Source organism: Pseudomonas sp. MF6776 (assembly GCF_016613125.1).
Lineage (GTDB): Bacteria > Pseudomonadota > Gammaproteobacteria > Pseudomonadales > Pseudomonadaceae > Aquipseudomonas > Aquipseudomonas iridis.
In genome coordinates, this window is the sequence record NZ_JAENSQ010000007.1 from 1 (window position 1) to 57,671 (window position 57,671).

The 57,671-nt window shown below is 59.7% G+C and carries 52 protein-coding genes (1 of these 52 running past the window's edge); 24 read left to right on the plus strand and 28 right to left on the minus strand.

Features of this window, described 5'->3' with window-relative positions; all coding sequences use genetic code 11:
• Nucleotides 1-246: 246 nt before the first annotated feature.
• From JJD74_RS10080 to JJD74_RS10090, 3 genes are read right to left on the minus strand one after another with little or no spacing between them, the layout of a single operon-like run.
• Nucleotides 247-864, minus strand: coding sequence for a TPM domain-containing protein (locus JJD74_RS10080; protein ID WP_047300048.1), 618 nt, complete (start codon nt 862-864; stop codon nt 247-249).
• Nucleotides 865-897: 33 nt separating this feature from the next.
• On the minus strand, nt 898-1,653 hold the full coding sequence (locus JJD74_RS10085; RefSeq protein WP_200613395.1) for a TPM domain-containing protein: 756 nt from the start codon (nt 1,651-1,653) through the stop codon (nt 898-900).
• A gap of 13 nt (nt 1,654-1,666) precedes the next feature.
• A complete protein-coding gene (locus JJD74_RS10090; RefSeq protein WP_200613398.1) occupies nt 1,667-2,275 on the minus strand; it encodes a LemA family protein in 609 nt (202 codons plus the stop codon).
• 260 nt (nt 2,276-2,535) lie between these two features.
• Between JJD74_RS10090 and bglX the strand changes: the two genes are divergently transcribed.
• Complete coding sequence (gene bglX / locus JJD74_RS10095; RefSeq protein WP_200613401.1) at nt 2,536-4,827, plus strand: beta-glucosidase BglX; 2,292 nt, start codon at nt 2,536-2,538, stop codon at nt 4,825-4,827.
• Between the two features lie 139 nt (nt 4,828-4,966).
• Here the strand turns inward: bglX and JJD74_RS10100 are convergent, their stop codons facing one another.
• The 5 genes from JJD74_RS10100 to JJD74_RS10120 all read right to left on the minus strand — a co-directional run bounded on the left by JJD74_RS10100 (nt 4,967) and on the right by JJD74_RS10120 (nt 9,286).
• A complete protein-coding gene (locus tag JJD74_RS10100) occupies nt 4,967-6,124 on the minus strand; it encodes a phospholipase D-like domain-containing protein (protein ID WP_042558028.1) in 1,158 nt (385 codons plus the stop codon).
• Between the two features lies 1 nt (nt 6,125).
• The gene (locus tag JJD74_RS10105; RefSeq protein ID WP_042558027.1) at nt 6,126-6,716 is read right to left on the minus strand and encodes a YceI family protein; all 591 of its coding nucleotides are present in this window, start codon (nt 6,714-6,716) and stop codon (nt 6,126-6,128) included.
• 256 nt (nt 6,717-6,972) lie between these two features.
• Nucleotides 6,973-7,269 carry a hypothetical protein gene (locus tag JJD74_RS10110; RefSeq protein WP_042558026.1) on the minus strand — a complete coding sequence of 99 codons (297 nt, stop codon included), beginning with the start codon at nt 7,267-7,269 and terminating at the stop codon, nt 6,973-6,975.
• Nucleotides 7,266-8,339 carry a serine hydrolase domain-containing protein gene (locus tag JJD74_RS10115; protein WP_200613404.1) on the minus strand — a complete coding sequence of 358 codons (1,074 nt, stop codon included), beginning with the start codon at nt 8,337-8,339 and terminating at the stop codon, nt 7,266-7,268. Before JJD74_RS10115 ends, JJD74_RS10110 begins: the two co-directional genes overlap by 4 nt.
• A 65-nt stretch (nt 8,340-8,404) precedes the next feature.
• Complete coding sequence (locus JJD74_RS10120; protein ID WP_200613409.1) at nt 8,405-9,286, minus strand: acyl-CoA dehydrogenase family protein; 882 nt, start codon at nt 9,284-9,286, stop codon at nt 8,405-8,407.
• 153 nt (nt 9,287-9,439) lie between these two features.
• Here JJD74_RS10120 and olsB point away from each other — a divergent pair, with 153 nt between their 5' ends.
• Nucleotides 9,440-10,195: an L-ornithine N(alpha)-acyltransferase gene (olsB, locus tag JJD74_RS10125; RefSeq protein ID WP_042558023.1), complete on the plus strand. Its 756-nt coding sequence runs from the start codon at nt 9,440-9,442 to the stop codon at nt 10,193-10,195.
• Nucleotides 10,195-10,989 (plus strand): lysophospholipid acyltransferase family protein, encoded by a 795-nt coding sequence (locus JJD74_RS10130; protein ID WP_047300042.1) that lies wholly within the window; start codon nt 10,195-10,197, stop codon nt 10,987-10,989. The genes olsB and JJD74_RS10130 overlap by 1 nt, the downstream gene beginning before the upstream one ends.
• Before the next feature lie 104 nt (nt 10,990-11,093).
• Here JJD74_RS10130 and JJD74_RS10135 read toward each other — a convergent pair whose 3' ends face one another.
• Entirely contained in the window at nt 11,094-11,678 is a 585-nt protein-coding gene (locus JJD74_RS10135) for an acyl carrier protein phosphodiesterase (RefSeq protein WP_200613411.1), read from the minus strand.
• A gap of 169 nt (nt 11,679-11,847) precedes the next feature.
• Here JJD74_RS10135 and JJD74_RS10140 point away from each other — a divergent pair, with 169 nt between their 5' ends.
• Genes JJD74_RS10140 through JJD74_RS10150 form a run of 3 tightly spaced genes read left to right on the plus strand, consistent with a single transcriptional unit; the run spans nt 11,848 to nt 14,432 of the window.
• A complete protein-coding gene (locus tag JJD74_RS10140) occupies nt 11,848-12,150 on the plus strand; it encodes an ArsR/SmtB family transcription factor (RefSeq protein WP_016771327.1) in 303 nt (100 codons plus the stop codon).
• A 34-nt stretch (nt 12,151-12,184) separates the two neighbouring features.
• The gene (locus JJD74_RS10145; protein ID WP_047300040.1) at nt 12,185-13,351 is read left to right on the plus strand and encodes an MFS transporter; all 1,167 of its coding nucleotides are present in this window, start codon (nt 12,185-12,187) and stop codon (nt 13,349-13,351) included.
• A 31-nt stretch (nt 13,352-13,382) separates the two neighbouring features.
• Nucleotides 13,383-14,432, plus strand: coding sequence for an alkene reductase (locus JJD74_RS10150; protein WP_115147650.1), 1,050 nt, complete (start codon nt 13,383-13,385; stop codon nt 14,430-14,432).
• A gap of 204 nt (nt 14,433-14,636) precedes the next feature.
• Here the strand turns inward: JJD74_RS10150 and emhR are convergent, their stop codons facing one another.
• Complete coding sequence (gene emhR, locus JJD74_RS10155; RefSeq protein WP_042558018.1) at nt 14,637-15,269, minus strand: efflux system transcriptional repressor EmhR; 633 nt, start codon at nt 15,267-15,269, stop codon at nt 14,637-14,639.
• Between the two features lie 268 nt (nt 15,270-15,537).
• Here emhR and emhA point away from each other — a divergent pair, with 268 nt between their 5' ends.
• From emhA to JJD74_RS10180, 5 genes are all read left to right on the plus strand, one after another.
• Nucleotides 15,538-16,695, plus strand: coding sequence for an efflux RND transporter periplasmic adaptor subunit EmhA (gene emhA / locus JJD74_RS10160; protein ID WP_042558017.1), 1,158 nt, complete (start codon nt 15,538-15,540; stop codon nt 16,693-16,695).
• A gap of 3 nt (nt 16,696-16,698) precedes the next feature.
• The gene (gene emhB, locus JJD74_RS10165) at nt 16,699-19,863 is read left to right on the plus strand and encodes an efflux RND transporter permease subunit EmhB (protein WP_200613414.1); all 3,165 of its coding nucleotides are present in this window, start codon (nt 16,699-16,701) and stop codon (nt 19,861-19,863) included.
• Entirely contained in the window at nt 19,860-21,320 is a 1,461-nt protein-coding gene (gene emhC, locus JJD74_RS10170; RefSeq protein ID WP_200613417.1) for an efflux RND transporter outer membrane subunit EmhC, read from the plus strand. The genes emhB and emhC overlap by 4 nt, the downstream gene beginning before the upstream one ends.
• A 438-nt stretch (nt 21,321-21,758) precedes the next feature.
• Nucleotides 21,759-23,018, plus strand: a complete 1,260-nt coding sequence (locus JJD74_RS10175) for an OprD family porin (protein WP_200613419.1) — start codon at nt 21,759-21,761, stop codon at nt 23,016-23,018.
• A 274-nt stretch (nt 23,019-23,292) separates the two neighbouring features.
• Nucleotides 23,293-24,099, plus strand: a complete 807-nt coding sequence (locus tag JJD74_RS10180; protein ID WP_200613421.1) for a methyltransferase domain-containing protein — start codon at nt 23,293-23,295, stop codon at nt 24,097-24,099.
• A 95-nt stretch (nt 24,100-24,194) separates the two neighbouring features.
• Here the strand turns inward: JJD74_RS10180 and pcaC are convergent, their stop codons facing one another.
• The 11 genes from pcaC to pcaR all read right to left on the minus strand — a co-directional run bounded on the left by pcaC (nt 24,195) and on the right by pcaR (nt 35,184).
• A complete protein-coding gene (gene pcaC, locus JJD74_RS10185) occupies nt 24,195-24,587 on the minus strand; it encodes a 4-carboxymuconolactone decarboxylase (RefSeq protein WP_007917093.1) in 393 nt (130 codons plus the stop codon).
• A gap of 10 nt (nt 24,588-24,597) precedes the next feature.
• Nucleotides 24,598-25,389: a 3-oxoadipate enol-lactonase gene (gene pcaD, locus JJD74_RS10190; RefSeq protein WP_042558011.1), complete on the minus strand. Its 792-nt coding sequence runs from the start codon at nt 25,387-25,389 to the stop codon at nt 24,598-24,600.
• An 11-nt stretch (nt 25,390-25,400) separates the two neighbouring features.
• Nucleotides 25,401-26,765, minus strand: a complete 1,365-nt coding sequence (locus JJD74_RS10195) for a 3-carboxy-cis,cis-muconate cycloisomerase (RefSeq protein WP_200613422.1) — start codon at nt 26,763-26,765, stop codon at nt 25,401-25,403.
• A 46-nt stretch (nt 26,766-26,811) separates the two neighbouring features.
• Nucleotides 26,812-28,107 (minus strand): MFS family transporter, encoded by a 1,296-nt coding sequence (locus tag JJD74_RS10200; protein WP_042558009.1) that lies wholly within the window; start codon nt 28,105-28,107, stop codon nt 26,812-26,814.
• Nucleotides 28,108-28,267: 160 nt separating this feature from the next.
• Nucleotides 28,268-28,834, minus strand: coding sequence for a protocatechuate 3,4-dioxygenase subunit alpha (gene pcaG / locus JJD74_RS10205; protein ID WP_200613424.1), 567 nt, complete (start codon nt 28,832-28,834; stop codon nt 28,268-28,270).
• Between the two features lies 1 nt (nt 28,835).
• Nucleotides 28,836-29,540: a protocatechuate 3,4-dioxygenase subunit beta gene (gene pcaH / locus JJD74_RS10210; RefSeq protein WP_042558007.1), complete on the minus strand. Its 705-nt coding sequence runs from the start codon at nt 29,538-29,540 to the stop codon at nt 28,836-28,838.
• A gap of 35 nt (nt 29,541-29,575) precedes the next feature.
• Entirely contained in the window at nt 29,576-30,781 is a 1,206-nt protein-coding gene (pcaF, locus tag JJD74_RS10215; protein WP_200613427.1) for a 3-oxoadipyl-CoA thiolase, read from the minus strand.
• A complete protein-coding gene (locus tag JJD74_RS10220) occupies nt 30,778-31,557 on the minus strand; it encodes a CoA-transferase subunit beta (protein ID WP_047300032.1) in 780 nt (259 codons plus the stop codon). The genes pcaF and JJD74_RS10220 overlap by 4 nt, the downstream gene beginning before the upstream one ends.
• Complete coding sequence (locus tag JJD74_RS10225; RefSeq protein WP_200613429.1) at nt 31,557-32,414, minus strand: CoA transferase subunit A; 858 nt, start codon at nt 32,412-32,414, stop codon at nt 31,557-31,559. Before JJD74_RS10225 ends, JJD74_RS10220 begins: the two co-directional genes overlap by 1 nt.
• A 286-nt stretch (nt 32,415-32,700) precedes the next feature.
• Complete coding sequence (locus JJD74_RS10230; protein WP_200613433.1) at nt 32,701-34,047, minus strand: MFS transporter; 1,347 nt, start codon at nt 34,045-34,047, stop codon at nt 32,701-32,703.
• Nucleotides 34,048-34,341: 294 nt separating this feature from the next.
• Nucleotides 34,342-35,184 carry a pca regulon transcriptional regulator PcaR gene (pcaR, locus tag JJD74_RS10235; protein WP_042558002.1) on the minus strand — a complete coding sequence of 281 codons (843 nt, stop codon included), beginning with the start codon at nt 35,182-35,184 and terminating at the stop codon, nt 34,342-34,344.
• A gap of 647 nt (nt 35,185-35,831) precedes the next feature.
• Between pcaR and JJD74_RS10240 the strand changes: the two genes are divergently transcribed.
• Both JJD74_RS10240 and JJD74_RS10245 read left to right on the plus strand, forming a co-directional pair.
• On the plus strand, nt 35,832-36,032 hold the full coding sequence (locus JJD74_RS10240) for a hypothetical protein (RefSeq protein WP_008080067.1): 201 nt from the start codon (nt 35,832-35,834) through the stop codon (nt 36,030-36,032).
• A gap of 371 nt (nt 36,033-36,403) precedes the next feature.
• Nucleotides 36,404-37,879, plus strand: a complete 1,476-nt coding sequence (locus JJD74_RS10245) for an inorganic phosphate transporter (RefSeq protein WP_047300029.1) — start codon at nt 36,404-36,406, stop codon at nt 37,877-37,879.
• Nucleotides 37,880-38,646: 767 nt separating this feature from the next.
• On the opposite strand, the gene ccoM is transcribed toward JJD74_RS10245, so the two are convergent.
• The 3 genes from ccoM to JJD74_RS10255 form a co-directional block, all read right to left on the minus strand.
• Nucleotides 38,647-38,760: a cytochrome c oxidase subunit CcoM gene (gene ccoM / locus JJD74_RS31260; protein WP_003222396.1), complete on the minus strand. Its 114-nt coding sequence runs from the start codon at nt 38,758-38,760 to the stop codon at nt 38,647-38,649.
• A gap of 145 nt (nt 38,761-38,905) precedes the next feature.
• Nucleotides 38,906-39,067: a hypothetical protein gene (locus JJD74_RS10250; RefSeq protein WP_196304131.1), complete on the minus strand. Its 162-nt coding sequence runs from the start codon at nt 39,065-39,067 to the stop codon at nt 38,906-38,908.
• A 133-nt stretch (nt 39,068-39,200) separates the two neighbouring features.
• Complete coding sequence (locus JJD74_RS10255) at nt 39,201-39,542, minus strand: hypothetical protein (RefSeq protein ID WP_042558000.1); 342 nt, start codon at nt 39,540-39,542, stop codon at nt 39,201-39,203.
• Between the two features lie 240 nt (nt 39,543-39,782).
• Here JJD74_RS10255 and rapA point away from each other — a divergent pair, with 240 nt between their 5' ends.
• Nucleotides 39,783-42,629, plus strand: coding sequence for an RNA polymerase-associated protein RapA (rapA, locus tag JJD74_RS10260; protein ID WP_042557999.1), 2,847 nt, complete (start codon nt 39,783-39,785; stop codon nt 42,627-42,629).
• A 163-nt stretch (nt 42,630-42,792) separates the two neighbouring features.
• Here rapA and JJD74_RS10265 read toward each other — a convergent pair whose 3' ends face one another.
• Nucleotides 42,793-44,142, minus strand: coding sequence for a spinster family MFS transporter (locus tag JJD74_RS10265; protein WP_042557998.1), 1,350 nt, complete (start codon nt 44,140-44,142; stop codon nt 42,793-42,795).
• Between the two features lie 301 nt (nt 44,143-44,443).
• On the opposite strand from JJD74_RS10265, the gene JJD74_RS10270 reads away from it, so the two are divergent.
• Nucleotides 44,444-44,812 (plus strand): YkgJ family cysteine cluster protein, encoded by a 369-nt coding sequence (locus JJD74_RS10270; protein WP_042557997.1) that lies wholly within the window; start codon nt 44,444-44,446, stop codon nt 44,810-44,812.
• Between the two features lie 144 nt (nt 44,813-44,956).
• A complete protein-coding gene (locus JJD74_RS10275; RefSeq protein WP_042557996.1) occupies nt 44,957-47,239 on the plus strand; it encodes a putative bifunctional diguanylate cyclase/phosphodiesterase in 2,283 nt (760 codons plus the stop codon).
• Here the strand turns inward: JJD74_RS10275 and JJD74_RS10280 are convergent.
• Nucleotides 47,130-48,026, minus strand: coding sequence for an NAD(P)-dependent oxidoreductase (locus JJD74_RS10280; RefSeq protein WP_162184573.1), 897 nt, complete (start codon nt 48,024-48,026; stop codon nt 47,130-47,132). The two genes, JJD74_RS10275 and JJD74_RS10280, sit on opposite strands and share 110 nt — an antisense overlap.
• A 197-nt stretch (nt 48,027-48,223) precedes the next feature.
• Between JJD74_RS10280 and JJD74_RS10285 the strand changes: the two genes are divergently transcribed.
• Nucleotides 48,224-50,422, plus strand: a complete 2,199-nt coding sequence (locus JJD74_RS10285) for a hypothetical protein (protein WP_047300027.1) — start codon at nt 48,224-48,226, stop codon at nt 50,420-50,422.
• Between the two features lie 249 nt (nt 50,423-50,671).
• On the opposite strand, the gene JJD74_RS10290 is transcribed toward JJD74_RS10285, so the two are convergent.
• Together JJD74_RS10290 and JJD74_RS10295 are read right to left on the minus strand one after the other, a co-directional pair.
• Nucleotides 50,672-50,977 carry a DUF2288 domain-containing protein gene (locus JJD74_RS10290; protein ID WP_200613436.1) on the minus strand — a complete coding sequence of 102 codons (306 nt, stop codon included), beginning with the start codon at nt 50,975-50,977 and terminating at the stop codon, nt 50,672-50,674.
• Nucleotides 50,974-51,147 (minus strand): hypothetical protein, encoded by a 174-nt coding sequence (locus tag JJD74_RS10295; protein ID WP_162184568.1) that lies wholly within the window; start codon nt 51,145-51,147, stop codon nt 50,974-50,976. The genes JJD74_RS10290 and JJD74_RS10295 overlap by 4 nt, the downstream gene beginning before the upstream one ends.
• Before the next feature lie 184 nt (nt 51,148-51,331).
• Between JJD74_RS10295 and JJD74_RS10300 the strand changes: the two genes are divergently transcribed.
• The 7 genes from JJD74_RS10300 to bufB form a co-directional block, all read left to right on the plus strand.
• Nucleotides 51,332-52,459 carry a branched-chain amino acid ABC transporter substrate-binding protein gene (locus JJD74_RS10300; protein WP_200613439.1) on the plus strand — a complete coding sequence of 376 codons (1,128 nt, stop codon included), beginning with the start codon at nt 51,332-51,334 and terminating at the stop codon, nt 52,457-52,459.
• 231 nt (nt 52,460-52,690) lie between these two features.
• On the plus strand, nt 52,691-53,614 hold the full coding sequence (gene livH, locus JJD74_RS10305; protein ID WP_042557991.1) for a high-affinity branched-chain amino acid ABC transporter permease LivH: 924 nt from the start codon (nt 52,691-52,693) through the stop codon (nt 53,612-53,614).
• Complete coding sequence (locus JJD74_RS10310) at nt 53,611-54,867, plus strand: high-affinity branched-chain amino acid ABC transporter permease LivM (protein ID WP_042557990.1); 1,257 nt, start codon at nt 53,611-53,613, stop codon at nt 54,865-54,867. Before livH ends, JJD74_RS10310 begins: the two co-directional genes overlap by 4 nt.
• A complete protein-coding gene (gene livG, locus JJD74_RS10315; RefSeq protein ID WP_042557989.1) occupies nt 54,864-55,631 on the plus strand; it encodes a high-affinity branched-chain amino acid ABC transporter ATP-binding protein LivG in 768 nt (255 codons plus the stop codon). The genes JJD74_RS10310 and livG overlap by 4 nt, the downstream gene beginning before the upstream one ends.
• Nucleotides 55,632-56,333 (plus strand): ABC transporter ATP-binding protein, encoded by a 702-nt coding sequence (locus JJD74_RS10320; RefSeq protein ID WP_042557988.1) that lies wholly within the window; start codon nt 55,632-55,634, stop codon nt 56,331-56,333. It abuts the gene before it with no gap.
• 204 nt (nt 56,334-56,537) lie between these two features.
• Nucleotides 56,538-56,843: a BufA1 family periplasmic bufferin-type metallophore gene (locus tag JJD74_RS10325; RefSeq protein WP_042557987.1), complete on the plus strand. Its 306-nt coding sequence runs from the start codon at nt 56,538-56,540 to the stop codon at nt 56,841-56,843.
• Nucleotides 56,844-56,868: 25 nt separating this feature from the next.
• Nucleotides 56,869-57,671, plus strand: partial view of an MNIO family bufferin maturase gene (gene bufB / locus JJD74_RS10330; protein WP_200613441.1) — the 5' portion only. The gene runs 85 nt beyond the window's last position; the window shows 803 of its 888 coding nt (coding positions 1-803); its start codon is at nt 56,869-56,871; the stop codon falls past the right edge of the window.

The window sequence follows — 57,671 nt, forward strand, 5'->3', positions numbered from 1 at the left end:
GGTATTTTAGGGGGGATGGGGGTTGGGGACACGCTCTTATTTACCGAACGGTTTTAAATGAGGCCCTCACCCTGGCCCTCTCCCAGAGGTAGAGGGAACTGACCGAGGTGTTATCTCAAGCTACGCCGACCTGAATTATCGAGCCGAACTCAGGTTTTGAAACCAACAAATATCGGCTCCCTTTCCCCCTCTCCCATTGGGAGAGGGCTGGGGTGAGGGGCTGGATTTCAAGTCAGACAATCCTTCTCAGGCCAACACCACCAACCGGTTCGGCAACTCATTGCGCACCTGCGTCACCGGCACATGCACCTTGAGCAATTCCCCGCACGCCTCGATGCAGGTGACAAACCCCTCAAGCGTGCGCCCCTGCCGTACCTGCTCGGTAAACGCGGCGACAATCACATCCCAGCTTTCATTGCCCAACCGCTTCGAGATCCCCTCATCCACCAGAATCTCCACATAGCGCTCGGCCTCGCAGACGAAAATCAGCATGCCGGTACTGCCCACGGTGTGATGAAGGTTCTGTTCGAGAAACTGTCGCCGCGCCAGGTTCGATGCGCGCCAGTGTCGTACACGGCGTGGCACCAGATGTGTGGTGATCTTCGGCAGACGAAACAGCAGGCACAGCACAATGAACAGGCCCCACTGCACCAGCAACAGGCTGCGCAGGGTCAGCCAGCCGGTCAGATAATGCACGACGCCCGGCACCACCAGCGCCAGCAGGCTGGCCCACAGCAGCGGGATGTATGCGTAGTCATCGGCGCGAGCCGCCAGCACTGTCACCAGTTCGGCATCGGTGTCGCGCTCGACCCGTGCGATCGCCTCGGCGACTTTGCGTTGTTCGTGTTCAGTCAGTAATGCCATGTCAAAAAGTGCCTGCTCATTATTCTTTTAATGTCACCAGCCGCCGGACGAACCACCGCCGCCGAAACTGCCCCCGCCGCCGCTGAAGCCCCCACCGCCACCGCCGCCACCAAATCCGCCGCCACCGCCAAAACCTCCGCCGCCACCGGAGCCGCCACGGCCGGTCGGCAGGATACCGAGCATCTGGCAGACAAACACCGTCAGGATGAACAACATCACCAGAAAAACGAACAACGTCGGATGGCGCGAGATGAAATCGCTCTGCGGGTCCCCGCTGGACTCATACACCGTCGACGGTTCGTCCAGCGGATTGCCGCCCAGCACAACCAGCATCGCCGCCACGCCGTCGGTGATGCCTTTGCTGAAATTGCCGGTCTTGAACGCGGGCGTGATGACTTGATGGATGATCACCGAGGTTTGCGCATCGGTCAGCCGGTCTTCCAGGCCATAACCGACTTCGATGCGCAATTTGCGCTCGTCACGGGCAACGATCAGCAGCGCGCCGTTATTCTTGTCCTTTTGCCCTATGGCCCAATGACGACCGAGCTGGACGCCATAATCCTCGATGGTGGTGCCTTGCAGATCGGGCAGCGTGACCACGACCAATTGCTCACCGCTCGCCTGTTCGTGGGCCTGCAACTGTTGGCTCAATTGCGCGCGCACCGATGGCTCGATCATCTGCGCCTCGTCCACCACGCGCCCGCTCAGCGCCGGGAACGTCAACTCGGCCCGGGCGCTGACGGCGAACATCCACAGCATCAGCACCAGGCCTATTTTCAACACACGCATGGGCAACCTCGAATCAGAACTTCACTTGCGGGGCCTTTTCCGCACCGGGCGTGGTGGCTTCGAAGGTTTCGCGCATCGGCAGGTCGCTGTACATCACGCTGTGCCAGAGGCGACCGGGAAAAGTGCGGATCTCGGTGTTGTACTTCTGCACCGCCAGAATGAAATCGCGTCGCGCCACGGCGATGCGGTTTTCCGTGCCTTCGAGCTGCGATTGCAGGGCGAGGAAGTTCTGATTGGCCTTCAGATCCGGATAACGCTCGGACACCACCATCAAACGGCTCAATGCGCCGCTCAACTGATCCTGCGCCTGCTGGTACTGCTTGAGCTTCTCGGGATTGTCGAGAGTACTGGCATCAACCTGAATCGACGTGGCTTTCGCACGGGCTTCGATCACTGCGGTCAGGGTTTCCTTTTCGTGGGCGGCGTAGCCCTTCACCGTTTCCACCAGATTGGGGATCAGGTCAGCGCGGCGCTGGTACTGGTTCTGCACCTGCCCCCACGCGGCCTTGGCCTGTTCGTCGAGGGTCGGGATGTTATTGATGCCACACGCAGTCAGAAAAGTCGCCAGCATCAACAATGTGGCGACCTGCAAACGCGAGCGATAGGTTGGACTTACATTCATTGCAGTGATGCTCCCTGACACATTTCATTAAAAAGCCGAGCGCGAAACCTTCTCAGCCGGTGGTTGGGGCATAATCGGCCGCGCCACTGGATTGCGACCGGTCAATGGGCTAAAAAGTGCCTGCGCGGTCGAGCTGCCTGCGGTCAACGGTGTTTTTTTGGCTTGGCGTTTTTGCGCCCGCACCCGAACAACAATAGTCGCTCCCTAAATTTTGGCTGGCCGGCATTGCATTGCCGTTTGTGCCCTTGAGAAAAATATTCATGAAGAAGCTGTGTTTGCTGGGCCTGTTCGTCAGTCTGGCCAGTCATCAAGTATTGGCCGCTGAGACCTCGGTACCTCTGGAAAACAAGGACGCCTTCATCAGCAACCTGATGAAGCAAATGACCCTCGACGAAAAGATCGGCCAGCTGCGCCTGATCAGCATCGGCCCGGAAATGCCCCGCGAGCTGATCCGCAAGGAGATCGCCACCGGCAACATCGGCGGTACGTTCAACTCGATCACCCGCGCGGAAAACCGTCCGATGCAGGACGCTGCCATGCGCAGTCGCCTCAAGATTCCGATGTTTTTCGCGTACGACGTGATCCACGGTCACCGTACGATTTTCCCGATTCCGCTAGCCCTGGCTTCGAGCTGGGACATGGACGCCATCGGTCGCTCCGGGCGCGTTGCCGCCAAAGAGGCCGCTGCCGACAGCCTCGACATCACTTTCGCGCCGATGGTCGACATCTCCCGCGACCCGCGCTGGGGCCGTAGTTCCGAAGGTTTCGGTGAGGACACCTACCTCACTTCGCGCATCGCCCGAGTCATGGTCAAGGCCTATCAGGGCGATGCCCCGAACACGGCCGACAGCATCATGGCCAGCGTCAAGCACTTTGCCTTGTACGGCGCGGTCGAGGGCGGTCGCGACTACAACACCGTCGACATGAGCCCGGTGAAGATGTACCAGGATTACCTGCCGCCGTACCGCGCCGCGATCGATGCCGGCGCCGGTGGTGTGATGGTGGCGCTGAACTCGATCAACGGTATTCCGGCCACCGCTGACACGTGGCTGATGAACGATCTGTTGCGCAGGGATTGGGGCTTCAAGGGACTGGCGGTGAGTGACCATGGCGCGATCTTTGAACTGATCAAGCACGGTGTGGCTCGCGACGGTCGTGAAGCGGCGAAACTGGCGATCAAGGCCGGCATCGACATGAGCATGAACGACACCCTGTACGGCAAAGAGCTGCCAGGGCTGCTCAAATCCGGCGAGATCGAACAGAAACACATCGACAACGCTGTGCGTGAAGTCCTTGCGGCCAAGTACGACATGGGCCTGTTCAAGGACCCGTACCTGCGCATCGGCAAGGCTGAAGATGATCCGGCCGACACCTACGCCGAAAGCCGCCTGCACCGCGCCGACGCCCGTGACGTCGCGCGTCGCAGCCTGGTGCTGCTGAAGAACCAGAACGAAACCCTGCCACTGAAGAAGACTGCAAAAATCGCGCTGGTCGGCCCGCTGGCCAAGGCGCCGATCGACATGATGGGCAGTTGGGCCGCCGCCGGTCGTCCGGCGCAATCGGTGACCCTGTTCGACGGCATGAACGCACTTATCGGCGACAAATCGAACCTGATCTACGCCCGTGGCGCGAACATCACCAGCGACAAGAAGGTGCTCGATTACCTGAACTTCCTCAACTTCGATGCACCGGAAGTGGTTGATGATCCGCGCCCGGCCAACGTGCTGATCGATGAAGCGGTAAAAGCCGCCAAGAATGCCGACGTGATCGTCGCAGCCGTAGGCGAGTCCCGTGGCATGTCCCACGAGTCGTCCAGCCGCACCGACCTGAACATCCCGGAAACACAGCGCGAGCTGATCCGCGCGCTGAAAGCCACCGGCAAGCCGTTGGTGCTGGTCTTGATGAACGGCCGCCCACTGACCATTCTCGAAGAGAACCAGTCGGCCGATGCGATTCTGGAAACCTGGTTCAGCGGCACCGAGGGCGGCAACGCCATCGCTGACGTGCTGTTCGGCGACTACAACCCGTCGGGCAAACTGCCGGTGACCTTCCCTCGCTCCGTTGGGCAGATTCCGACCTACTACAACCACCTGAGCATTGGCCGGCCGTTCACACCGGGCAAACCGGGCAACTACACCTCACAGTATTTCGATGACACGACGGGCCCGCTGTTCCCGTTCGGTTACGGCCTGAGCTATACCGATTTCAGCCTGAGCGACATGGCGCTGTCCTCGACCACCCTGAATGCCAGCGGCAAGCTCGACGCCAGTGTCATGGTCAAGAACACCGGCAAGCGTGACGGCGAAACCGTGGTGCAGCTGTACATTCAGGACGTTACCGGTTCGATGATTCGCCCGGTGAAAGAACTGAAGAACTTCCAGAAAATCATGCTCAAGGCCGGCGAACAGAAAGTCGTGCACTTCACCATCACCGAGGAGGAGCTGAAGTTCTACAACGTCCAACTCAAGTACGCCGCCGAGCCCGGCAAGTTCAACGTGCAGATCGGTCTGGACTCTCAGAATGTGACGCAGCAGAGCTTTGAGTTGCTGTAACTGCAAGCACACCGCAAACCCTGTGGGAGCGAGCCTGCTCGCGAAAGCGGTCATTCAGATAAACAATTACTGACTGACACACCGCCTTCGCGAGCAGGCTCGCTCCCACATTGGATTTAGGGTGTATTCAAAATCGGTTTTACCCGCGGCGGTCGAGGATGTTAACCACCAACCGATCCACCCACCCCCACATTCTCTGTTTCACCCGCCGCCACAACGGCCGCCTCTGCCACTCCTCCAGGCTCACCCGCTGACTCAAGCCGAAATCCTTCTCGAAACTCGCCACCACCGCTGCCGTCAACGACGGATCGAGCGCCTCAAGATTCGCCTCCAGATTGAAGCGTAAATTCCAGTGATCGAAGTTGCACGAACCGATGCTCACCCAATCGTCTACCAGCACCATTTTCAGGTGCAGGAAGCACGGCTGGTATTCGTAAATCTGCACGCCGGCCTTGAGCAGTCGCGGGTAGTAGCGATGCCCGGCGTAGCGCACGGACGGGTGATCGGTGCGCGGCCCGGTCAACAGCAGGCGCACGTCGACACCTCGGGCAGCGGCCTTGCGCAGCGAGCGGCGGATTTTCCACGTCGGCAGGAAGTACGGCGTGGCCATCCAGATACGTTTTTGCCCACTGTTCAGCGCGCGAAACAGTGATTGCAGAATGTCGCGGTGTTGGCGGGCATCGGCGTAAGCCACGCGGCCCATGCCCTCGCCCATGTCCGGCACCTTGGGCAGACGCGGCAAGCCGACATGCGCGGATGGCTTCCAGGCACGGCGATGGCGGTTGGCGATCCACTGGCGGTCGAACAATAGCTGCCAGTCGAGCACCAGCGGGCCGCTGATTTCCACCATCACTTCGTGCCACTCGCTGGTGTCGTGCCCCGGGGTCCAGAACTCATCGGTGACACCCGTGCCGCCGACCACCGCCAGCCGCTGGTCAACCAGCAGCAGTTTGCGGTGGTCACGATAGAAATTGCCGACCCAGCGCCGCCAGTGCAGGCGATTGTAAAAGCGCAGCTCAACCCCGGCGTGCGTCAAGCGTTTACGCAGGTTCAGGGTAAACGCGAGGCTGCCGTAGTCGTCGAACAGGCAGCGCACGCGCACACCCCGCTCGGCGGCCAGCACCAGCGCTTGGACGATGGTTTCGGCACAGGCGCCAGCCTCGACGAGGTACAGCTCAAGTTCGATCTGCTCCTGGGCGCCGGCAATTTGCTCAAGCATGCGCGGGAAGAATTGCGGGCCGTCGATCAACAGCTCGAAACGGTTGCCGTCACGCCAAGGGAAGATCGCGCCGCGCATGTCAGCGCGCCGTGAAAATCAGTACCGCACCCACCGGCACCGACAAACTGATGGCCGACAAATCGGCCAATTTGCGCAGGCTTTCCAGCCCTGGGGCAAGATCGAAATCCTCGGCGTTGATCACCACTGGCTCCAGTGTCACCACCTGGAAGCGTCGATCATCAAGACGCGTTGCCAAGAGCTCGGCCGGGTACTCGTGTTGCTTGCCATGCAGAGTGACGGTCAGCGGCAGACGCAACTCCAGTTGCGCACCGGGGGCCAGATCGTTGATCGGGCGCAGGTCGATCTGGGTGGTGATGGTCGCGTCGGGGAATTGCTCGATCTGGAACAGCTCCTTGCGCATGCGCTCGTCACGCAGCGGGATGCCGCTGTTGATCGAATCCATCTCGACCTCGACCTCGGCGCGACCGTTCGGATCGACCTTGCCATGCAGCACCAGAAAGCGCTGCACTTCGGAGATGTGGGCGTTTTTCGTGCTGACAAACGACAGCCGTGACGACTCGCCGTCCAGGTACCAATTGGCCTGCGCCGGCAACGCAGCGGCAGCCAGCAGCAGGCAGGACAGGGTTTTGTAGAGGGAGCGGTTGAACATTGAGGACTCGTGGGGGCGATAAACCTGAGCCGAACATTAACTGGCTGGGGCGTTATTGCAAATCGAAGATCAAAAGATTGTCCGATCGCGGCCCGAGCCTTCGACAGCTACAAGTTCCACTGTTGACGCTTCACCTGTGGGAGCTGGCTTGCCAGCGATTGGGCCGGCACAGGTGAAATTTTTGCTGAATGACACGCCGCCATTCGCTGGCAAGCCAGCTCCCACAGGGTTCTTTATTTGCAGGGCAATTGTGTGTTCAGGGGTTGAGGCGGCAGCCCTGGCGCTCACTCAACCATTGCGCGCTGTTGCTGCGGCCCATGCCGCTGACGGTGATGGTTTTGCTATCGACGTCATCGCTGAAGCCGCTGGTTGGCAGCCACTGTTTCACATAGCCACGGCAATATTCGGCATCGTTGTTCATGACGTAGCGGCACGAACAATATTCCTTAGCCGTGTAGGCGCTGATGATGTCCGGGAAGGCCCAGAGGTTCTCGCGCTCATAGGCGATCCAGCCGAGCAGCACGACAAGCAACACCAGCAAGAACCGCTTCATGGCCGCACCGCCGCAAGCACACGCTTGAGCAGTTCGTTGTGGCGGTAGCTGCCGTCGCGATCATCGGCGTAGCGCACGATCACCAGTTTTTCGCTGGGGATGACGTAAAGCGCCTGCCCCCAATGACCCAGCGCGGCGAAGGTATCGGGCGGTGCATCGGCCCACGGTGACGATGCGCCTTGCGCCGGGCGATTAAGCCACCAGTGGCCGCCGGGCACGGCTTCATCCTGATTGGCCTTGTAACCGGCGAAGGGTTGCAGGTTGAAGGTGAGCCATTCCTTGGGCAGCAATTGCCGATCATTCCAGCGTCCGTCGCGGGCCATCAACACACCGACACGCGCCAGATCCCGCGCGGTCAGGTAGGCATAGGACGATGCGACGAACGTACCGTTGGCATCGGTTTCCCACACGGCGTGGCGGATGCCCAACGGTTCGAACAGTGCTGTCCACGGATAGTCTGGATATCGCTGTGGGCCGACGATGGATTTCAACGCTGCCGCCAGCAGATTGCTGTCGCCGCTGGAGTAACGGAATGCCTGCCCCGGTACGGCGTAGCTGTGGTGATCGGCGGTGAATCGCGCCATGTCCTGGTGACCACGGGTGTAGAGCATCGCCACCACCGAGGATTTCAGCGGGGCGTATTCATAGTCTTCCTGCCAGTCGATGTCCGAGGCCCAATGCAGCAGATCGGCAATAGTGATCGTCGGGTGTTTTTCCAGCGCCGGGTAGAACTTCACGGCTGGATCATCGAGCTTGAACAGGCCTTCACCGTAGGCAACGCCAAGCACCGCAGCCATCAGACTTTTGCTGATAGACCAGGTCAGGTGTGGGGTTTGCGCGTTAGTCGGGCCGGCGTAGCGTTCGTAGATGATCTGGCCATCGCGAATGATCAACAAGGCATCGGTGCGAATGCCCTGGCGAGTGGTGTCGTCGCGGGGTGGGAAGGCGTAGGCCTGAAGATCCTCAACCGCTGTGATCTGCGGACCAACCGGCCACTGTTCGCCGGGCCATGATTCGGCCTGAACGGTGAAGCTGATCAGCAGCAGAAACAGCGACAGGCCTTTGAACATGGTGAGGGCTCAGCAGAAAGTCTGCTGATGCTAGCGCAGAAAAATGACAGTTCCTGTGCGAGCTCCTACAGGGGATTGTGCATGGCTTTGGCCAGGCGCTTGGCTCTGGCGCCCGACGCCAACTGCATCACCGCCTGACCACGCTGCCACATCTGCGCCCATTCCGGATCACCTTCGCTTAACGCTTGGTCAATCTCGGTCTTGAGCGCATCAAACTGCGCAAACAACCCACCGAGCAACACATGCCCCGCCGGATTGTTCGGCGGCTGTCGACTCATCTCCGCACAGCCTGCCAGCAGCGCCAGCAAGCGCAGTTGCAGCGTCTGTGGCCAGTTGCTGTCCTGCCCGACGCCGTACAGCCAGGCGGTCATCGCGCTCAGCACATAGACATCTTCCAGCGTGCGAAACGGTTTGACGTAAGCATCCCAGCCATCCCCCGCGAGCAACTCGCACAGAGCCCCATCGAGATGCAGCCGGCCATGGCTGATGTCGGGCATCAACGGCAGAGCCGGCAGTTTTTCCACCGTCACACCGGGCTCACCGGGATACACCACCGCCAGACTCAGGCGCGGCGTTGCGCCGGCCTCTTCACTGCGTGCGGCGATCAGCAGCCAGTCCGCCGCATCGCCGGCGGTGACGAAGTCCTTGGCGCCACTCAAGCGCAAATCCGTCAGCCGCGTTTGCATGTCGGACGGACGCAGGCTGCGCTGTTCGGTCGCACACAACGCGCCGAGGCTCAGCGGTGCGCTCGGCCACAACATGCGCAATGCCGCTTGATAACCGACCAGAAACGCCAGCCCTGGCGTCGCCATCCGCCGCCCGCCCGCCACCGCCAATTCGAACGGCGTGACGTTGCCCAACTGCTGCAACAACGTCGCAAAACCCTCGGCCAGGTCAGCAACGGCGGGCAATCGTTCACGGCTTTGCAACAGATCTGGCCAGGGCATAAGAGGCTCCTTGTGGGCTGTCATATAAGCATCACCAAAGGTTCATGGCGATGACACCGGGGCTACATAGCCTGACTTTGCACAACACGGCTGCATAAAGAAAGTCGATCGGCTGCAACCCATGACGGGTTCAAGGCCCGTACGGAGATTCAAATGACTCAGATCGCCCGCATCAGCGACACCGGCAATGAACGCCGTCTGCAAGCCGAACGCCTGATCGGCGCCGAAGCCTTGCAGCAAGCCCAGGCCCTGCGATTCAGCGTCTTCAGCGGCGAGTTCAACGCCAAACTGAAAGGCGCGGAACTGGGTCTGGACATGGATGATTATGATGTTCACTGCAGCCACATCGGCGTGCGTGACCTCAACACTGGTCGCCTGGTCGCGACCACGCGGTTGCTCGATCACACCGCCGCCAGCAGCCTTGGCAAGTTCTACAGCGAAGAAGAATTCAGCCTGCATGGCCTCGCGCATCTGCAAGGCCCGATCCTGGAAATCGGCCGCACCTGCGTCGACCCGGCCTACCGTAACGGCGGGACGATTGCAGTACTGTGGGGTGAATTGGCCGAAGTGTTGAACGAGGGCGGCTACAGCTATTTGATGGGTTGCGCGAGCATCCCGATGCAGGACGGTGGCGTACAGGCCCACGCGATCATGCAGCGTCTGCGCGAACGTTATCTGTGCACCGAAAACTTGCGCGCCGAGCCGAAAAAACCGCTGCCAACCCTCGACATTCCGTCGAACGTGATCGCCGAAATGCCGCCGCTGCTCAAGGCTTATATGCGTCTGGGCGCGAAGATCTGCGGCGAGCCGTGCTGGGACGAAGACTTCCAGGTCGCCGACGTCTTCATCCTGCTCAAGCGCGACGAACTCTGCCCGCGCTACGCCAAGCACTTCAAGGCGGCCGTGTGATGAGCCGGTTGCGGGTTTACGCGCGGATCGCGCGAGTGCTGCTGGTGGTATCGCTGGGATTGACCATGGCCAGTCTGTTCGGCGTGTTCGAGAGGATTGGCCTGGCGCACTCGATGGAACGTCGCCAGCGCTGGTCGCGCTTTTTCATGGCGCGCCTGAGCAATGCCCTGCCCTTTCGCATGACCGTCCACGGTGAACTGCCAAAGCAGCCGATGTTGTGGGTCAGCAATCATGTGTCGTGGACCGATATTCCGCTGCTGGGCATGCTCACACCGTTGTCGTTTCTATCGAAGGCCGAAGTGCGCACCTGGCCGGTCGCCGGTTGGCTCGCAGCCAAGGCTGGCAGCCTGTTTATCCGTCGTGGCTCGGGCGATAGCCAGTTGATCCGCAAACAGATGACCCGGCACCTGCAAACCGATCATTCACTGCTGATGTTCCCGGAAGGCACGACCACCGATGGCCGTTCACTGCGCACCTTTCACGGTCGCTTGCTGTCGGCGGCGATTGATTCAGAGGTGATGCTGCAACCGGTGGCGATCCGTTATCTGCGTGACGGCGAAGTCGATACGTTGGCACCGTTCATTGGTGACGATGATCTGCTGTCGCACCTGATGCGTCTGTTCAGCAATGATTGCGGCGATGTCGAAGTGCATCTGCTCAAGCCGATCGCCTGCGAGGGTCGGGAACGTGCGGCGCTGGCGTTTGAAGCGCAGCAGGCGGTGCAGAAGGTGTTGTTTGGCGAAGTGGCGAAACCGGCCAAACCGCGTCGGGCAGGCGAACTGATCGCTGCTTGACCCCCCCATCCCCCTGTGGGAGCGAGCCTGCTCGCGAAAGCGGTGTATCAGCAACATGAATGTTGAATGACACTGCGCTTTCGCGAGCAGGCTCGCTCCCACATTTAAACCTTCAGTGGCTCAGCGTTTTGGGCGAAGTCCTGGAGTTGCGGGTAGAAAAGTCGGAAGTCTTCACTCAGCGGCTCATACAACCGCCGCAATTCCTGCATCGCCCCCGCCAGTTCCCCTGGCCGGCTCAATCGTCGGGAGATCCCGCGCAACACCTGATCAAGCACTTCAAACTCCTGATACGAGCCCAACCAGTCATTGGCGACCATGTGCGGCGCAATCTTCGCCAGGCGCTCGGGCAATTGCGGTTCGCGGGACAACACTCCATAAACGTCAGCGGTGAACTGCGCCAGCGGTTGATCCGCATACAACCGCCAGTCCCGCGCCAGACAGTGGTCGAAAAAGACATCAAGGACGATCCCGGCATAACGCCGACGGGTATCGGAAAACCGCCCCAGCGCGATGTCCACCAGCGGATGGCGATCAGTGAACACGTCAATCCGTCGATGCAGTTGAATCCCCGCCTCGACCTCCGGGGCAAACTGCCCTTGCAGCCGGCCTTTGACGAAATCGCCATACAGACTGCCGAGTAATTGGTCGGGGCGCTGGCCACCGAGATGCAAATGTGCGAGATAGTTCATGGGCGCAGCTTAGCACCGCGCCCTCGTTCCAATACACCCAACGTATCGTTATAACCCGATATACCGATTTGTGCGATCGTCAGATCAAAATCATATTGGTATATCGCGAAGTAGCGATTTAAAGTTCGCCTCATCGCGATATAGCGTTTTACACACCGAGCACCCTGCCATGAACCTTGACCTCGACGAAATAATAAAAGCCCTGGCACACCCAGTACGGCGAGACATCCTCAACTGGCTGAAAGACCCGAAAGGCGAATTCCCTGAACAGTTGCACAACCACGAGTACGGCATTTGCGCCGGGCAGATCGATCAACGCTGCGGCCTGTCGCAATCAACCGTGTCCGCCCATTTGGCGACCCTGCAACGCGCCGGACTGATCAGCAGCCAGAAGGCCGGTCAATGGCACTTTTTCAAACGTAACGAGGACGTGATTCAGGCGTTCCTCAGCACACTCAGTAAAGAGCTCTGACCCTTAACGTCAGCCAGCCCACAAGGAAACAACGATGCCCCTCTCGCTACTCATACTCGCCTTGAGCGCCTTCGCCATCGGCACCACCGAATTCGTCATCATGGGCCTGCTGCCAGATGTGGCGGCCGACCTCGGTGTGTCGATACCCGGCGCCGGCTGGCTGGTGACCGGTTACGCCCTGGGCGTGGCCATCGGTGCGCCGTTCATGGCACTGGCCACCGCCAAACTGCCGCGCAAGGCTGCACTGGTCGCGCTGATGGGCATCTTCATTGTCGGCAACCTGCTCTGTGCGATGGCCAGTGACTACAACGTGCTGATGTTCGCCCGTGTCGTCACCGCGCTGTGCCACGGTGCGTTCTTCGGTATCGGTTCGGTGGTGGCGGCAGGTCTGGTGGCGCCGAACAAACGCGCTTCGGCAGTCGCCCTGATGTTTACCGGTTTGACCCTGGCCAACGTCCTCGGCGTGCCGCTGGGCACCGCATTGGGTCAGGAGGCCGGCTGGCGTTCGACCTTCTGGGCAGTGACCGTGATCGGTGTGATCGCGCTGATCGGCCTGATCCGCTTCCTGCCGGCCAAACGTGACGAAGAAAAGCTCGATATGCGCGCCGAACTCGCCGCCCTCAAAGGCGCCGGTATCTGGCTGTCGCTGAGCATGACCGCTCTGTTCGCTGCCTCGATGTTCACCCTCTTCACCTACGTCGCCCCGCTGCTCGGCGATGTCACTGGCGTCTCGCCAAAAGGCGTGACCTGGACGCTGCTGTTGATCGGTCTCGGTCTTACCGTCGGCAACATCATCGGCGGCAAGCTCGCAGACAAACGCCTCGCTGCCACCCTGATTGGCGTGTTCGTGGCGATGGCGGTGATTTCCACGGTGTTGAGCTGGACCAGCGTCGCGCTGATCCCGACTGAAATCACCTTGTTCCTCTGGGCCACTGCTTCATTCGCAGCCGTACCGGCACTGCAAATCAACGTAGTGACCTTCGGCAAAGCTGCACCGAACCTGGTCTCGACCCTGAACATCGGCGCGTTCAACGTTGGTAACGCACTCGGCGCCTGGGTCGGCGGCAGCGTCATCGCCCACGGCTTCGGCCTGACCAGCGTGCCTCTGGCCGCCGCTGCCCTGGCAGTGCTTGCCCTGCTGGTGACCCTGATTACTTTCCGTCAGAACGGCAATGCCGAACTGGCCCCTGCGACTCACTGATTAACCACTTAAACCAAGAGGGTTGTATTTCATGGCAACTATTTTCGATCCGATCAAACTGGGCGACATCGAGCTGGCCAACCGCATCATCATGGCCCCGCTGACCCGCTGCCGCGCTGACGAAGGCCGTGTGCCAAACGCGCTGATGGCCGAGTACTACGTACAACGCGCCTCCGCCGGCCTGATTCTCAGCGAAGCCACTTCGGTGACCCCGATGGGCGTCGGCTATCCGGACACCCCGGGCATCTGGTCGAACGATCAGGTGCGTGGCTGGACCAACGTGACCAAAGCCATTCACGCCGCCGGCGGCAAGATCTTCCTGCAACTGTGGCACGTGGGCCGGATCTCTCACCCTTCGTATTTGAACGGTGAAGCGCCAGTCGCCCCGAGTGCTATCCAGCCCAAAGGTCACGTCAGCCTGGTGCGTCCAATGGCCGACTACCCAACCCCGCGCGCACTGGAAACCGCTGAAATCGCCGAGATCGTCGACGCTTACCGCATCGGTGCCGAGAACGCCAAGGCGGCCGGTTTTGATGGCGTGGAAATACATGGCGCCAACGGTTACCTGCTCGACCAGTTCCTGCAAAGCAGCACCAACCAGCGCACCGACAACTACGGCGGCTCCCTGGAAAACCGTGCCCGCTTGCTGCTGGAAGTGACTGACGCGGCAATCGAAGTCTGGGGCGCCGGTCGTGTCGGCGTGCACCTGGCACCACGTGCTGATTCCCACGACATGGGCGACGACAATCTGGCTGAAACCTTCACCTACGTGGCACGTGAGCTGGGCAAGCGTGGCATCGCCTTCATCTGCTCCCGCGAGAAAGAAGGCGCCGACAGCCTCGGCCCGCAACTCAAAGAAGCCTTCGGCGGCCCGTACATCGCCAACGAACGCTTCACCAAGGACAGCGCCAACGCATGGCTGGCCAGCGGCAAGGCTGACGCCGTGGCGTTCGGTGTACCGTTCATTGCCAACCCGGATCTGCCGGCGCGCTTGAAAGCCGATGCGCCGCTGAACGAGCCACACCCGGAAACGTTCTACGCTAAAGGCCCGGTTGGCTACATCGACTATCCAACGCTGTAAGCCTTGACGCAGAAACGCAAAAGCCCCCGACTTGTGAGAGTCGGGGGCTTTTTTTCGCCAGCGGTTACCGGGCATTGGCAACACTCGTTCACACCAGCGACACAAAATCCCTACAAAATGCCTGGCTCGCTACCTATAAACTCCGCACCTCAAACGTATATAAAAGCAGGCCAACTGACATAAGCTGTGCCAATTACAGATTGTTCATTTGCGCAGGCTGGGGCTCAGCCGCAGCATGTCCATCCCTGTGTCGACCCAACGCTCGGCTTCGGCGTGCAACTCGAAGCTGTCCGGAGCCAATAGCCACCCATAGAGGAGGCCATCGATATAGGCATGAATGCTGATGGCCGCACGGACAGTGTCGAGATCTTCCGGCAACTGGCCGCGATTCACCGCATTACGCAGGGTCAACCCGATACGCAGATTGCAATCGAGACTGGCCGTCCGGCGCTGCTGGCGCAGATCGCACATTTCATCGGTGAACTCGCACTTATGAAACAGAATTTCGTTGATGCGACGGGTCTTCGGGTCCAGCGCAACTTGATGAAACAAATGAATCAACAATTTGCGCATGCAGCCCAACGGGTCGAGTTCATCTTCGCTTTCACTGGCTTTGGCCAATTCATCCAGCGGCTCATGCAAGCTGTCGAGCATGGCCTGCACCAGATCGGCCTTGTTGCTGAAATGCCAGTAAATGGCGCCGCGCGTGACGCCGGCCATTGTCGCGATATCCGCCAAAGTCGTGCGGGCCACGCCCCGTTCATAGAACGCTTTCTCTGCCGCTTCGAGAATCTGGCTTCGCGTTTCCTGAGCTTCTTCTTTGGTACGACGGACCATGGCAGTAAAACCTCAAACAGGATATTTCAGGGATGGATTGAACATCCGCTGAACAAAGAGGGGGTCGATCTCTCTTGAATCGGCTCCCCAGCCTACAATTTCAAACCTTGCAACGACTTTTGTAACAGGGTGGGTACGTGGCCAAGGTGTTTACAAACAACCATGAACGTAAGTATATTACTTAGCAAGCTACTTATCCACCCGATAGTATTTTTTTACCCTTCCACACTTCTTGTGCGTTTTTTGCGCGCCTGACCCGAGGATCTTCATGCAATTCAAGCCAGCTGTTACCGCTCTGGTCACTGCCGTCGCCCTGGCATCGCTGCTCAGCGGATGTAAAAAGGAAGAAGCGGCACCGGCCGCTCCGCCTCCTCAGGTCGGCGTCGTCACCCTGCAACCACAAGCGTTTACCCTCACCTCCGAGCTGCCGGGCCGCACCAGTGCGTTCCGCATCGCTGAAGTGCGACCACAGGTCAACGGCATCATTCTCAAGCGTCTGTTCAAGGAAGGCGGCGATGTCAAAGCCGGCCAGCAGCTGTATCAGATCGATCCGTCGGTTTATGAAGCGACCCTGAAAAGCGCCGAAGCCAACCTGCGTTCGACCAAGTCGATCTCTGACCGCTACAAGCAATTGGTAGATGAGCAAGCCGTGAGCCGTCAGGAATACGACACTGCCGTGGCCAATCGCATGGAATCGGAAGCGTCCTTGCAGACCGCACAGATCAACGTGCGCTACACCAAGGTCTACGCGCCGATTTCCGGTCGCATCGGTCGCTCTTCGGTCACCGAAGGTGCGCTGGTCAACAACGGCCAGACCGACGCGATGGCTGTGATCCAGCAGCTCGATCCGATCTACGTCGACGTTACTCAATCCTCGGTTGAAATGCTGGAACTGCGTCGCGAGCTGGAAAGTGGTCGCCTGCAAAAGGCCGGCGACAATGCCGCCGCAGTCAAGCTGACTCTCGAGGACGGCAGCCAATACAAGCTCGACGGCAAGCTGGAGTTTTCCGAAGTTTCGGTTGACCAGACCACCGGTTCCGTGACCCTGCGTGCCGTGTTCCCGAACCCTGATCACACCTTGCTGCCAGGCATGTTCGTCCACGCCCAGTTGCAGGCCGGCGTGAACAGCGCCGCGATCCTCGCGCCACAGCAAGGCGTGACCCGCGACCTCAAAGGCACCCCGACCGCACTGGTTGTCGGCCCGGACAACAAGGTTGAACTGCGTCAGCTCAAGGCCAGCCGCACCGTAGGCAGCCAGTGGCTGATCGAAGATGGCCTGAAAGCGGGCGATCGTCTGATCACCGAAGGTCTGCAATACGTCAAACCTGGTGTCGAAGTAAAAGCCAGTGAAGCGACCAACGTCGGAGTAAAGAACCCGGCCCCCGCACAGGCAGCTGATAAAGCCGCCGGCGGCAAAGGGGAGTAACCCATGTCAAAATTCTTCATCGACCGTCCGATTTTCGCCTGGGTAATTGCCCTGGTGATCATGTTGGTCGGGGCACTTTCGATCCTGAAATTGCCGATCAACCAGTACCCGAGCATTGCGCCACCGGCCATTGCGATCTCCGTGACCTACCCGGGCGCCTCGGCGCAAACCGTGCAGGACACCGTGGTTCAGGTGATCGAGCAACAGCTCAACGGTATCGACAACTTGCGTTATGTGTCCTCGGAAAGTAACTCCGACGGCAGCATGACCATCACCGCGACCTTCGAGCAAGGCACCAACTCCGACACCGCGCAGGTACAGGTTCAGAACAAGCTGAACCTGGCCACCCCGCTGTTGCCGCAGGAAGTGCAGCAACAAGGTATCCGCGTGACCAAGGCAGTGAAGAACTTCCTGCTGGTGATCGGCGTGGTGTCGCGTGACGGCAGCATGAGCAAGGACGACCTGTCCAACTACATCGTGTCGAACATGCAGGACCCGATCTCCCGTACTGCGGGTGTCGGCGACTTCCAGGTCTTCGGTGCCCAGTACGCGATGCGCATCTGGCTCGATCCGGCCAAGTTGAACAACTTCAACCTGACCCCGGTCGACGTCAAAACCGCCATCGCGGCGCAGAACGTCCAGGTCTCGTCCGGTCAGCTCGGCGGTTTGCCGGCCGTACAGGGCCAGCAGCTTAACGCGACCATCATCGGCAAAACCCGCCTGCAGACCGCCGAGCAGTTCAAAGAGATTCTGCTCAAGGTCAACAAGGACGGCTCGCAGGTTCGCTTGAAAGACGTCGCCAGTGTGGGCCTGGGTGGTGAGAACTATGCGATCAGCGCCCAGTTCAACGGCAGTCCGGCATCCGGCCTGGCGGTAAAACTGGCCAACGGTGCCAACGCCCTCGACACGGCCAAGGCCTTGCGCACCACCATCGACGGACTGAAACCATTCTTCCCGCAAGGCATGGAAGTGGTATTCCCGTACGACACCACTCCGGTGGTGACTGAATCGATCAAGGGTGTGGTTCACACGCTGATCGAAGCAGTGGTGCTGGTGTTCCTGGTGATGTTCCTGTTCCTGCAGAACTTCCGCGCCACGGTCATTACGACCATGACGGTGCCGGTGGTATTGCTCGGTACATTCGGCATCCTCGCCGCCGCCGGTTTCAGCATCAACACCCTGACCATGTTCGGTATGGTGCTGGCCATCGGCTTGCTGGTGGACGACGCCATCGTTGTGGTGGAAAACGTCGAGCGGGTGATGAGCGAGGAAGGCTTGTCGCCCAAGGAAGCGACCAAAAAGTCCATGGGCCAGATCCAGGGCGCACTGGTCGGTATCGCGCTCGTACTGTCGGCGGTATTGCTGCCGATGGCGTTCTTCAGCGGTTCCACGGGTGTGATCTACAAGCAGTTCTCGATCACGATCGTTTCGGCCATGGCCCTGTCGGTACTGGTTGCCCTGATCTTCACCCCGGCGCTCTGCGCGACCATGCTCAAGCCGATTCCGAAAGGCGAGCACGGTACGCCGAAGAAAGGTTTCTTTGGCTGGTTCAACCGCAACTTCGACCGCGGCGTGCGGAGCTACGAACGCGGTGTCGGCAACATGCTGACCCGCAAGGCGCCGTACTTGCTGGCTTACCTGCTGATCGTCGTTGGCATGATCTGGCTATTCACTCGCATTCCAACCGCGTTCCTGCCGGAAGAAGACCAAGGCGTTCTGTTCGCCCAGGTGCAGACGCCGGCCGGCTCCAGTGCTGAGCGCACTCAGGTGGTCGTGGATGAAATGCGTGAATACCTGCTGCGTCCGAACAAGGATGGCGGTGAGGCTGACGCGGTGGCTTCGGTGTTCACCGTAACCGGCTTCAACTTCGCCGGTCGTGGCCAGAGCTCGGGTATGGCGTTCATCATGCTCAAGCCGTGGGGCGAACGAGACGCTGATAACAGCGTGTTCAAACTGGCCGCCCGTGCTCAACAGCACTTCTTCAGTTTCCGCGACGCGATGGTGTTTGCCTTCGCACCACCCGCAGTACTGGAGTTGGGTAACGCCACGGGTTTCGACGTGTTCCTGCAAGACCGTGCCGGTATCGGTCACGAAAAACTGATGGAAGCACGCAACCAGTTCCTCGGCATGGCGGCGCAGAGCAAAGTCCTGACCCAGGTGCGTCCGAACGGCTTGAACGACGAGCCGCAGTTCCAGTTGGAAATCGATGACGAGAAGGCCAGCGCCCTGGGCGTTACTATCAACGACATCAACAACACCTTGTCGATTGCGTTGGGTAGTAGCTACGTCAACGACTTCATCGACCGTGGTCGAGTGAAGAAAGTGTACATACAAGGCCAGCCGGACTCGCGCATGAGCCCGGAAGACTTGAAGAAGTGGTATGTGCGCAACGCCTCCGGCACCATGGTTCCGTTCTCCGCATTCGCCAAAGGCGAGTGGATCTACGGCTCGCCGAAGCTGGCACGCTACAACGGTGTGGAAGCGGTAGAAGTGCTGGGTGCTCCGGCGCCGGGTTACTCCACCGGTGAGGCCATGGCGGAAGTCGAAGCGATTGCCAGGAAACTTCCTTCAGGTGTCGGTATCTCCTGGACCGGTCTGTCCTATGAAGAACGTCTGTCCGGTTCGCAAGCACCAGCGTTGTACGCCTTGTCGCTGCTGATGGTGTTCCTGTGCCTGGCGGCGCTGTATGAAAGCTGGTCGATTCCGATCGCGGTCATGCTCGTGGTTCCACTGGGGATCATCGGTGCGTTGATGGCCACCAGCCTGCGCGGTCTGTCCAACGACGTGTACTTCCAGGTGGGCTTGTTGACAACTATTGGTCTGGCGGCGAAAAACGCCATTCTGATTGTCGAGTTCGCCAAGGAGCTGCATGAGCAAGGGCGCAGTCTGCGCGAAGCGGCGATTGAAGCCTGCCGCATGCGTCTGCGACCGATCATCATGACTTCGCTGGCCTTCGTGCTCGGTGTTGTACCGTTGGCAATCTCGACCGGTGCCGGTTCGGGCAGCCAGCATGCAATCGGTACTGGCGTGATTGGCGGTATGCTGACGGCCACGATCCTGGCGATCTTCTGGGTCCCACTGTTCTTCGTCACCGTGTCTTCCATTGGTCAGCGTAAAAATGCCGACAAGGATGACGCCATAGAAACTCCTAAAGAGGCTGGCCAATGAGCAAGTCGCTACTCTCCCTCGCAGTCGCCGCCTTCGTGCTGAGCGGTTGCTCGCTGATACCTGACTATCAGCAGCCTGATGCTCCGGTCGCAGGCCAATACCCGCAGGGGCCGGCGTACTCGCCAGCCCAGGCACCGGCGCAAGCCGCTGCCGAGCAGGGCTGGAAGCAGTTTTTCCATGACCCGGCCCTGCAACAGCTGATCCAGGTCTCGCTGGAAAACAACCGCGACCTGCGTGTCGCGGCGCTGAACATCGACGCCTATGCGGCTCAATACCGCATTCAACGTGCCGATCTGTTCCCGGCGGTTTCGGCCAATGGCAGCGGCAGCCGTCAGCGTCTGCCGGCGCGCGCGTCGCAGACCGGCGATTCGATGATCAGCAGTTCGTACTCCGCCACCGTCGGCATCAGCGCCTACGAACTCGACCTGTTCGGTCGGGTGCGCAGCCTGAGCGAACAAGCGTTGCAACAATACTTCGCCACTGAAGAAGCGCGCCGCAGCACCCAGATCAGTCTGGTCGCCAGCGTCGCCAACGCCTACCTGACCTGGCAGGCCGACAAAGAACTGCTCAAGCTGACTCAGGACACCCTCGGTGCCTTCGAAGAAAGCTACAAGCTGACCAGTCGCAGCAATGAAGTCGGTGTGGCTTCGGCGCTGGATCTGGCGCAGTCGCGCACCTCGGTGGAAAACGCCCGGGCACAACTGGCGCGTTACACCCGCCAGGTCGCTCAGGACGAAAACAGCCTGACCCTGCTGCTTGGCACCGGTATCCCGGCCAATCTGCAAACGGCCAAACCGCTGGCCGATGACCTGCTCAGCGACGTACCGCCGGGTCTGCCATCGGACCTGCTGCAACGTCGTCCGGACATCCTTCAGGCCGAGTACAACCTGAAGGCCGCCAACGCCAACATCGGCGCCGCCCGTGCAGCGTTCTTCCCGAGCATCAGCCTGACCGCCAACGCGGGTACCCTGAGCCCGGACCTGTCCGGCCTGTTCAAGGGTGGTTCGGGGACGTGGCTGTTCCAGCCGCAGATCAACCTGCCGATCTTCAACGCCGGCAGCCTGCGCGCCAGCCTCGACTACGCCAAGATCCAGAAAGACATTGGCGTGGCGAACTACGAGAAGTCCATTCAAACGGCCTTCCAGGAAGTCGCCGATGGCCTGGCCGCACGCCAGACCTACACCGAGCAATTGCAGGCGCAGCGTGATTTCGTGCAGGCCAACCAGGATTACTACCGCCTGGCCGAGCGTCGTTACCGCATCGGTGTCGACAGCAACCTGACCTTCCTCGATGCCCAGCGTCAGCTGTTCAGCGCCCAACAAGCGCTGATCACCGACCGCCTCGCGCAGCTGACCAGTGCGGTCAACCTGTACAAGGCATTGGGTGGTGGCTGGAATGCGCAGACTGCGCAAAACGAACCACAGAAAGAAGAAGCACCGAAGATGAAGTTGTTCTGATCATCTGCTGAACACAAAGAGCCCACCTTATTGGTGGGCTTTTTGTTGCCTGCCAGAAAGTTGTGTTGTCTGGGCGGGTGCTATCGCTGGCAAGCCAGCTCCCACAGGGTTCTCGGGTGTACCCGGGGTATATGAACAACCCAAAAACCTGTGTGTGTGGCTTGCCAGCGATAAGGCCATCACCTGCATCGCAAAACCCGGCCCAATCTTGCGTTCGATAATCGCCCAAAAACCGCTTTCCCCGATTGAAACCCCGCCTCCGCGCCCCGCACCATTCATCCCACAAAACCAATAACATCAGGTTCGACACCATGCCCCCGCGCCCTGCCCTGTCCGGCTGATCACCGCCGCTCATTCCGAAATCTGCAAGCCAATGCCCGCCGCAAAAAGCGCCGGCACCGAACTCCGTTCGCCCCAAAAATAACAAGAGAAACTGCAATGACCCACCCAACTGCGCCGTACGCATTCCCCGGCCTGATCGCCCTGGCACTGGCTTGCGCGGCTTTGCCCGTTGCGGCTGAAGAAGCCGGTTTTGTCGAAGGGGCCAAGGTCAACCTGAACCTGCGCAACTTCTACATCAACCGCAACTTCACCAACCCGACCAAGGCTCAGGGCAAGGCTGAAGAGTGGACGCAAAGCTTTATCCTAGACGCCAGATCCGGCTTCACCCAAGGCACCGTCGGCTTCGGCATGGACGTGCTCGGGCTGTATTCGCTGAAGCTCGATGGCGGCAAAGGCACTGGCGGCACGCAACTGTTGCCGCTTGATCATGACGGTCGCCCGGCGGACAACTTCGGCCGTACCAACGTCGCGTTCAAGGCGAAGCTGTCGCAGACCGAAGTGAAGGTCGGCGAATGGATGCCGGTACTGCCGATCCTGCGTTCGGACGACGGTCGCTCGCTGCCGCAAACCTTCCGCGGCGGCCAGATCACGTCGAAAGAAATCGGCGGCCTGACGCTTTACGGCGGTCAGTTCCGCGCCAACAGCCCGCGCGACGACAGCAGCATGAGCGACATGTCGATGACCGGCAAAGCGGCGTTCACCTCTGATCGCTTCAACTTCCAGGGTGGTGAATACGCTTTCAACGAAAAACGCACGCAGATCGGTCTGTGGAATGCCGAGCTCAAGGACATCTACAGCCAGCAATACATCAATCTGATCCACAGCCAGCCACTGGGCAAATGGACCCTGGGCGCCAACCTCGGTTTTTTCTACGGCAAAGACGACGGCAGCGCGCGCGCCGGGGATCTCGACAACAAGACCTGGTCCGCATTGTTCTCGGCAAAATATGGCGGCAGCACCTTCTATGTCGGCCTGCAAAAACTCACCGGCGACAGCGCGTGGATGCGCGTCAACGGCACCAGCGGCGGCACCCTGGCCAACGACAGCTACAACGCCAGCTACGACAATGCGCAGGAACGTTCCTGGCAGGTCCGCCACGACTACAACTTCGTCGCCCTCGGCGTCCCCGGCCTGACGCTGATGAACCGCTACATCAGCGGCGATAACGTACACACCGGGACCATCACCGACGGCAAGGAGTGGGGCCGCGAATCGGAACTGGGCTACACCGTGCAGAGCGGCACGCTCAAGGACCTGAACGTCAGATGGCGCAATTCGACCATGCGCCGGGATTTCAGCAATAACGAGTTTGATGAGAACCGGTTGATCGTCAGCTATCCGATCAGTTTGCTCTAACCTCGCCTCGTCAGGAGCTGCGGCACGCTGTGATCTTCTGATCCTGAAAAACAGGATCAAAAGATCGCGGCGTACCGCAGCGCCTACAAAAAAAACCGCATCAGGATGCCACCCGTCAGGTCGGCTGGAGCTTTTTTTGCTGGCGAGTAGAGTTGAAAAACCTGAAGGACTCAGGCGTACAACCCTACCCACTTCCGTTATCTGTTGTAGTTGGTCCCCAAGACTTGAGCCAGGCTGTCACGGAAGACACTGCTGATCACCGGAGGACCACCTCATGATCGCTCGACTCAAAACGGCACCCGACTGGGATGCCAAGGCTTACCAGCAGTTTTCCCGTCTCAGGCAACGCCCGGTCAACGAATTGCTCGACCGTGTCGACCTGCAAACCCCACAGCGTATTTACGACCTTGGTTGCGGCACGGGCATTGCCACTCAGTTGTTGGCCGAGCGCTGGCCACACGCACAACTGCAGGGAATCGACAGCTCGCAGCAAATGCTTGAACAAGCCCGCTGCCTGCCGATCAACGCATCGTGGCAGCACTGCGACGTGCTCGACTGGCGACCCGAACAACCTGCTGACCTGCTGTTTGCAGCGGCGGTTCTGCATTTCATCAACGGTCATGAGACGTTACTGCCGAATCTGCTGGGTCTGCTCAATGATGGAGGGTGCCTGGCGGCGCACATGCCGGACTGGCGCGATGCATTGTGGTATCGACTGATGCTCGACACCCTCGACGATGCCGGCCCCGGCAACACGCCACTGGGCACACCGCAACTGCGCCAGCGCATGGCCGCGCGGCCCTTGCTGTCACTTGAGGATTACTACCGTTTGCTCGCACCGCTGGCCGCGTCGCTGGACATCTGGGAGACCGAGCAATTGCAGGTGGTTGACGGCAAGTCGCCGGTGTATGACTGGATAAAAGTTTCGGCGCTAAGGCCGGTGATGCAGGCGCTGACGTCGGAGGAACAGGCGCGCTTCATTTATCACTTTCTGATGCGGGTGCATGCGCATTATCCGCAGGAGGAAAACGGGCACACGCTGTTTCCGTTCAAGCGAATATTCATTGTGGCCACAGTCTGAAGATCAAAAGATCGCAGCCTTCGGCAGCTCCTACAATATGCAATGCAATCCCCTGTAGGAGCCGCCGAAGGCTGCGATCTTTTCAAACCCGACAATCACTCCCGGGATTCAACACCCAGCTCATCCCAGACCGACTCAGCCAGATGAAACGTCGCGTTCGCCGCTGGAATCCCGCAGTAGATCGCGCTCTGCATGATCACTTCCTTGATCTCGCCACGGCTCACGCCGTTATTGGCCGCCGCGCGCAGGTGCAGTTTCAGTTCGCCCTCGCGGTTCATGCCGATCAGCATGGCGATGGTGATCAGGCTGCGGGTATGCCGAGGCAAACCTGGGCGGGTCCAGATGTCGCCCCAGGCGTGGCGGGTGATCATCTCCTGAAATTCCGAGTTGAACTCGGTCAGTGTGGTCAGGCTGCGATCGACATGCGCGTCGCCCAACACTGCGCGGCGGACCTGCATGCCTTCGTCGTAACGTTGTTTCTCGTCCACAAAAACTTCCTCACTGAGCCTGTAAAAACGTCAACACGCGATCGCTGAAAGCGATACCTGCCTGCACGTTTGAAAGATGCGCCGCGTAGAACTCGGCGTACTCCGCACCGCGCACATGCTCCTGAATGAAGTGGCCACCGGACGGCGGCGTTACCGCATCTTCGGTACCGGCGATCACCAGTAGCGGCAGGTTGATGGACGCCAATTGATCACGGAAATCGGCATCACGCACTGCAGCGCAATTGGCCGCATAACCTTGCGGCGAAGTCGCCGCGAGCATGTCGGTAATCTGCTTGGCCGCCGCCGGATGGGCTTGGGAAAAGTCCGGGGTAAACCAGCGGGCAATCGACGCATCGCGCAGGGCAACCATTGCTGGCGCACCGTCACGCAGCACGGTTTCAATGCGCGGGTTCCACACTGACGGATCGCCGATTTTCGCTGCCGTATTACACACGATCAGTTTGTGCAGTCGATGCCCGGCATTGATCCCCAGCCACTGACCGATCAACCCGCCCATCGATAACCCGCAGAAATGCGCGCGCTCGATGTGCAGCGCATCCAGCAGCCCGAGCACGTCGTGGCCCAGTTGTTCGATGCTGTACGGCCCCGGCGTCACCAACGACTTGCCGTGCCCGCGGGTGTCGAAACGCAGCACGCGAAAGTGCTCGGTGAATGCCGGCATCTGCACGTCCCACATATGCAGGTCGGTGCCCAGCGAGTTGGACAGCACCAGCACCGGCGCATCGACCGGGCCTTGGATTTGATAGTGCAGTTCGCCATCGGCGAGTTGAACGAAAGCCACAGCCCTCTCCTTCAGACAGTCAAAGCGTTGTGTTCGGCCACCGCTCGCTCGACCCAGACCTGCGCCTGACCGAGGTAATGGGCGGGGTTCAAAAGATTATCCAGTTCAGCGCTGCTCAATTGCGCAGTGACCTGCGGTTCGTCACCGAGCACGGCACGCAAGTGGCGCTGTTCGGCCACGGCACGTTTGCAGCATTGTTCGAGCAAGTGATGCGCGGTGTCGCGGCCGACCCGCTGTGCGAGCACGATGCTCACCGCTTCGGCCAGCACCAGCCCTTGGGTCAGGTCGAGGTTGCGCGCCATGCGTGCGGCGTCTACCTCCAGGCCATCAGCCAACAGGCGCGCCTGTTGCAGTGAGCCCGAGACAAGGCAGCAAATCTGCGGCAAGGTTTCCCATTCGGCATGCCACAGACCGAGGCTGCGCTCGTGCTCCTGCGGCATCGCACTGAACAGCGTCGACACCAGCCCCGGCACTCGCGTGGCTGCGCCGATCAACACGGCGGCACCCACCGGATTGCGCTTGTGCGGCATGGTTGACGAACCGCCCTTGCCCGGTGCCGAAGGCTCGAAAACCTCCGCTGCTTCGGTCTGCATCAACAGACTGATGTCGCGGCCAAGTTTGCCGAGGCTGCCGGCGATCAAACCCAGTACCGCGCCAAACTCCACCACGCGATCACGCTGGGTGTGCCACGGCTGTTCCGGCAAGGTCAGTTGCAGTTCTTCGGCCAAGGCCTGGGCAATCGGCAGTGCCTGTTCGCCCAATGCCGCGAGGGTGCCCGACGCTCCGCCGAATTGCAGCACCAGCAAACGGGGTTTCAGCTCGCGCAAACGCTGGCGGCTGCGGGTCACGGCGCCGAGCCATCCGGCGATTTTCATGCCCAGAGTCACCGGTGTCGCGTGTTGCAACCACGTGCGCCCGGCCATTGGCGTTGCCGCGTGGCGCTGAGCCTGCGCAGCAAGAGAATCGGCCAGTTGCGCCAGATCGCTTTCGATCAGATCCAGCGCCTGACGCAATTGCAGGACCAACCCGGTATCCATCACGTCCTGACTGGTCGCGCCCAGATGCACATACCGCTCGGCCTCGGCGTCGGTTGCGGCAATCTGCTTGCCCAACGCCTTGACCAGTGGAATCGCCGAATTGCCCGCCGTGGCAATCGCCTCGCCCAGCACTGCGAAGTCATAGAGGTCGGCGCGACAGGCATTCTCGATGGGCGCAACAGCGCTCGCCGGAATCAAACCCACCCGCGCCTCGGCCCGAGCCAGCGCCGCTTCGACGTCGAGCATCGCCTGCACGCGGCCCTGATCGCAGAACACCTCGCGCATATCGCGGGCGGTGAAGTAGGCATCGAACAATTGATCGCCCGGTCGCTGAGTCATAAACAGTCCTTGCCGGCGCGGGCCATCGCGGCCCGCGCACATGGGGTTACAGATCGTGGTGCAAATATTTCGCCTGCTTCGGCAACCGCAGGCTGAACAGGAAGGCCACCGCCATCATCGCCGTGACGTACCAATAGAAGACGTTTTCCATGCCGCCAGCCTTGAGGCTCAGCGCAACGAATTCGGCCGAACCACCGAAGATCGCGTTCGCCACCGCATACGCCAGGCCGACGCCGAGGGCGCGGACTTCCGGCGGGAACATTTCGGCTTTCACCAAGCCACTGATCGAGGTGTAGAAACTGACGATGGCCAGCGCCACGGTGATCAGCACGAACGCCAGGAACGGACTGCTGACAACCTTCAGACTGAGCAAGATCGGCACCGTGAACAACGTACCGAGGGCGCCGAACCAGAGCATCGAACTGCGTCGGCCGATCTTGTCGGCGAGCATGCCGAACAGCGGCTGCATGCACATATAAAGGAACAGCGCGCCGGTCATGATGTAGCTCGCGGTCTTGGCGTGCATGCCGGCGGTGTTCACCAGGTATTTCTGCATGTACGTGGTGAACGTGTAGAAAATCAGCGAACCACCAGCGGTGTAGCCAAGCACGGTGATGAACGCGGCTTTGTGATCGCGGAACAATGCGCGGATGCTGCCGGCGTCCTTGTTTTCGCGCATTTCCTTGCTGGTGGTTTCTTTCAGCGAACGGCGCAGGAACAGCGAAATCAGCGCCGCCACCGCACCGACCACAAACGGAATCCGCCAGCCGTAGGCACGCAGGTCGTCTTCAGTGAGGAACTGTTGCAGCACCACCACCAGCGACACCGCCAGCAATTGCCCGCCGATCAGCGTCACGTACTGGAACGAGGCAAAAAAACCGCGCTGGCCCTTGAGCGCAACTTCGCTCATGTAGGTCGCGGTGGTGCCGTACTCGCCGCCGACCGACAGGCCTTGCAGCAGACGTGCGAACAGCAACAGCACCGGCGCCCAGACGCCGATGTCCTTGTAAGTCGGCAGGCAGGCGATGAGCAACGAACCGAAGCACATCATCAGAATCGAGATCAGCATCGAGTTCTTGCGGCCGTGCTTGTCCGCCACCCGGCCAAAAATCCAGCCGCCAATCGGCCGCATCAGGAAGCCTGCGGCGAACACGCCAGCGGTGTTGACCAGTTGTACGGTGGGATTGTCGGAGGGGAAAAACGCCGGGGCGAAATAGATCGCGCAGAAGGCGTAGACGTAGAAGTCGAACCATTCGACGAGGTTGCCGGACGAAGCGCCGACAATCGCGAAGATGCGCTTGCTGCGCTCTTCGCCGGTGTAATGGGCGGTCTGGGTTGTCATTATTTTTCACTCAATAGGGACAGTCAGAGTCTAGACACACTTTGCAACAGTCCCGTTCCACAAGCTGGAACATCAAAAGATCGCAGGCTTCGGCAGTTCCTACAGAAAGCACATTCCAAATGCAGGAGCTGCCTAAGGCTGCGATCTTTTGCTCTTGATCTCAATAATCGAAGAACACCGTCTCGGCATCAGTGCCCTGCAAAATCACATTCCACTGATAAACCCCCGACGCATCCGGTTTGGCCAGCAACGTCGCACGACGTTCGGCCGGCACGCATTCGAGCAGCGGATCAGCAACATTGGCCGGCTCACCCTCAAAGTAGATCCGCGTCAGCAAGTGCTTCACCAACCCGCGTGCAAACACCAGCACCACCAGATGCGGCGCCTGGGTCGAGCCCTTCAGCCCCTCAACCGTACCCGGTTTGATCGTGGTGAAACGAAAGCGCCCTTCGGCGTCCACCGGCACTCGGCCAAAACCTTCAAAATGCGGATCGAGGGGTTTGGCCTGCTCGTCTTCCGGGTGGTTGTACTTGCCAGCGGCATTCGCCTGCCACACTTCAAGCATGGCGTCGTTGACGACATCGCCGTTGCCGTCCACCACTTGACCGGTGATCGCCACGCGCTCGCCGAGGGTTTGTTCATTGGCGAGGTTTTCGCGGTTCAGCCAGGTCAGGCCGATGTGGTAATACGGCCCGACGGTGTGGGACGTGGTCGCAGTCAGCGTCATCTTATTTCTCCATCGGCGTGGCTTCACGCCCGCGCAGCACGATGTCCCAGCGATAACCGAGGGCGTAGGACGGAATGGTTTTCTCCAGATCGAAACTGGCGATCAGACGTTCCTTGGCCGACGTATCTGGCACGCAGTTGTAGATCGGGTCGTAGGCCAGCAGAGGATCGCCGGGGAAATACATCTGCGTGACGAGTCGGGTGAGAATGCTCGGCCCGAACAGCGAAAAGTGGATGTGCGCGGGGCGCCAGGCATTGTGATGGTTGCCCCACGGATAGGCACCAGGCTTGATGGTCTGGAACTGATACCAGCCGTCGGCATCGGTCACGGTGCGGCCGGTGCCGGTGAAGTTCGGGTCCAGCGGCGCGTCGTGCAGATCGCGCTTGTGGTTGTAACGGCCGGCGGCGTTGGCCTGCCAGATCTCCACCAGAATCCCCGGCACCGGCAAGCCGTTTTCGTCGAGCACACGGCCATGGATGATGATGCGCTCGCCCTGCGGCTCGCCGTCGTGTTGGGCGGTCAGGTCGTTGTCCTTCTCGGCAACACGCTCGGCGCCGATGGTCGGACCGGTGATTTCCGACAGCGAATGCGGCAGAAACACCAACGGCTTGGACGGCGAGCGCAGATTGGTGGATTGATACGTCGGGTGCAGGTACTCAGGCTGGGTGCCTTCCTGCGGGCGACGGTAACCAGGCTTGTCAGACATTTCGCTTTCCTCTGTTCTTCTTCGTCACGGCTGCGTCAGACGCGTTCGATGGCCAGGGCCAGACCTTGGCCGACTCCGACGCACATGGTCGCCAGACCTTTCTTGCCACCGGTTTTTTCCAACTGATGCAGGGCGGTCAGCACCAGCCGTGCACCGCTCATGCCCAACGGGTGCCCCAAGGCAATCGCGCCGCCGTTCGGGTTGACCTGCGCGGCATCGTCCGCCAGCCCTAATTCACGCAGCACTGCCAGGCCTTGGCTGGCAAAGGCTTCGTTGAGTTCAATCACATCAAAATCACCGACCGCCAGACCAAGGCGCTCGATGAGTTTGCGCACCGCCGGCACCGGGCCGATGCCCATAACCCGTGGCGCTACGCCGGCACTGGCCATGCCCAGCACTCTGGCGCGGGCGGTCAGGCCGTGTTTTTTCACCGCGTCAGCCGAGGCCAGAATCAGCGCGGCGGCGCCGTCGTTGACCCCGGAGGCATTGCCGGCGGTGACGGTTTTGTCCGAGCCGTTGACCGGTTTCAGTTTGCTCAGCGCTTCAATCGTGGTGTCGGCACGCGGATGCTCATCCTGGCTGACCACGGTTTCGCCCTTCTTGTGCGCGATCCGCACCTCGACGATTTCTTCGGCGAAGTAGCCGGCTGCCTGCGCGGCCGCAGTACGTTGCTGACTGCGCAGGGCGAAAGCGTCCTGATCCTCGCGGGAAATCTCATAGTCATCGGCGACGTTGTCGGCAGTCTGCGGCATCGCATCGACGCCGTACTGCGCCTTCATCAACGGGTTGATAAAACGCCAACCGATGGTGGTGTCTTCCAGTTTCATGTTGCGCGAAAACGCCGCGTCAGCCTTGCCCATCACAAACGGCGCGCGGGACATCGACTCTACGCCGCCGGCAATCGCCAGCTCCATTTCGCCGCTGGCGATAGCACGGAACGCGGTACCAATCGCATCCATGCCCGAAGCGCAGAGGCGATTGAGGGTCACGCCCGGCACGATTTCCGGCAGGCCCGCCAGCAGCAACGCCATGCGCGCGACGTTGCGGTTGTCTTCGCCGGCCTGGTTGGCGCAACCGAGGAACACCTCGTCGATTGCGTTCCAGTCCACCGATGGATTGCGCTCCATCAGCGCCTTGATCGGCACGGCAGCCAGATCGTCGGCGCGCACGGCGGCCAGACCACCGCCGAAGCGGCCAATGGGGGTGCGAATCGCGTCGCAGATATAAACGTCACGCATCATGCTTCTCCCGGTGCCTGACCGTGGGCCGCCGCGGTGCGCGCTTCGAGATCGCGCAGCGCGGTCAGTTCGACTTCGCTCGGTTCGGCAGTGGTGGCGACATTGTCGGCAAAACGGATGGCCCAACCGGTGGCGGCGATCACTTGCTCGCGGGTCACGCCCGGATGCAGCGCGGTGACCACGAACTCATGGGTGCCCTCTTCCGGCTCCATGGTGCACAGGTCGGTGATGATGCCGACCGGGCCAGCGCCCGGCAGGCCCAGGCGTTTGCGCGAATCACCGCCCTCGCCATGCCCGACCGAGGTGATGAAATCGAGTTTGTCGACAAACGAGCGCGCCGACTGTTTAAGGATGATCAGCACGCTTTTCGCCGAACCGGCAATCTCCGGCGCGCCACCGGCACCCGGCAGACGCACTTTCGGCGCGTGGTAGTCGCCCACCACGGTGGTGTTGATATTGCCGAAGCGGTCGACCTGCGCCGCGCCGAGAAAACCGACGTCGATGCGTCCGCCCTGCAACCAATAGCGAAAAATCTCACCGGTCGGCACCACGGTGTCAGCGGTTTCCGCCAGTTCGCCGTCACCGATGGACAGCGGCAACACGCTTGGCTTGGCACCAATCGGGCCCGATTCGTAGATCAGCACCACGTCTGGCGACGAGGTCAGGCGTGCGAGGTTGGCAGCCTTGGAGGGCAGGCCGATGCCGACGAAACACACCGAGCCGTTCTTCAGGCGACGCGCCGCGGCGACGGTCATCATTTCATTGGTGGTGTAAGTCATTACTTGGCCTCCGAAGCAGCGGCCAACTTGGCCTGGAATTCGCTGAAATCAGCGCTGCCATGGATGTATTCGTTGATCCACGCAGTAAACGTCTCACGGTCGCGGGCGATCGGGTCCCACGCCTGATAGAAACGGTTATCGCGCTCGTTGTAACCGTGGGCGTAGGACGGATGCGCGCCACCGGGCACATGGCACACCGCACTCAGGGCCCAGGTCGGCAGAACACAGGAATTCATCGGGGCATTGAGGTCATCGACAAGTTCTTCGACGGTGACAATGCAGCGCTTGGCGGCCAGTGCTGCTTCCTTCTGCACACCAAGAATGCCCCACAGCAGCACGTTGCCTTTGCGGTCGGCTTTCTGCGCGTGGATCACCGTGACGTCCGGGCGCACCGATGGCACCGCCGCCAATACTTCACCGGTGAACGGGCAAGTGACGGACTTGATCAGCGGATTGACCTTGGGCAAATCGGAACCGGCGTAGGCGCGCAGCACCGCGAACGGTAGGCCGGAAGCGCCAGCCACGTAGGCATTGGCCAGGTCGGCGTGGCTGTGTTCTTCGATTTCCAGCGGCTGCGGCCATTGCTTCTCGACCGCATCGCGCAGACGGTGCAGCGAACCCACACCCGGATTTCCACCCCAGGAGAAAATCAGTTTGCGCGCACAGCCGGCACCGATCAGTTGGTCGTAGATCAGGTCAGGCGTCATCCGCACCAGCGTCAGATCTTTCTTGCCCTGACGAATGATTTCATGACCCGCCGCCGTAGGGATCAGGTGAGTGAAGCCTTCGAGCGCAACGGTGTCGCCGTCGTTGACGAATTGCTTCACCGCGTCGTGCAGCGAAAGGATCTCAGCCATGGAGCGGGCTCCCGTTTTTGTAGTGGATCGCCAGTGATAAAAAGGCGCGAGGTTCAGCGCCGGAGTCACTGAAGATTAAGCCTGTGAAAATCACCAAACAATCCGATAATCGACTGAGTGTTCGTTTATCGAACAGATTGTTGTCAGCCTATCAATCAGATCAAAAGCTTTGTCGGAACGCCGCCCGGAGCAGGCTCGCTCCGACAATTTGAAATGCATTCCATTGTGGGAGCGAGCCTGCTCGCGAAGGGGGCGGAACCTTCAACGAATATTCCTACGCTGAAACTCAAGTGGCATCCGCATGACTGACCATGCCCTTGATCACGACAGCAGCAGTCGCCAACGCCGCCGGAATCACCAATGCCGTCAACACCTGCTCAAAATTCCAGCCCAATCCGAGCAACGTCGCGCCCATCCACGCCCCGAGAATCGCGCCAAAGCGGCCGATCCCGAGCATCCACGACACACCGGTCGCCCGGCCCTGGGTTGGATAGAACCGCGCCGCCAGTGACGGCATTGCCGATTGCGCGCCGTTGACGCACATCCCCGCCACCAGCACCAGCGTCGCCAGCAGCGTGATGTTGCCCAGGCTCTGCCCCACCGCGTAGGCAAACACCCCGGCCAACAGGTAAAAAGTGCCGATGACCTTGTGCGGATTGAACCGGTCCATCGCCCAGCCTACGCCGACCGCGCTCAACACCCCGCCGAACTGGAACAACGCACCGATGAACGCTGCCTGCTCCATGCTCGCGCCGCTGTCACGCATCAGCGTCGGCAGCCAACTGGTCAGCAGATAGACGATCACCAGGCCCATGAAATAGGTCAGCCACAACAATAAGGTGCCGGTGCTGTAGGTGCCGGAGAAGATCACCGCGAACACGTTGCGTGCCTTGACGGTTTTCTGTTCCGGCACGCTGAAGCTTGAGGCTTGGGCGACGGTAACCGGATCGATAGGCGCCAGCGTCTTGCGCACTTTGTCAGTGCCACGGTTGCGCACCACCAGATAGCGCGCCGATTCCGGCAGCCAGAACATTAGCACCACGGTGAGAATCAGCGGCAGAATCCCGCCGATCAGCAACAGGCTGTGCCAGCCGAAAGCCGGGATCAGCTTCGCCGAGATGAACCCGCCACCGGCCATGCCGAGGTTGAAGCCGCAGAACATGCTGGTCACCAACAGCGACTTCTTGCGCTCCGGGGTGTATTCCGAGAGCAGCGTAGTGGCGTTGGGCATACCAGCGCCCAAGCCCAACCCGGTGAGGAAACGCAGGACCAAAAGCTCTTCGATGTTGGTGGCGTAGGCCGACGCCAGGCTAAACGCGCCGAACAGAAATACCGCGCCGACCAGCACGACTTTGCGCCCGAAGCGGTCTGCCAGAGGCCCGGAACCGAGTGCGCCGAAAACCATGCCGATCAACGCGGCGCTCATCACGGGGCCGAGGCTGGCGCGATCAATGCCCCAATCCTGCGACAACGCCGGGGCAATAAAGCCCATCGCTGCGGTGTCGAGGCCATCGAGAAACACAATCAGGAAACACAGGATCACCACCCGCCACTGATAGCGAGAGATCGGTTGAGCATTGATGAAGGTCTGCACGTCGAGGCAGTTACCCACAGCGGACTGAGGCTGGTTCATTATTTTTATTCCACGCAAAAAACGCAGTCGAACGGCGGCCGGCCAGAGAGCGGCACAGGCACAAGAATAGAAGGTCGGGATCAGGCGTTGCGTTGAATCCGGCAACAGCGATCAGTGCGGAGACAGTCGGGGAGCATGCGCATGGTGAGTTGCCTCTTGTCATTATTATGGGAGTCGGCAGTCCGGCGAGCTCATTCACATCAGCGCCGGATGACGCTGCCGCGACATTAATGATCCAGGGGTTTTAGCGTCAATTCGATAAACGCAACACTGTGCGTTTATCGAACAGCTTCATCAGGCAAACAGTTGCGCACTGAGGTCGCGACTGGCGCTGAGCAGGCCCGGCAGAAAGCGCTGTTCCAGCTCGGTGCGGCTGACACGACCAGCGTGGGTGCTGACGTTGAGCGCCGCCACCACTTGGCCGGAGGCGTCGTAAACCGGTACGGCAATCGAGCGCAGGCCTTGTTCCAGCTCCTGATCGACAATGCACCAACCCTGCTGCCGCACTTGCTGCAAGCATTCGAGCAAGGCGTCCGGGGTGTGGATCGTGCGGCTGGTCTTGGCAACGAGTTCGGCGTGGTCGAGGTATTCACCTAACGACGTGTCGTCCAGCGCCGCCAGCAAAATCCGCCCCATCGATGTGCAATATGCCGGCAGGCGCCCGCCCACCGACAGATCCACCGAGATCAAACGCTGGGTGGTCGCCGAACGGGCGATGTACAGAATGTCATCGCCCTCCAGCGTGGCCATGTTGCAGGCTTCGTGCAGTTGCTCGCTCATGCGGTCGAGGTAGGGCTGGGCGGACACGGCCAGCGGCGTCGACGACAGATAAGCGTGGCCGAGGGTCAGCACTTTGGGCAGCAACGAGTAGGTGCGACCGTCCGTGGTGGCGTAGCCGAGTTTGATCAAGGTGTGCAGGCAACGGCGCACGGCAGCGCGGGGGATTTCCGTGCGATGACTGATCTGGGCGATGGTCAGGTGCCGTTTGCGCTCCTGAAACGCCTGAACCACTGCCAGGCCACGGGCCAGCGAGGTCATGAAATCCGGATCCCCCGTCAGCGCCTGAATGCGCTTGGCCGGCGAGGCGACGATCGGCGGCGCCACGGAAGTGAAGGAGTTGCGCATTTGATCGTTCATTTCAGGTCCTTATCCGGCACGGATCGATGGCTATACAAGCGGCTCGCGGCGGGATGCACAAGGGTTGCGACGCGAAGATTGGGCGATTATCGAACCGCCGACCGATTATCGCAATTGATCAGGTAGCGTTTGCCTGACCTCATGTGACGTTTGCTGACTTCGTCGGCACTTTGAATTTTCGTCTGAGTTGCTCGACTAAATGACGTCAAAAACAGATCACTTCGCAAATAACGGTCTGTGCGCAGTTCAACTAGCGATAAAAGTTGCGAGTAACAAAACGATCACACATCCGGAACCGTTTTTAACTTGGCAAAGATAGTCATTCCCGAATCGACCGCTATAATGCACCTCAGTGGGACCCCGTTCTCAAATACCGGGGTCGCCACCCGCTGACGCGATGTCCATCGCTGTCGGCCCCGGCCAGCGCCTGGCACTTATTGTCAATGTAATGCCAACGCTCGCTGAAACTGGAAACTGATGCTGCGTCAGTTTTAATCTGGTGCCGTAGCCGCCTGCTAGACGCAAGTCTTGATCGTCTTGCCGATCCCAGCAACGCCTGTTCAGGTGTTGGTCTTCGGTAGATTGCTCAATCGATTCGTTGCAGTGCGTTTCACCAGACATTTAACTCAACTCATACAGGTAGCACTGTGACGAAAGACGAACTGCGCGCGGAACTTGAGCGCCAGGAACAACGTTACAAGGAAGTTTACGGCGGGGAAGTCACCACCTACGCCGCTCAGCCAGAACCAGAACGCAAGGCGTGGCGCAAGCGCCCTACCGTTCAGGATCAGGTCTTCAAGCAGGAAATCGAAAAGATCGAAAAGGAACTCAAAGCCGAAGAGCCATGAGCCAACCGGTTTTGATATTCGAGGGTCAGTGCGCACCGTATACAAGCGCGGTGTGATGACGATGCCCTGTGCGCCCGCTATCCGCGGGCAGCAGCCATTGCCCCGTCCTACAGGGTGATAGGAAGCTTCTTACAGGTTTCATTTATATTTCAGACAAGCGTATGAGCCCGTGTTTTATGGGTCAAAAGCCCCGCCATCATTGGTCTTTCTCAATAAAATCAGCAACTTGAAAGACCCTGTGCGCCGCTTGGTTTTAATGCGCTGCAACAAATTAATTCGAATAAGAGTGTTACTGATTAGCAGGTAGGGCATCGATTTCGAGACTTTTCTGGCATAATCGCGCCCCCTTACGACCGGGTCAGAAAACCTTCATGATCGATTTATTCAGCGGACTGGATGCTTGGGTGCTTGTGAGCCTCCTGCTCGCCCTGACATTCGTCCTCGCCTTCGAGTTCATCAATGGATTTCATGACACCGCTAACGCGGTAGCCACTGTTATCTACACCAAAGCCATGCCGCCTCACCTGGCGGTGTTCTTTTCCGGCGTGTTCAACTTCCTCGGCGTTCTGCTGGGTGGCGTTGGCGTGGCGTATGCCATTGTCCATTTGCTGCCGGTTGAGCTGCTGATCAATGTGAACACCGGCCACGGGCTGGCGATGGTGTTCTCGTTGCTCGCCGCGGCAATCGCCTGGAACCTTGGCACCTGGTACTTCGGTATCCCGGCCTCCAGCTCGCACACCCTGATCGGTTCGATCCTCGGTGTCGGCCTGGCCAACGCCCTGATCAACGACATTCCGTTGGCCGATGGTGTGAACTGGCAGAAGGCGATCGACATCGGCGCCTCGCTGGTGTTCTCGCCAATGGCCGGCTTCCTGATCGCGGCGCTGGTGCTGATCGGTCTGAAATGGTGGCGCCCGCTGTCGAAGATGCACAAGACGCCGGAACAACGCCGCAAGCTCGATGACAAGAAGCACCCACCGTTCTGGAACCGTCTGGTTCTGGTGATCTCGGCCATGGCTGTAAGCTTCGTGCACGGCTCCAACGATGGTCAGAAAGGCATCGGCCTGATCATGCTGGTGCTGATCGGTATCGTACCTGCGCAGTTCGTCCTCGACCTGAACAGCACCACCTACCAGATCGAACGCACCCGCGACGCGACGCTGCACCTGAGCCAGTTCTACCAGCGCAACAGCGATTCGCTGGGTGAATTCCTGGCCTTGGGCAAGAGCGTGGAAGGCGACCTGCCGGAGAAATTCCGCTGCAACCCGCAGCAGACCGAACCGACCATCACCGCCCTGTTGCACACCCTCAAAGGTGTTGCGGACTATCGCTCGCTGTCTTCCGAAAGCCGTATTGAAGTCCGTCGCTACCTGCTGTGCCTGGACGACACTGCGAAGAAAGTCGGCAAGTTGCCTGGTCTGGAACCACGCGAAAAGGCTGACCTCGACAAACTGCGCAAAGACCTGACCACCACCACCGAATACGCCCCGTTCTGGGTGATTCTGGCGGTCGCTCTGGCCCTCGGCCTGGGCACCATGGTCGGCTGGAAACGCGTAGTACTGACCATCGGCGAGAAGATCGGCAAGCAAGGCATGACCTACTCGCAAGGCATGTCGGCGCAGATCACTACCGCGACCCTGATCGGTATGGCCAACATCTTCAGCCTGCCGGTGTCCACCACCCACGTCCTCTCCTCGGGCGTGGCCGGTACCATGGTCGCCAACAAGAGCGGCCTGCAAGGCGGGACGGTTCGCACCATCCTGCTGGCCTGGGTACTGACCCTGCCAGCGACCGTGGCACTGTCCGCCGGGTTGTTCTGGCTGGCGTCCAAGGCATTGGGTAGCTGATAGATAGCTGGAAATGAAAAAGGCGCGATTCGAAAGGATCGCGCCTTTTTTTGGTTTGGGATTTGGGGCCATATCCTTGGCTGCGGCGAGGGCTGCTTAGGGTTTCGCCCTTAACCTAAAAGGCTTTGCCCCGGCGTACGGCCTGCCGAAGGGGCAGCAAATCAAGAGCCCCTCACCCTAGCCCTCTCCCGGAGGGAGAGGGGACTGAACGAGTTGTTTGGTAGAAGGATGCCGGACTGGGATTCCGAGTCGAATATAAGTTTTCTAACCAACAGAAATCGACCCCCTCTCCCTCGGGAGAGGGCTGGGCGGGCGGCGTTCCGATGAGGGGCAAATTCACCTCAAAACCAAAGCCGACCGCATGCTCTCCCACCACTCAACACAATGAGCGTTAGCTCGAGTGCAGCTCTTGATCTTGATCTGGAAGCCCGTCGGAAGGCTGAGTGGAGGGATTCATCCGGGGAGAACATCGAAAGGAGGTGCAGCGAAGCAAACCGGAATCGATGCCCCGGATGGATCCCGGAGCGAAGGAACCCCGAGCCCCAGCGAGTGGGCCGAACGTCAGGGCAAAGCCTTTTGGGTTACCTTTTCGGCGCTTGGAAAAGGTGACCCGCCGTAAGGGCGGAACCCTACTCAGCCATCACCCAAAAAACGGATATTCACACAGCCCCCCCCAACAACCTGGTCGGCCCACAGGCCGCCAAGGCAAAAAAAAAGGGCAACCGAAGTCGCCCAAAATGCCTTGCGTGCTCATCAATCCAGAAGAATCACTTCTTGCGCTTATTCGCATCCTTCCAGATAAAAAATCCAAACCCTGCAAAAAACAGAACCATGAGGCCGACAGTCAGCACTCCGGCAAAAACCACGTTATCGAAAAACATGACTGGCCTCCTGAACCTGCTCTGCTGCGATGGAACTAAGTTAACCAAACACGCAGGCGCAATAATTGACCAGGATCAAGTCCGGCCAACACAGAACGCAAAGGAGGGGAAATAACTGACATGCATCAACGGATGCAGGAGGAGATCAACGCTTTTTCGGCTTGCTCTTCGATTTTTTCTTCGGTTTCCCCAAAGGCATTGCCTGCTCGAAGGCATTGCGCACTTCGTTCAAGCGCTTCTCTTTGATGTCATGTACGCGCTTGGCACGCTCGGAATTGAGGTCGATCAGTTTGTCGTCTTGGCTCATGGCAACATACATCGCTAAAAATAATCACAACTGCCGCGACAACGGCAGGACTGCGCCAATAATGCAGCCTGACGCCAGCGCTGACCAGTCGCCAGCACCAACGCTCTAAAACATTTCATGTAAACGACGAATATCAGATCTCGATATCGACCCACAAACCCTGACGCGGCTGATCTTCCATCAGCGGCACGACGGGCACGGTGTTGTCGGCATTGAGTTCGTCGCCGGGCACGGCGAGGTGTTCTTCAGGGTCTTCATCGGCTTCGCGGCGACGGCGATCGCGCTCCTGCTGGCGACGCTGTTCTTCGCGCAGCAGCAAACCGTCCTCTTCAGGATCACGCTTTTGCAGATCGATCGTGCTTTCGTTCGAGCTTTCCTGCACCGGCACTACAGGAGGAATGTCCGGTCGCTGACGAATCGGATCCTGCTGGGAAGTAACTGGCACAACGCTCAAGGGGAGCATCGGTGGCAACATATAAGAGATCTCCTGTCAGCAGGCTATCGGCTGCGGCGAAGGTGCCTTGAGCCACTGGTCGCAAACTTGTGACAGGGTTGGCACTCACTGGTGCCCCATAACCTTCGCAAACTGACAGATGACCGCATTAGGCGTGCTACACGCTTGTGGCTAAAAACTTGCCGCTGCGCCTAATCCTTTGGCCCTGAAGCCTGCATTCCGTTAAGATAGCCCGCTTTTTCAAGGTGGGAGTCAGGCAGCATGGCGCAGCAGTATCAACCGGGGCAACGCTGGATCAGTGACAGCGAAGCAGAGCTTGGTTTAGGCACCGTTCTGGCACAGGATGGCCGCTTGTTGACCGTGCTTTACCCGGCCACTGGCGAAACCCGCCAGTACGCGCTACGGAATGCGCCCCTCACCCGCGTGCGGTTCTCGCCCGGTGACAGCATTACCCACTTCGAAGGCTGGAAGATGACTGTCCAGCAAGTCGACGACGTCGATGGCCTGATGGTCTATCACGGCCTCAACGCGCAGAACGAAGCCGTCACCCTGCCGGAAACCCAGCTGTCGAACTTCATTCAGTTCCGTCTGGCCAGCGACCGTCTGTTCGCCGGGCAGATCGACCCGTTGGCGTGGTTCTCCCTGCGTTACAACACCCTCGAACACACCAGCCGCCAGTTGCAATCTGCGCTCTGGGGTCTGGGCGGCGTGCGCGCGCAACCGATCGCGCACCAATTGCACATCGCCCGTGAAGTCGCCGACCGCATCGCGCCACGCGTATTGCTGGCGGATGAAGTGGGTCTGGGTAAAACCATCGAGGCCGGTCTGGTGATCCATCGCCAACTGCTCTCGGGCCGTGCCAATCGCGTGCTGATCCTGGTGCCGGAAAACCTTCAGCACCAGTGGCTGGTGGAGATGCGCCGCCGCTTCAACCTGCAAGTTGCGCTGTTCGACGAAGAACGCTTCATCGAAAGCGATGCCGCCAACCCGTTCGAAGACACCCAACTGGCGCTGGTTGCGCTGGAGTGGCTGGTCGAAGACGAGAAAGCCCAGGACGCGCTGTTCGCCGCCGGTTGGGACTTGCTGGTGGTCGACGAAGCGCACCACCTGGTCTGGCACGAAGAGAAGGCCAGCCCCGAGTATTCGCTGGTTGAGCAACTGGCCGAAGTGATTCCCGGCGTGTTGCTGCTCACCGCGACCCCGGAACAACTGGGTCAGGACAGCCACTTCGCCCGTCTGCGCCTGCTCGATCCGAACCGTTTCCATGACCTGGCCGCCTTCCGCGCCGAGAGCGAAAACTATCGCCCGGTGGCCGAAGCCGTTCAGGAGCTGCTGGACAAAGGGCGCCTGTCGCCTGAAGCACACAAGACCATCCACGGTTTCCTCGGCAACGAAGGCGAAGCCCTGCTGACCGCGGTCAACGATGGCGACACCGAAGCCAGCGCCCGCCTCGTGCGTGAACTGCTCGACCGCCACGGCACCGGCCGCGTGCTGTTCCGTAACACCCGCGCCGCCGTGCAGGGTTTCCCGGAACGCAATCTGCACCCGTACCCGTTGCCGTGCCCGGACGAATACCTCGAACTGCCGCTGGGTGACCACGCCGAGCTGTATCCGGAAGTCAGCTTCCAGGCGCAGCCGGATGCGAATGAAGAAGAGCGCTGGTGGAAATTCGACCCACGCGTCGAGTGGCTGATCGATCAGCTGAAAATGCTCAAGCGCACTAAAGTGCTGGTGATCTGCGCCCACGCCGAAACCGCGATGGACCTGGAAGACGCCCTGCGCGTGCGCTCCGGCATCCCGGCCACGGTGTTCCATGAAGGCATGAACATCCTTGAGCGCGACCGCGCCGCCGCCTACTTCGCCGACGAAGAGTTTGGCGCGCAGGTACTGATCTGCTCGGAAATCGGCAGTGAAGGTCGCAACTTCCAGTTCGCTCACCATTTGGTGCTGTTCGATCTGCCGGCGCACCCGGACTTGCTGGAACAGCGTATCGGTCGTCTCGACCGGATCGGTCAGAAGCACATCATCGAACTGCACGTGCCGTACCTGGAAACCAGCCCGCAAGAGCGTCTGTTCCAGTGGTATCACGAAGCGTTGAATGCGTTCCTCAACACGTGCCCGACCGGCAACGCCCTGCAGCATCAGTTTGGCCCGCGCCTGCTGCCGCTGCTCGAAGAAGCCGACGACAGCGAGTGGCAAGCGCTGATCGACGAGGCGCGCACCGAGCGCGAGCGTCTGGAACAGGAGCTGCACACCGGTCGCGACCGCCTGCTGGAACTCAACTCCGGCGGTTCGGGCGAAGGCGATCAGCTGGTTGAGGACATCCTTGAGCAAGACGATCAGTTCGCCCTGCCGATCTACATGGAAACTCTGTTCGATGCGTTTGGTATCGACAGCGAAGACCATTCGGAAAACGCCCTGATCCTCAAGCCTAGCGAGAAGATGCTCGACGCCAGTTTCCCGCTGGGCGACGACGAAGGCGTGACCATCACTTACGACCGCAACCAGGCGCTGTCGCGCGAAGACATGCAGTTCATCACCTGGGAACACCCGATGGTGCAGGGCGGCATGGATCTGGTGCTGTCCGGTTCGATGGGCAACACCGCCGTCGCGCTGATCAAGAACAAAGCGCTGAAACCAGGCACCGTGTTGCTGGAACTGCTTTACGTCAGCGAAGTGGTTGCCCCGCGTTCGCTGCAACTGGGCCGTTACCTGCCGCCGGCCGCCCTGCGCTGCCTGCTGGATGCCAACGGCAACGACTTGTCGTCACGCGTTTCGTTCGAGACGCTGAACGATCAGCTCGAAAGCGTGCCACGTGCCAGCGCCAACAAGTTCATCCAGGCCCAGCGCGATCAGCTGACGCCACGGATCAACGCCGGTGAAGAGAAGATCACCCCGCGTCACGCCGAGCGCGTGGCCGAGGCGCGTCGCCGTCTGGCGGCCGACACCGACGAAGAACTGGCGCGCCTGACCGCGCTGCAGGCGGTCAACCCGACCGTACGTGACAGCGAACTGGTTGCGTTGCGCGAGCAGCGGGAGCAGGGCCTGGCGATGCTGGATAAAGCGGCGTTGCGCCTGGAAGCGATCCGGGTATTGGTGGCGGGTTAAACCACCCTGCCCCACCGCTGAAAACAAGAAGGCCCGCAGTGATGCGGGCCTTTTTGTTTGCCTGTTATTTGGCCAGTGATGCTAATGGCCCTTTCGCGAGCAGGCTCGCTCCCACAGTTTGGAATGCGTTCCTATGTGGGAGCGAGCCTGCTCGCGAAGGCGGTTATGCAGTCGCTACTGCAACATCAGGCTCAACCACAGCCACCAACCCCTCTTTCATCCGCTGCGCATCGCGCACAAAACACCGCGCCGCCAAAAACAGAAACACCATGGTCAGGAACAGTGCCACCGGAATCAGGTACATCGCGTCATGCAGCCCGACAGCCTTGAATGCTTCGGTCATCTGCTGCGCCCCAGCTGCCAACATCGCCGTGTGCGCGAAATGATCCGACAACCCGCCTACCACCACCGGCCCCAATCCTCCGCCCAGCAAATACAAACCGGCAAAGAACAACGCCATCGCCGTGGCCCGCAGGCGCGGTTCGACCACGTCCTGAATCGCCGTGTACACGCAAGTGTAGAAGTTGTAGGCAAACAGCCAACCCAGGCTGAATACCGCAACAAACAGACCTATCTCGATCCGTCCGGCGTGCAGCGCCCACGCCGTGCACAGTGTCGAAATGATCAGGCTGAATGCCGCAAACAACAGACGACCGTTAGCCACCCGCTGGTGGATTTTGTCGGCAATCCAGCCGCCAAGGGTCAAACCGATCAGCCCGGTCACGCCGACGATCACTCCGGTCGCCACCGCCGCTTCCTGCAACGGCATCAGGAAATAACGCTGCAGCATCGGCACCAGAAACGAATTGCAGGCATAAGTGGCAAAGTTGAAGCACAGCCCCGCCATCACCAGCCACAGGAAGGTCGGCACAGCGAGGATCCGGCGGATCGGCTTGTCGACTTTCTCCTGCGACACCTGCACGCTTTCCGCCGCCCCGCGCTTGGGTTCCTTGATGAAAAACATGAACACCGCCAGCAACAAGCCCGGTACGGCGGCGATAAAGAAGGGGGCGCGCCAGCTGTCGAACGCCTTGACCATCCAGCCGATGGTGAAGAACGCCAGTAGCAACCCCAGCGGCAGCCCCAGCATGAAGATGCCCATGGCCCGCGCCCGGCGATGAGCCGGGAACAGATCGCCGATCAACGAGTTGGCGGCCGGCGCATAGCTGGCCTCACCAATGCCGATGCCCATGCGCACGATCAGGAAACTCCAGAAACTGCCGACCAGCCCGTTGACGGCGGTCAACGCACTCCATGTCGCCAGCCCCCAACCCATCAGTTTGCTGCGTGAACCCGTATCAGCCATGCGCCCAAGCGGCAATCCGGCGATCGCGTAAACAATGGTGAATGCCGTACCGACGATGCCCAGCTGAAAGTCGCTGAGGTGCCATTCCATGCGGATCGGTTCGATGATGATCGCCGGGATGGTGCGGTCGAAGAAGTTGAACAGGTTGGCGAGGAACAGCAGGAACAGAATGCGCCAGGCATTCGCCGCTTGGGTCGAGTTCTGCATGGGTCCGTCTCTTTATTGTTATAGGGCTTCACTGCCAACGCATCCGAGCCCGGAACCTGCAATCTAGTCAGCGCTGTGGCGGCTGTCTGTGATCATTCGTCTGCCTGATATAGGGCCATGCCACTGTAACGAAACGTAAGCCCTTGATAAGTCTGCAATCCCCTTGAATCCGGGGCTTTTCCGGAAAAACCTTGCCATAAAAAAATAGTTTCAAGCCCCCCTTCCCATTGCCGTTGCGAAGCCTAGAATGGCCGCCGGATCCGTCCGGATCTCCCGATCAATCCCTTTGATACCCTCCCCAATGTCCGAAGTCAGTCCGTGTCTGAATTGCGGTGCCTGCTGTTCCCATTTTCGCGTGTCTTTTTTCTGGGGTGAATGTGCTTCGTCCGGGGGAACAGTGCCCGATGAGCTGGTGACTCAAATCTCTCCCAGCCGGGTGGCGATGAACGGCACCGACTGCAAATCGCCTCGATGCACCGCATTGGAGGGTGACGTTGGCAGCACCGTGAGCTGTTCGATTTATGACAAACGCTCCAGTACCTGCCGTGAATTCGAGTCGTCTTGGGAAAACGGCGAGCAAAATGTCGATTGCGACAAGGCGCGCGCCCGTTTCGGACTGCCTCCCTTGCAACCGGACTGGGCCGAAATCCCCTTTGAGAAGAGCGCCTGACCCTTAGCGCCAATCGCTATGACGCTAATGCCGAAATCATTAGCGCCAATGTGCCACTACCGCTTGCTCCCCGAAAACCGCCTCTATACTTCTGTCTTCAGCCAGCGTTAACCGCGCGGTAGGACTTCAGAGACGGGGCGTGCTATGGAGTGGCTTGATTTGCAGTTCGTTTACGAGCTGCCAGAGAGCGGGCAGGTCATTCTTGATTGCACACATAATCCCTTGCTGGTGCTGGTGGCCTATCTGGTTGCCTGCGCTGCGAGTTTTGCCACCCTCGATATGGCCGAGCGGGTTGCCCACGCCGACGACCCGAGTTCCCAGCGATTGTGGCGCTGGATAGGCGCCACCTGCCTGGCCGGCGGCATCTGGGCCATGCATTTCATCGGCATGCTCGCCTTTCAGGCGCCGATTGAAATCCAGTACGACCTGCCGATCACCCTGTTTTCCCTGTTGATCGCCCTGCTCGCCTCGTGGCTGGCGATGTACACGCTGAGCCATGCGCAGCCAAGCCTGGTGCTCTACCTGAAAACCGCACTGCTCATCGGCCTCGGCATCGCCGGCATGCATTACGTGGGTATGGCCGCCATGCAATCGCGCGCCACTGCGTACTACGAACCGTCCCTGTTTGCGCTGTCGATCGCGATCGCCATCGGCGCCAGTTTCGCCGCGCTGTGGGTAGCCGGTTACTTGCGCGAAGGCAATGGCATGGCTCATCAACTGCTCAAATACAGCGCGGCACTGATACTCGGCGCGGGCATTTTCAGCATGCATTTCACGGGAATGGCAGCCCTGCAACTGGTGTTGCCCGAGGGCAGCCTGCCCGCGACGCCCGTCGATACCAGCCAGCTGCAACTGGGCCTGACAGTCGCGCTGATCATCCTGTTGATTCTGAGCAGCGCGATCAGCGCGGCGCTGTTCGACAAGAAGCTGCAGAACAAGGAAAACGACCTGCGCCGGGTCAACGCCCTGCTCAGCCAACTTGATCAGGCACGCATGGCGCTGCAACAAGTGGCCAACTACGACGCCCTGACCAACCTGATCAACCGCCGCGGCTTCAATCAGATCTTTGCCGAGAAGCTCAGCCAGAAAACCACCGAAGGCGGCATGCTGGCGGTGATGTTTCTCGACATCGACCACTTCAAACGCATCAACGACAGCCTTGGCCACGACGCCGGTGATGCCCTGCTCAAGGTCATTGCCAATCACATCAAAGGTTCGGTGCGCAGCCATGAAGATGTGGTCGCGCGTTTCGGCGGTGACGAGTTCTGCATCCTGATCAGCCTGCGCGACCGCGATGAGGCGCGCAACATGGCCCAGCGGATCATGGCCAAGATGAAGGAGCCGATAGAACTGGCCGGACGCCGCATGGTGATGACCACCAGCATCGGCATCAGTCTGTTTCCTGAAGATGGCAGCACCTGCGAAGAATTGCTCAAGCACGCCGATCTGGCGCTGTATCAATCCAAGGGCGCCGGGCGCAATGGCCTGCACTTTTTCAGTTCCAGCCTGAAAAACCGCGCGACCCTCGAGTTGCAACTCGAAGAAGAACTGCGCCACGCACTGCGCGAAGAAAACGGCCTGACGCTGTATTACCAACCGATCTTCGAACTGAAAACCGGTCGGGTGACCAAGCTCGAAGCGCTGATCCGCTGGCAGCATCCGATTCGTGGTCTGCTGACACCTGACTCTTTTATCAGCATCGCGGAAAACAATGGCCTGATTGCCGAGCTGGACAACTGGGTGCTGCGCCGGGCCTGCAAGGACCTGGGCGAGCTGTCGAAACATGGCTGCGAAGATCTGAAAATCGCCTGGAACTGTTCGCCGTTGAACCTCGCTCGCGAAGAACTGGCCGACGAAATCGAAAATGCGCTGCGCACCGCTGGCGTCGCTCCGGAACGTCTGGAACTGGAAGTCACCGAAAATGCCTTGATGGGCAATATCGCCGATACTCTGGTGCTGTTGCGGCAGATCCGCGCCCTCGGCGTGTCGCTGTCGATCGACGACTTCGGCACTGGCTACTCGTCACTGGCTTACCTCAAGCGCTTACCGCTCAACACGCTGAAGATTGACCGTTCGTTCATCCTCGACATTCCCAAGGCGACGGCAGACATGGAGATCGTCCAGGCGATCATCGTCATGGCCCACACCCTGCATTTGCAGGTGGTCACCGAAGGCGTCGAAAGCCTGGAGCAGTACGAATTCCTCGAACGCTCCGGCTGCGACTTCATTCAGGGTTACTTGCTCAGCCGCCCGGTGCCGCTGGACGAGCTACGCCCGGTGCTGGAAGAAATCAATCAACGCAAACAATCACACTCGGTCAATCCGTTGATTCTGGCGCGCGGTACATTTGCACCAGTGTCGCTGGATCTTGCTCCAAAAAGCCTTGCGCCCCATGCAGGCGCATCAGTTGTGCGGCCAATCCGCTGATCGGCGTGGCCGAGCCTTGCTCGCGGGAGAATTTCACGGCGGTGTCGAGATCCTTGAGCAGCGTGCGCACGTGCCATTTCACCGGTTCGAAACGGCTCTCGGCCATTTGCGGGGCGAGGATCTGCAACGGTTTCGAATCGGCAAAACCACCGGCCAACGCTTCAGCGATCAAGCGCGCATCGACCCCGGCCTGCTCGGCCAGTGCCACCACTTCGGCGATCACCAGTGCATTGCAGGCGACGATCATCTGATTGCAGGCCTTGGTCACTTGACCGGCACCCACGCCGCCCATGTGCGTGACGCGCTGGCCAAGATTGAGCAGCACCGAGCGTACGCGCTCAAGATCTGCCGCCTCACCACCGACCATGATCGCCAGACTGCCGGCCTCGGCGCCGACCACCCCGCCTGACACCGGAGAGTCGAGCCAGGCCATGCCGGTTTGACTCAGCAATTGCGCGGCCATCTCACGAGTGGCCGTAGGTTCCAGGCTGGAAAAATCCACCAGCAACTGGCCGCCCTTCGCGCCCTCGGCGACACCTCCCGAGCCAAATACCACCTCGCGCACCACGGCGGTATCCGCCAGGCACAACATCACTACGTCGGCGTGTTCGCACAGTTCAGACGGGCTGGCGACCTGTCGGGCGCCGGCCGCGACCAGTGGCGCGCACTTGGCCGGATTGCGGTTCCACACCGTCAGCGGATAACCCGCCGCCAGCAGGCGTCGGCACATCGGCAGGCCCATCAGGCCAATTCCGGCAAACCCCAACGATGGTAGCGATGACATCATTTAGCCTCCTTTTGATTAAAGATCGCCGAATAATGGCCGATTCATCAACGATCAGGAAAGGATTCCCCCCAAGCGACGGTCAGGCCAAGTCCCTGACGCTCGGGCCAAATTCGCGCAAAAAAGACGCGACATCTTATTCCGTGAGGTTCGCTGACATTCAGTCACCGGGCCAACCCAGTCCAGGTACATGGCGCACAATGACTTCTAAAAACAATCCCGCCACAGCGGTATCCGATCTGACCTTGAGCCCGGCCGCCAACAGCCCGTCATCGTCCAAGCCATTGGTTCCCTCGCGCCCGCTGTCGACCCAGCAATACCTGTACTTCACCGAAACCAACACCGACCGCATCCTCGACAACCTCGACGGTTTGCGCGACATGGTGTTCCCGCGCCCGCCGCATCTGGAAGGCGACAACGAGCAGCACAGCGATCAGGAATTCCCGTCGGTGTGCCTGATCGGCCTCGGTCGCTGCGGCTCCAACATCGCCCTCGATGTGGCGGAGTTGGTGTACAACGCGCGCAAGTTCTACCTCAATGAGTTCAACAACGAAGACCGTGCAACCGACCGGCGTTCGGCCGACAAGGGCTACAGCCCGGCGCAGTGGATCAAAAACAACCTGCGACTTGGCACCAGCAAAGCGAGCAAACCGGTGTTCCTGGTGGAACCGCTGGTCATGCTCGGCGACCTCGACAAGGACATCGCCGGACGCATCCGTTTCTCGCGCAAGAGCGAAAAGAGCGGCTTCCTGCGCGACTACAGCAAAATGAAAATCATGGACTTGTCCGAAGTCCACGCCGGTGGCGCCGGTAACGCGCCGATCCTCGGCCAGTATCTGGCGAAGATCATCCTCAACAAGGACACCCAGCGCTTCTCCAGCCCTGACTGGAAAATGATCCACTCGTACCTGATCGACAGCTGCGGCATCAAGGCCAACCAGTCGCGCCTGTACTTTTCGATCTTCAGTGCCGGCGGCGGTACGGGTTCGGGCATGGCCTCGGAGTTTGGCCTGGCCCAGCAGCACTCGTACATGAACAAGACGTTCGACACCAAGCCGATGGATGAGCACGACGGCAAGAGCGGTCATTCGTTCGTGTTCGAGCCGATCTTCACCAGCGGCATCTGTGTGCTGCCGAACATTTCCGACCACCGCAGCGAAATGTCCGAGGCGCTGCACATCAACGCCGGTCGCCTGCTGTGCAAATACCTTTCGGAAGAATGGGATTTCTCCTACAACTTTGCCAATGAAGACAGCAGCGAAGCCAGCGTCATGGGCCGTATCCGCCCATGGAACGCGATGATGCTGATCTCCAATGACATCATGCGTTACGCCGAAGAGAACGATGACGGCAACATCCAGAACATTGATGTCAATGCGATGGAGAAACACGCCAACCAGTACATCTCGCAGCAGATCTTCAACATTCTGACGGCGCAGGCAGTCACCACCGACTACGACCAGAACTACTTCCGTCGCGCCGGCATCGACATCGGCGAAACCATTCGCCTCGACGCCAACGACCTGTTCATGAGCCTGGCCGGCCCGGTGGCGATCGCCTACGCCGAATCGGTGGTGCCGGAAACCCCGCCGCCGAGCAGCGACAAGTTCAAGGTGTTCGATAAAGAACCGCAGCGTCTGAACATCGACGACTTGTTCTTCCGTTCGATCGACCTGCCGCACTTCAACAAAGTCACCCAAGCCATCGAAGGCATCAGCCTGTTGCCGATCGAGTCCAAGCGCTATCGTGCCTCGCTCGAGCAGTACAAGAATTCCGGGTACGACGCCGCTGCCTTGCACGACCTGCATTTCTTCAAGAACTGCTCGTCGGTGGTCTCGATCGTTTCGCTGCCCAAAGACTACAAGCTGTCGTACATGGATCTGAACCGGTTGAAGACGCACCTCAACAGCCTGTTCCCCAATACCACGCTCAAGCGCTACGCACTGGTGATCGGTGCCTCGGCCAACCTGTCGCTCACCACCTTGATCGCCAAGAGCCCGTGCCTGTCGGACGACTTCCTGACACTGATCGTCGCGTTCATCAAACGCTGCTTCGCGAAAAACCCGTACCGTTTCGACGAGACGCTGGATAACTCGATCCTCGACTTCATCATCAATGAAGAATTCGACGAAGACCGCATCGACGAACTGCTCAACGAGTTCGAAAACCCGGCGAAGATCCTCGACACCAACTGGTACGCGATCAAACCGATGTACGAAAAGAAGTACCGCGAACTGATCAACGATAAAGAGAAGTTTGTCTCGATCAACGACATTCGTCTGTCGCGTGATTGCGTGAAGAAGTCGATCAAGTACCTGCGCGAGATCTACCGTCACCGGATTGGCAAGACCAAGGTTATTTCGCTGAATAACCATACCGGGAAGTCGTTTACGGTCTGACTCCAGACCGAGTTGCCTCATCGCTGGCAAGCCAGCGATGAGGCCATCAAATTCACTGAAAATTTCAGCCGATCCAACATCCAGAAACAATTAAGCAGCCGTCAGGCGGCTTACTAAACTGTGCTCGTTACGTTTACGTCACCGTTATGCCACCCCTGCCTGTGGCGAATCTCTACGGCAACGTGCCATCACGCTACTCGGCTACACACTTTCTTTGTATGAGGTCGCGCACCAATAAGGTGCGCACGCTTATTCGCCTGCCCTTTCCTGGATCAAAATCCACGGGCTGACCACCACGGCCCACAGCACAGGGTCACGCTCGAAAAGATCCAGCGCCCGCGATTCAGACAGCTTGGCGACCTTGTCTTCGGCCAGCCAGGCAGCGACTTTCTCGCCTTCATCAGAGGCCACGGCTTCGGCGGCGGAGATCAGATCCAGGCTCGGGTCGACCCACAATAGGGCACCCTTGGCGAAGAACGGCTCCAGCTCCTTCCAGGTAATAGATGCGGTTTCACCAAGCAGCTTGGCATAGAGGGTGCTAGGTTCTTGGTTCATGGGTTCTGTCCGGAAAAGAAATCGACGCGAATAATAACGTCGGTGGTCCGCCAGAAAAACCCGGTTGCAAAAAGCTGCACCGAACGAAAAGCGCAGGAAGGCCAAGGAATGCTGTTGATTGGGATATATGCCCACGAACGCCCCGCCGCAATTCTGTCTTTTTCATTCAAAAATGCGACACCCTCAAGTTTTGTCCCTCGGCGCCTGCTTCCCAGGCCAACAACCGGCGCTCTACACTGTACCGGTACAGTTGCCGAGGGCATTTCCGGAAGGTATCGCAAAGATATCTGACCCGGTTCTGCTGCTACGGCGCCAGAACTCAAAAAAAAATTACAACAGTAAGAGTGGAGCACTATGACTAAGGCTACTAAGCAGATTTCCAAACTGTTTGCCGCTATGGTTCTGGCCGGGGTTGCCAGCCATTCGTTCGCAGCTGACACCATCAAAATCGGTATCGCCGGTCCAAAGACCGGTCCAGTAGCCCAATACGGCGACATGCAGTTCAGTGGCGCGAAAATGGCCATCGAACAGATCAACGCCAAGGGCGGCGTCGACGGCAAGAACCTCGAAGCCGTTGAATACGACGATGCCTGCGATCCAAAACAAGCGGTAGCGGTTGCGAACAAGGTCGTCAACGACGGCGTCAAGTTCGTGGTCGGTCACCTGTGCTCCAGCTCCACTCAACCGGCTTCGAACATCTACGAAGACGAAGGCGTGATCATGATCACCCCGGCTGCCACCAGCCCGGACATCACCGCCCGTGGTTACAAAATGATTTTCCGTACTATCGGTCTGGACAGCGCCCAGGGCCCTGCCGCCGGTAACTACATCGCCGACCACGTCAAACCGAAAATCGTCGGCGTGCTGCACGACAAGCAGCAGTACGGTGAAGGTATCGCCACTGCCGTCAAATCCACCCTTGAGAAGAAAGGCACCAAAGTTGCCGTGTTCGAAGGCGTCAACGCCGGCGACAAGGACTTCTCGGCAATCATTGCCAAACTCAAGCAAGCCAACGTCGACTTCGTTTACTACGGCGGCTACCACCCGGAGCTGGGCCTGATCCTGCGCCAGGCTCAGGAAAAAGGCCTGAAAGCCAAGTTCATGGGGCCGGAAGGCGTGGGTAACGACTCGATCACCCAGATCGCCAAAGACGCTGCCGAAGGCCTGCTGGTGACCCTGCCGAAATCCTTCGACCAGGACCCTGCCAACATCGCCCTGGCTGATGCATTCAAAGCGAAGAAAGAAGACCCGAGCGGCCCGTTCGTGTTCCCGTCCTACTCGGCCGTGACCCTGATCGCCGAAGGCATCAAGGCTGCCAAGTCCGAAGACCCGACCAAAGTGGCGGAAGCCATTCACGCCGGCACCTTCAAGACCCCGACTGGCGACCTTAGCTACGACGCCAAGGGCGACCTCAAGGACTTCAAATTCGTAGTCTACGAGTGGCACAACGGCAAACCTAAAACTGAAGTTTCGCCTCAGTAAGGCATTGCCAGACTGACTGCCAATAAAGCCCACGGCGTGCCGTGGGCTTTGTTTTACGAATGTATAGGGCCGCGCTGGCGTGATCCGCCAGTCTCCCCACCTGAAAATCTCAAAACCGTCATCAGCGGTTCGCTGGCAAAACCCGGATTCGAAGTGGATAAAGATCCACGGGGCCGGGCGGGAAAATGACTCCACCAGTGAAATGCGTATCAGGTTTTTAGGAGCGCTGTAATGCCTGACATCTATCACTTCTTCCAACAGCTGGTTAACGGCCTGAACGTTGGCAGCATGTATGCCCTGATCGCCATCGGCTACACGATGGTTTACGGCATCATTGGAATGATCAACTTCGCCCACGGCGAGGTGTACATGATTGGCTCCTACGTGGCGTTCATCGCCATCGCCGGGCTCACCATGATGGGACTCGACAGTGTCCCGCTGTTGATGACGGCGGCGTTCATCGCCAGCATCGTCGTTACCAGTTCCTACGGTTACAGCATCGAACGGATCGCCTACCGCCCCCTGCGCGGCAGCAACCGTCTGATCCCGCTGATTTCCGCCATCGGTATGTCGATCTTCCTGCAGAACACGGTTCTGCTGGCGCAAGACTCCAAGGACAAAGCTATCCCCAACCTGATTCCGGGCAACATCGTCTTCGGGCCAGGTGGCGCACAAGAAGTGCTTATTTCCTACATGCAGATCGTGGTGTTCGTGGTCACGTTGATCGCCATGCTCGGCCTGACACTGTTCATCTCTCGCTCTCGTCTGGGTCGCGCCTGTCGTGCCTGTGCCGAAGACATCAAGATGGCCAACCTGCTCGGCATCAACACCAACAACATCATCGCCCTGACCTTCGTCATTGGTGCTGCGCTGGCGGCCGTCGCGGCTGTGCTGTTGAGCATGCAATACGGGGTGATCAACCCGAACGCCGGTTTCCTCGTCGGCCTCAAAGCCTTCACCGCCGCGGTACTGGGCGGGATCGGCAGCATCCCCGGCGCCATGCTCGGCGGGTTGGTGCTTGGGGTGGCGGAAGCTTTCGGTGCCGATATCTTCGGCGACCAGTACAAGGACGTCGTGGCTTTCGGCTTGTTGGTTCTGGTGCTGTTGTTCCGTCCGACCGGCATTCTGGGCCGTCCGGAGGTTGAGAAAGTATGACTAGGAATCTGAAACAGGCACTGTTCAGTGCCTTGCTGGTGTGGGCCGTGGCCTACCCGGTACTCGGTCTGAAACTGACCATCGTCGGCATCAATCTGGAAGTGCACAACACCAGCACGGCTGTTCTGGCGACCATCGCCATCTGCTCGGTGCTGATGTTCCTGCGCGTGCTGTTCAACCAGCAGATCAGCAAGGCCTGGCGTTCCTCGCCGGGCATGCCGCTGATCCCGGCCAAGGCCAGCAACTTCCTGACCCTGCCGACCACCCAGCGCTATTTCATCATTGCGCTGATCCTGCTGGCGCTGGTGTGGCCGTTCTTCGGCTCCCGTGGCGCGGTGGACATTGCAACGCTGATCCTGATCTACGTGATGCTCGGCCTGGGCCTGAATATCGTCGTCGGTCTGGCCGGTCTGCTCGACCTTGGTTACGTCGGCTTCTACGCCGTCGGCGCCTACAGCTACGCGCTGTTGTCGCACTACTACGGCCTGAGCTTCTGGATCTGCCTGCCGATTGCCGGCCTGATGGCGGCGACGTTCGGATTCCTGCTGGGCTTCCCGGTATTGCGTTTGCGCGGTGACTATCTGGCGATCGTGACCCTCGGCTTCGGCGAGATCATCCGTCTGTTCCTGCGTAACCTGACCGACATCACGGGTGGCCCGAACGGCATCAGCAACATCGACAAGCCAACGTTCTTCGGCCTGACCTTTGAACGCAAAGCTGCAGAAGGGATGCAAACCTTCCACGAGTATTTCGGCCTGCAGTACAACTCGATCAACAAGGTGATCTTCCTTTACCTCGTTGCCCTGTTGCTGGCGCTGGCGGCACTGTTCGTCATCAACCGCCTGCTGCGCATGCCGATCGGCCGTGCGTGGGAAGCGCTGCGTGAAGACGAAATCGCTTGCCGCGCGCTGGGTCTCAACCCAACCGTGATCAAGCTTTCCGCGTTCACCCTCGGTGCTGCGTTCGCCGGTTTTGCCGGCAGCTTCTTCGCCGCCCGCCAAGGCCTGGTGACACCGGAGTCGTTCACCTTCATCGAGTCGGCGATCATTCTCGCCATCGTCGTGTTGGGTGGCATGGGCTCGCAGTTGGGCGTGATCCTCGCTGCCGTGGTGATGATCCTGTTGCCGGAAATGATGCGTGAGTTCAGCGAGTACCGCATGTTGATGTTCGGTGCCCTGATGGTGTTGATGATGATCTGGCGTCCACAAGGTCTGCTGCCGATGCAACGCCCACACATGGAGTTGCGAAAATGAGCCGCGAGATCCTTAAAGTTGAAAACCTGAGCATGCGCTTCGGCGGCTTGCTGGCGGTCAACGGCGTGGCCCTGACCGTGAAGGAAAAACAGGTGGTTGCATTGATCGGGCCGAACGGCGCGGGCAAGACCACCGTGTTCAACTGCCTGACCGGTTTCTACCAGCCTAGCGGCGGCAGCATCCTGCTCGACGGCGAGCCGATTCAGGGCCTGCCGGGCCACAAGATCGCCCTCAAAGGCGTGGTGCGCACCTTCCAGAACGTGCGGTTGTTCAAGGACATGACGGCGGTCGAAAACCTGTTGATCGCCCAGCACCGTCACCTGAATACCAACTTCCTGTCCGGCCTGTTCAAGACCCCGGCGTTCCGCAAAAGCGAGCGCGAGGCGATGGAATTTGCCGAGTACTGGCTGGATAAGGTCAACCTCAAAGAGTTCGCCAACCGTACTGCCGGCACCCTGGCGTACGGTCAGCAACGTCGTCTGGAAATCGCCCGCTGCATGATGACCCGTCCGCGGATCCTCATGCTCGACGAACCGGCCGCCGGCCTGAACCCGAAGGAAACCGAAGACCTCAAAGCGCTGATCAGCATGCTGCGTGAAGAGCACAACGTCACCGTGCTGCTGATCGAGCACGACATGAAACTGGTCATGAGCATTTCCGACCACATCGTTGTGATCAACCAGGGCACGCCTCTGGCCGACGGCACGCCGGAACAGATCCGCGACAATCCTGAAGTGATCAAAGCCTACCTGGGGGAAGCGTAAATGCTGCAGTTCGAAAACGTTTCCACCTTCTACGGCAAGATCCAGGCCCTGCACAGCGTCAACGTCGAAGTCCGTCAGGGCGAGATCGTGACCCTGATCGGCGCCAACGGTGCCGGCAAGTCCACGCTGCTGATGACGCTGTGCGGTTCGCCGCAAGCGCACAGCGGCAGCATCCGCTACATGGGTGAGGAACTGATCGGCCAGGACTCGTCGCAGATCATGCGCAAGAGCATTGCCGTGGTCCCGGAAGGTCGTCGGGTGTTTGCCCGTCTGACCGTTGAAGAAAACCTCGCCATGGGCGGATTCTTCACCGACAAGGGCGACTATCAGGAACAGATGGACAAGGTTCTCGGACTTTTCCCACGCCTGAAAGAACGCTTTGCCCAACGCGGCGGCACCATGTCCGGTGGCGAACAGCAAATGCTCGCCATCGGCCGTGCGCTGATGAGCAAGCCGAAACTGCTGCTGCTCGACGAGCCATCACTGGGTCTGGCACCGATCATCATCCAGCAGATCTTCGACATCATCGAACAACTGCGCAAGGACGGTGTGACGGTGTTCCTGGTCGAGCAGAACGCCAACCAGGCGCTGAAAATCGCCGACCGTGCGTACGTTCTGGAGAACGGCCGCGTGGTCATGCAAGGCACCGGTGAAGCCCTGCTGACCGACCCGAAAGTGCGCGAGGCGTATCTCGGCGGTTGATGGGTTGCGCCAAACAAAAAAACGGCCTTCGGGCCGTTTTTTTGTGCCCGTCAAATCCCCCCCCTCGGCAGCTCCTACACAGTGATGGCGTATTTTCTGAAAAAGATTTGTACGGGGCTGTAACGCATCGCCATGTCATTTCTCTAGAGGGATAAGCAAGCACATTTCGCTTGTAAAACCCCAAGCTGAATCTGGAGAAACACCATGACTGCTACTACCCGCACCCTGTCCGCCACCGCACTGGTTCTGGCCCTTGGCTCCGCGCTGAGCATCGCTAGCGTTTCGACCGCTCAAGCTGCCGACACCAAAATGGAAAAATGCTTCGGCGTGGCATTGAAAGGCAAGAACGATTGCGCTGCGGGCGCTGGTACCACTTGTGCCGGCACCTCGAAAATGGATTACCAGGCCAACGCCTGGAAACTCGTTCCGGAAGGCACCTGCGCCACCACCGAGAGCAAAACCTCGCCGACCGGCTTCGGTCAGATGACCGAGTTCAAAGCCAAGTCCTGATCTGCCGCCTGCCTGAGTGACGATCATGTTCACACCCCACGACCATGCCCTCCCCCGCACTCAGGCAGCCTGCGCAGCGCTCCCGCCCCGTGCCGGGCTGGGGCTCAAGACCGGGCACTTTCGCGAAGTGCTCGGTTCGCAGCCGGACATCGGCTTTTTCGAAGTTCACGCCGAAAACTACATGGTTGCCGGCGGTCCGTTTCATCATTTTCTCGGTTTGATTCGCGAGCAATATCCGTTATCGCTGCACGGTGTCGGACTGTCCATCGGCGCTGAAGGGCCACTGGATGTTCAGCATTTGCAGCGTCTCGGCGAGTTGATCGAACGCTATCAACCGCAATCCTTTTCCGAACATCTGGCATGGTCGAGCCACGGCCCGGTGTTCCTCAATGACCTGTTGCCACTGGCGTATGACGAGCCGACGCTGAAACGTGTTTGCGAGCATATCGACCAAGTGCAGAACACCCTCAAACGCCCCATGCTGCTGGAGAATCCGGCGACGTATCTGGCCTTCCGGCATTCGACCATCGACGAAGCAGATTTCATTGCTGAAGTGATCCTTCGCAGCGGCTGCGGTTTGCTGCTCGACGTCAACAACGTCTACGTGTCGTGCGTGAATCATCAGCGCGATCCCCTGGCCTACCTCGATGCGTTGCCGTTGCACGCGGTCGGCGAAATTCATCTGGCCGGTTTTGCCGAAGATTCCGACAGCCTCGGCGACCGCTTGCTGATCGACGATCACGGCGCGCCCATTGATCCAGCGGTCTGGGATTTGTATCGCCAAGTGCTGGAACGTATTGGCCCGGTGGCGACGCTGATCGAGCGTGA

Bases quoted from the DNA above. Each gene is read 5' to 3' on its own strand.
- emhC (WP_200613417.1), top strand. From the start codon at position 19,860: ATGAGCAAGTCGCTACTCTCCCTCGCAGTCGCCGCCTTCGTGCTGAGC.
- JJD74_RS10320 (WP_042557988.1), top strand. From the start codon at position 55,632: ATGCTGCAGTTCGAAAACGTTTCCACCTTCTACGGCAAGATCCAGGCC.
- JJD74_RS10195 (WP_200613422.1), bottom strand. From the start codon at position 26,765: ATGACTCAGCGACCGGGCGATCAATTGTTCGATGCCTACTTCACCGCC.
- JJD74_RS10080 (WP_047300048.1), bottom strand. From the start codon at position 864: ATGGCATTACTGACTGAACACGAACAACGCAAAGTCGCCGAGGCGATC.
- JJD74_RS10175 (WP_200613419.1), top strand. From the start codon at position 21,759: ATGACCCACCCAACTGCGCCGTACGCATTCCCCGGCCTGATCGCCCTG.
- JJD74_RS10090 (WP_200613398.1), bottom strand. From the start codon at position 2,275: ATGAATGTAAGTCCAACCTATCGCTCGCGTTTGCAGGTCGCCACATTG.
- JJD74_RS10310 (WP_042557990.1), top strand. From the start codon at position 53,611: ATGACTAGGAATCTGAAACAGGCACTGTTCAGTGCCTTGCTGGTGTGG.
- JJD74_RS10105 (WP_042558027.1), bottom strand. From the start codon at position 6,716: ATGTTCAACCGCTCCCTCTACAAAACCCTGTCCTGCCTGCTGCTGGCT.
- JJD74_RS10325 (WP_042557987.1), top strand. From the start codon at position 56,538: ATGACTGCTACTACCCGCACCCTGTCCGCCACCGCACTGGTTCTGGCC.
- JJD74_RS10250 (WP_196304131.1), bottom strand. From the start codon at position 39,067: ATGAGCCAAGACGACAAACTGATCGACCTCAATTCCGAGCGTGCCAAG.
- emhB (WP_200613414.1), top strand. From the start codon at position 16,699: ATGTCAAAATTCTTCATCGACCGTCCGATTTTCGCCTGGGTAATTGCC.
- livG (WP_042557989.1), top strand. From the start codon at position 54,864: ATGAGCCGCGAGATCCTTAAAGTTGAAAACCTGAGCATGCGCTTCGGC.
- JJD74_RS10150 (WP_115147650.1), top strand. From the start codon at position 13,383: ATGGCAACTATTTTCGATCCGATCAAACTGGGCGACATCGAGCTGGCC.
- olsB (WP_042558023.1), top strand. From the start codon at position 9,440: ATGACTCAGATCGCCCGCATCAGCGACACCGGCAATGAACGCCGTCTG.
- ccoM (WP_003222396.1), bottom strand. From the start codon at position 38,760: ATGTTTTTCGATAACGTGGTTTTTGCCGGAGTGCTGACTGTCGGCCTC.
- JJD74_RS10270 (WP_042557997.1), top strand. From the start codon at position 44,444: ATGTCCGAAGTCAGTCCGTGTCTGAATTGCGGTGCCTGCTGTTCCCAT.
- livH (WP_042557991.1), top strand. From the start codon at position 52,691: ATGCCTGACATCTATCACTTCTTCCAACAGCTGGTTAACGGCCTGAAC.
- JJD74_RS10120 (WP_200613409.1), bottom strand. From the start codon at position 9,286: ATGCCCTGGCCAGATCTGTTGCAAAGCCGTGAACGATTGCCCGCCGTT.
- JJD74_RS10115 (WP_200613404.1), bottom strand. From the start codon at position 8,339: ATGTTCAAAGGCCTGTCGCTGTTTCTGCTGCTGATCAGCTTCACCGTT.
- JJD74_RS10230 (WP_200613433.1), bottom strand. From the start codon at position 34,047: ATGAACCAGCCTCAGTCCGCTGTGGGTAACTGCCTCGACGTGCAGACC.
- JJD74_RS10130 (WP_047300042.1), top strand. From the start codon at position 10,195: ATGAGCCGGTTGCGGGTTTACGCGCGGATCGCGCGAGTGCTGCTGGTG.
- JJD74_RS10180 (WP_200613421.1), top strand. From the start codon at position 23,293: ATGATCGCTCGACTCAAAACGGCACCCGACTGGGATGCCAAGGCTTAC.
- pcaH (WP_042558007.1), bottom strand. From the start codon at position 29,540: ATGTCTGACAAGCCTGGTTACCGTCGCCCGCAGGAAGGCACCCAGCCT.
- pcaR (WP_042558002.1), bottom strand. From the start codon at position 35,184: ATGAACGATCAAATGCGCAACTCCTTCACTTCCGTGGCGCCGCCGATC.
- JJD74_RS10145 (WP_047300040.1), top strand. From the start codon at position 12,185: ATGCCCCTCTCGCTACTCATACTCGCCTTGAGCGCCTTCGCCATCGGC.
- emhA (WP_042558017.1), top strand. From the start codon at position 15,538: ATGCAATTCAAGCCAGCTGTTACCGCTCTGGTCACTGCCGTCGCCCTG.
- JJD74_RS10085 (WP_200613395.1), bottom strand. From the start codon at position 1,653: ATGCGTGTGTTGAAAATAGGCCTGGTGCTGATGCTGTGGATGTTCGCC.
- JJD74_RS10220 (WP_047300032.1), bottom strand. From the start codon at position 31,557: ATGACTTACACCACCAATGAAATGATGACCGTCGCCGCGGCGCGTCGC.
- JJD74_RS10255 (WP_042558000.1), bottom strand. From the start codon at position 39,542: ATGTTGCCACCGATGCTCCCCTTGAGCGTTGTGCCAGTTACTTCCCAG.
- JJD74_RS10300 (WP_200613439.1), top strand. From the start codon at position 51,332: ATGACTAAGGCTACTAAGCAGATTTCCAAACTGTTTGCCGCTATGGTT.
- pcaF (WP_200613427.1), bottom strand. From the start codon at position 30,781: ATGATGCGTGACGTTTATATCTGCGACGCGATTCGCACCCCCATTGGC.
- JJD74_RS10140 (WP_016771327.1), top strand. From the start codon at position 11,848: ATGAACCTTGACCTCGACGAAATAATAAAAGCCCTGGCACACCCAGTA.
- JJD74_RS10135 (WP_200613411.1), bottom strand. From the start codon at position 11,678: ATGAACTATCTCGCACATTTGCATCTCGGTGGCCAGCGCCCCGACCAA.
- JJD74_RS10245 (WP_047300029.1), top strand. From the start codon at position 36,404: ATGATCGATTTATTCAGCGGACTGGATGCTTGGGTGCTTGTGAGCCTC.
- rapA (WP_042557999.1), top strand. From the start codon at position 39,783: ATGGCGCAGCAGTATCAACCGGGGCAACGCTGGATCAGTGACAGCGAA.
- JJD74_RS10100 (WP_042558028.1), bottom strand. From the start codon at position 6,124: ATGCGCGGCGCGATCTTCCCTTGGCGTGACGGCAACCGTTTCGAGCTG.
- JJD74_RS10110 (WP_042558026.1), bottom strand. From the start codon at position 7,269: ATGAAGCGGTTCTTGCTGGTGTTGCTTGTCGTGCTGCTCGGCTGGATC.
- JJD74_RS10280 (WP_162184573.1), bottom strand. From the start codon at position 48,026: ATGATGTCATCGCTACCATCGTTGGGGTTTGCCGGAATTGGCCTGATG.
- JJD74_RS10285 (WP_047300027.1), top strand. From the start codon at position 48,224: ATGACTTCTAAAAACAATCCCGCCACAGCGGTATCCGATCTGACCTTG.
- bglX (WP_200613401.1), top strand. From the start codon at position 2,536: ATGAAGAAGCTGTGTTTGCTGGGCCTGTTCGTCAGTCTGGCCAGTCAT.
- JJD74_RS10265 (WP_042557998.1), bottom strand. From the start codon at position 44,142: ATGCAGAACTCGACCCAAGCGGCGAATGCCTGGCGCATTCTGTTCCTG.
- JJD74_RS10200 (WP_042558009.1), bottom strand. From the start codon at position 28,107: ATGACAACCCAGACCGCCCATTACACCGGCGAAGAGCGCAGCAAGCGC.
- emhR (WP_042558018.1), bottom strand. From the start codon at position 15,269: ATGGTCCGTCGTACCAAAGAAGAAGCTCAGGAAACGCGAAGCCAGATT.
- JJD74_RS10225 (WP_200613429.1), bottom strand. From the start codon at position 32,414: ATGGCTGAGATCCTTTCGCTGCACGACGCGGTGAAGCAATTCGTCAAC.
- JJD74_RS10290 (WP_200613436.1), bottom strand. From the start codon at position 50,977: ATGAACCAAGAACCTAGCACCCTCTATGCCAAGCTGCTTGGTGAAACC.
- JJD74_RS10275 (WP_042557996.1), top strand. From the start codon at position 44,957: ATGGAGTGGCTTGATTTGCAGTTCGTTTACGAGCTGCCAGAGAGCGGG.
- pcaG (WP_200613424.1), bottom strand. From the start codon at position 28,834: ATGACGCTGACTGCGACCACGTCCCACACCGTCGGGCCGTATTACCAC.